Origin of the sequence: Clostridium disporicum, from assembly GCF_001405015.1 — a bacterium.
GTDB classification, from domain to species: domain Bacteria; phylum Bacillota; class Clostridia; order Clostridiales; family Clostridiaceae; genus Clostridium; species Clostridium disporicum_B.
In genome coordinates this window covers 1-57,671 of sequence record NZ_CYZX01000013.1, presented here as the reverse complement: position 1 = coordinate 57,671, position 57,671 = coordinate 1, and the positions used below count along the sequence as shown (strand labels likewise).

49 protein-coding genes, 2 tRNA genes, 2 pseudogenes and 1 other annotated feature (1 of these 54 running past the window's edge) are annotated in these 57,671 nt (G+C 28.9%); of the genes and pseudogenes, 44 read left to right on the top strand and 9 right to left on the bottom strand.

Features of this window, described 5'->3' with window-relative positions:
- The 4 genes from ARA56_RS10015 to ARA56_RS10005 form a co-directional block, all read left to right on the top strand.
- Positions 1-1,297 carry the 3' end of a ligand-binding sensor domain-containing protein gene (locus ARA56_RS10015; RefSeq protein WP_055266289.1) on the top strand. Its footprint begins 1,931 nt before the window's first position, so the window shows 1,297 of its 3,228 coding nt (coding positions 1,932-3,228); its start codon lies beyond the left edge, outside the window; it ends in the stop codon at positions 1,295-1,297.
- A 164-nt stretch (positions 1,298-1,461) separates the two neighbouring features.
- Positions 1,462-2,538, top strand: coding sequence for an HRDC domain-containing protein (locus ARA56_RS10010; protein WP_055266287.1), 1,077 nt, complete (start codon positions 1,462-1,464; stop codon positions 2,536-2,538).
- A gap of 201 nt (positions 2,539-2,739) precedes the next feature.
- Entirely contained in the window at positions 2,740-2,874 is a 135-nt protein-coding gene (locus ARA56_RS17030) for a hypothetical protein (protein ID WP_269144317.1), read from the top strand.
- A gap of 155 nt (positions 2,875-3,029) precedes the next feature.
- On the top strand, positions 3,030-3,440 hold the full coding sequence (locus tag ARA56_RS10005) for a peptide deformylase (protein WP_055266285.1): 411 nt from the start codon (positions 3,030-3,032) through the stop codon (positions 3,438-3,440).
- Between the two features lie 50 nt (positions 3,441-3,490).
- On the opposite strand, the gene ARA56_RS10000 is transcribed toward ARA56_RS10005, so the two are convergent.
- Complete coding sequence (locus tag ARA56_RS10000) at positions 3,491-3,913, bottom strand: cytidine deaminase (RefSeq protein WP_055266283.1); 423 nt, start codon at positions 3,911-3,913, stop codon at positions 3,491-3,493.
- A gap of 48 nt (positions 3,914-3,961) precedes the next feature.
- On the bottom strand, positions 3,962-4,594 hold the full coding sequence (locus ARA56_RS09995) for a Crp/Fnr family transcriptional regulator (protein WP_055266281.1): 633 nt from the start codon (positions 4,592-4,594) through the stop codon (positions 3,962-3,964).
- A gap of 175 nt (positions 4,595-4,769) precedes the next feature.
- Between ARA56_RS09995 and ARA56_RS09990 the strand changes: the two genes are divergently transcribed.
- Positions 4,770-5,537 carry an HD domain-containing protein gene (locus ARA56_RS09990; RefSeq protein WP_055266279.1) on the top strand — a complete coding sequence of 256 codons (768 nt, stop codon included), beginning with the start codon at positions 4,770-4,772 and terminating at the stop codon, positions 5,535-5,537.
- Between the two features lie 167 nt (positions 5,538-5,704).
- Here ARA56_RS09990 and asnB read toward each other — a convergent pair whose 3' ends face one another.
- Complete coding sequence (gene asnB, locus ARA56_RS09985) at positions 5,705-7,294, bottom strand: asparagine synthase B (RefSeq protein ID WP_055266277.1); 1,590 nt, start codon at positions 7,292-7,294, stop codon at positions 5,705-5,707.
- 49 nt (positions 7,295-7,343) lie between these two features.
- Positions 7,344-7,612: a binding site (T-box leader), on the bottom strand.
- Between the two features lie 253 nt (positions 7,613-7,865).
- Here asnB and ARA56_RS09980 point away from each other — a divergent pair.
- The gene (locus tag ARA56_RS09980) at positions 7,866-9,035 is read left to right on the top strand and encodes an FMN-binding protein (protein WP_055266275.1); all 1,170 of its coding nucleotides are present in this window, start codon (positions 7,866-7,868) and stop codon (positions 9,033-9,035) included.
- A 52-nt stretch (positions 9,036-9,087) separates the two neighbouring features.
- Here the strand turns inward: ARA56_RS09980 and ARA56_RS09975 are convergent, their stop codons facing one another.
- Together ARA56_RS09975 and ARA56_RS09970 are read right to left on the bottom strand one after the other, a co-directional pair.
- Positions 9,088-9,282, bottom strand: coding sequence for a hypothetical protein (locus tag ARA56_RS09975; RefSeq protein WP_055266272.1), 195 nt, complete (start codon positions 9,280-9,282; stop codon positions 9,088-9,090).
- A 12-nt stretch (positions 9,283-9,294) separates the two neighbouring features.
- Complete coding sequence (locus tag ARA56_RS09970) at positions 9,295-9,483, bottom strand: hypothetical protein (protein ID WP_055266270.1); 189 nt, start codon at positions 9,481-9,483, stop codon at positions 9,295-9,297.
- A gap of 274 nt (positions 9,484-9,757) precedes the next feature.
- Between ARA56_RS09970 and ARA56_RS09965 the strand changes: the two genes are divergently transcribed.
- From ARA56_RS09965 to ARA56_RS09955, 3 genes are all read left to right on the top strand, one after another.
- Positions 9,758-10,942: a M20 metallopeptidase family protein gene (locus ARA56_RS09965; protein WP_055266268.1), complete on the top strand. Its 1,185-nt coding sequence runs from the start codon at positions 9,758-9,760 to the stop codon at positions 10,940-10,942.
- Positions 10,943-10,977: 35 nt separating this feature from the next.
- On the top strand, positions 10,978-11,628 hold the full coding sequence (locus ARA56_RS09960) for a helix-turn-helix transcriptional regulator (protein WP_055266266.1): 651 nt from the start codon (positions 10,978-10,980) through the stop codon (positions 11,626-11,628).
- 339 nt (positions 11,629-11,967) lie between these two features.
- The gene (locus tag ARA56_RS09955) at positions 11,968-13,353 is read left to right on the top strand and encodes an MATE family efflux transporter (RefSeq protein ID WP_055266264.1); all 1,386 of its coding nucleotides are present in this window, start codon (positions 11,968-11,970) and stop codon (positions 13,351-13,353) included.
- Between the two features lie 143 nt (positions 13,354-13,496).
- Here ARA56_RS09955 and ARA56_RS09950 read toward each other — a convergent pair.
- Together ARA56_RS09950 and ARA56_RS09945 are read right to left on the bottom strand one after the other, a co-directional pair.
- Positions 13,497-13,570 (bottom strand) — tRNA-Gly (locus tag ARA56_RS09950).
- A gap of 6 nt (positions 13,571-13,576) precedes the next feature.
- Positions 13,577-13,652: transfer RNA gene (locus tag ARA56_RS09945), tRNA-Val, on the bottom strand.
- A gap of 166 nt (positions 13,653-13,818) precedes the next feature.
- Between ARA56_RS09945 and ARA56_RS09940 the strand changes: the two genes are divergently transcribed.
- The 10 genes and pseudogenes from ARA56_RS09940 (at position 13,819) to ARA56_RS09900 (ending at position 26,016) form a co-directional block, all read left to right on the top strand.
- Positions 13,819-14,295, top strand: a complete 477-nt coding sequence (locus ARA56_RS09940; protein ID WP_055266262.1) for a YbaK/EbsC family protein — start codon at positions 13,819-13,821, stop codon at positions 14,293-14,295.
- Between the two features lie 207 nt (positions 14,296-14,502).
- Positions 14,503-16,509 carry a sensor histidine kinase gene (locus ARA56_RS09935; RefSeq protein ID WP_055266260.1) on the top strand — a complete coding sequence of 669 codons (2,007 nt, stop codon included), beginning with the start codon at positions 14,503-14,505 and terminating at the stop codon, positions 16,507-16,509.
- A 260-nt stretch (positions 16,510-16,769) separates the two neighbouring features.
- A complete protein-coding gene (locus tag ARA56_RS09930; RefSeq protein WP_084759007.1) occupies positions 16,770-17,060 on the top strand; it encodes a FeoA family protein in 291 nt (96 codons plus the stop codon).
- A 23-nt stretch (positions 17,061-17,083) separates the two neighbouring features.
- On the top strand, positions 17,084-19,099 hold the full coding sequence (feoB, locus tag ARA56_RS09925) for a ferrous iron transport protein B (RefSeq protein ID WP_055266258.1): 2,016 nt from the start codon (positions 17,084-17,086) through the stop codon (positions 19,097-19,099).
- On the top strand, positions 19,087-19,239 hold the full coding sequence (locus ARA56_RS16455) for a FeoB-associated Cys-rich membrane protein (protein ID WP_084759006.1): 153 nt from the start codon (positions 19,087-19,089) through the stop codon (positions 19,237-19,239). Before feoB ends, ARA56_RS16455 begins: the two co-directional genes overlap by 13 nt.
- A gap of 249 nt (positions 19,240-19,488) precedes the next feature.
- A pseudogene (recA, locus tag ARA56_RS09920) lies at positions 19,489-20,573 on the top strand (recombinase RecA).
- Positions 20,574-20,966: 393 nt separating this feature from the next.
- The gene (locus ARA56_RS09915) at positions 20,967-22,820 is read left to right on the top strand and encodes a phytoene desaturase family protein (RefSeq protein WP_055266256.1); all 1,854 of its coding nucleotides are present in this window, start codon (positions 20,967-20,969) and stop codon (positions 22,818-22,820) included.
- 10 nt (positions 22,821-22,830) lie between these two features.
- Positions 22,831-23,760: an ABC transporter ATP-binding protein gene (locus ARA56_RS09910; RefSeq protein ID WP_055266254.1), complete on the top strand. Its 930-nt coding sequence runs from the start codon at positions 22,831-22,833 to the stop codon at positions 23,758-23,760.
- Positions 23,761-23,777: 17 nt separating this feature from the next.
- On the top strand, positions 23,778-24,917 hold the full coding sequence (locus tag ARA56_RS09905) for an ABC transporter permease (protein WP_055266252.1): 1,140 nt from the start codon (positions 23,778-23,780) through the stop codon (positions 24,915-24,917).
- Entirely contained in the window at positions 24,910-26,016 is a 1,107-nt protein-coding gene (locus ARA56_RS09900) for an ABC transporter permease (RefSeq protein ID WP_231074300.1), read from the top strand. Before ARA56_RS09905 ends, ARA56_RS09900 begins: the two co-directional genes overlap by 8 nt.
- Before the next feature lie 180 nt (positions 26,017-26,196).
- Here ARA56_RS09900 and ARA56_RS09895 read toward each other — a convergent pair whose 3' ends face one another.
- Positions 26,197-27,936, bottom strand: coding sequence for an ABC-F family ATP-binding cassette domain-containing protein (locus ARA56_RS09895; RefSeq protein ID WP_055266248.1), 1,740 nt, complete (start codon positions 27,934-27,936; stop codon positions 26,197-26,199).
- A 217-nt stretch (positions 27,937-28,153) separates the two neighbouring features.
- Here ARA56_RS09895 and ARA56_RS09890 point away from each other — a divergent pair, with 217 nt between their 5' ends.
- The gene (locus ARA56_RS09890; RefSeq protein WP_055266246.1) at positions 28,154-28,807 is read left to right on the top strand and encodes an SIMPL domain-containing protein; all 654 of its coding nucleotides are present in this window, start codon (positions 28,154-28,156) and stop codon (positions 28,805-28,807) included.
- A gap of 432 nt (positions 28,808-29,239) precedes the next feature.
- On the opposite strand, the gene ARA56_RS09885 is transcribed toward ARA56_RS09890, so the two are convergent.
- Positions 29,240-29,479 (bottom strand): hypothetical protein, encoded by a 240-nt coding sequence (locus ARA56_RS09885; protein WP_055266244.1) that lies wholly within the window; start codon positions 29,477-29,479, stop codon positions 29,240-29,242.
- 282 nt (positions 29,480-29,761) lie between these two features.
- Here ARA56_RS09885 and ARA56_RS09880 point away from each other — a divergent pair, with 282 nt between their 5' ends.
- From ARA56_RS09880 to ARA56_RS09765, 24 genes and pseudogenes are all read left to right on the top strand, one after another.
- Positions 29,762-30,184 (top strand): HRDC domain-containing protein, encoded by a 423-nt coding sequence (locus tag ARA56_RS09880; protein ID WP_055266242.1) that lies wholly within the window; start codon positions 29,762-29,764, stop codon positions 30,182-30,184.
- Positions 30,185-30,482: 298 nt separating this feature from the next.
- A complete protein-coding gene (locus ARA56_RS09875) occupies positions 30,483-31,268 on the top strand; it encodes an SDR family NAD(P)-dependent oxidoreductase (RefSeq protein ID WP_055266240.1) in 786 nt (261 codons plus the stop codon).
- A 23-nt stretch (positions 31,269-31,291) separates the two neighbouring features.
- Positions 31,292-32,284, top strand: coding sequence for an AraC family transcriptional regulator (locus ARA56_RS09870; protein ID WP_055266238.1), 993 nt, complete (start codon positions 31,292-31,294; stop codon positions 32,282-32,284).
- Positions 32,285-32,313: 29 nt separating this feature from the next.
- A complete protein-coding gene (locus tag ARA56_RS09865) occupies positions 32,314-32,787 on the top strand; it encodes a flavodoxin family protein (protein ID WP_055266236.1) in 474 nt (157 codons plus the stop codon).
- A 309-nt stretch (positions 32,788-33,096) separates the two neighbouring features.
- Complete coding sequence (locus tag ARA56_RS09860) at positions 33,097-36,270, top strand: DEAD/DEAH box helicase (RefSeq protein WP_055266234.1); 3,174 nt, start codon at positions 33,097-33,099, stop codon at positions 36,268-36,270.
- Between the two features lie 301 nt (positions 36,271-36,571).
- A complete protein-coding gene (locus ARA56_RS09855; RefSeq protein WP_055266232.1) occupies positions 36,572-37,225 on the top strand; it encodes a FusB/FusC family EF-G-binding protein in 654 nt (217 codons plus the stop codon).
- An 86-nt stretch (positions 37,226-37,311) separates the two neighbouring features.
- Positions 37,312-37,686, top strand: coding sequence for a (deoxy)nucleoside triphosphate pyrophosphohydrolase (locus ARA56_RS09850; RefSeq protein ID WP_055266230.1), 375 nt, complete (start codon positions 37,312-37,314; stop codon positions 37,684-37,686).
- Between the two features lie 117 nt (positions 37,687-37,803).
- Positions 37,804-38,154: a hypothetical protein gene (locus ARA56_RS09845; RefSeq protein WP_055266228.1), complete on the top strand. Its 351-nt coding sequence runs from the start codon at positions 37,804-37,806 to the stop codon at positions 38,152-38,154.
- A gap of 269 nt (positions 38,155-38,423) precedes the next feature.
- On the top strand, positions 38,424-40,250 hold the full coding sequence (locus ARA56_RS09840; RefSeq protein ID WP_055266226.1) for a beta-glucoside-specific PTS transporter subunit IIABC: 1,827 nt from the start codon (positions 38,424-38,426) through the stop codon (positions 40,248-40,250).
- A gap of 11 nt (positions 40,251-40,261) precedes the next feature.
- Positions 40,262-40,786 (top strand): nitroreductase family protein, encoded by a 525-nt coding sequence (locus ARA56_RS09835; protein ID WP_055266224.1) that lies wholly within the window; start codon positions 40,262-40,264, stop codon positions 40,784-40,786.
- A 116-nt stretch (positions 40,787-40,902) separates the two neighbouring features.
- Complete coding sequence (locus tag ARA56_RS09830) at positions 40,903-41,658, top strand: MurR/RpiR family transcriptional regulator (RefSeq protein WP_055266222.1); 756 nt, start codon at positions 40,903-40,905, stop codon at positions 41,656-41,658.
- A gap of 89 nt (positions 41,659-41,747) precedes the next feature.
- A complete protein-coding gene (locus tag ARA56_RS09825) occupies positions 41,748-42,059 on the top strand; it encodes a TIGR04076 family protein (protein ID WP_055266220.1) in 312 nt (103 codons plus the stop codon).
- 6 nt (positions 42,060-42,065) lie between these two features.
- On the top strand, positions 42,066-42,722 hold the full coding sequence (locus ARA56_RS09820; RefSeq protein ID WP_055266218.1) for an NAD(P)-dependent oxidoreductase: 657 nt from the start codon (positions 42,066-42,068) through the stop codon (positions 42,720-42,722).
- Position 42,723: 1 nt separating this feature from the next.
- Complete coding sequence (locus ARA56_RS09815) at positions 42,724-44,148, top strand: 6-phospho-beta-glucosidase (protein WP_055266216.1); 1,425 nt, start codon at positions 42,724-42,726, stop codon at positions 44,146-44,148.
- 221 nt (positions 44,149-44,369) lie between these two features.
- Positions 44,370-45,170, top strand: coding sequence for a Cof-type HAD-IIB family hydrolase (locus tag ARA56_RS09810; RefSeq protein WP_055266214.1), 801 nt, complete (start codon positions 44,370-44,372; stop codon positions 45,168-45,170).
- Between the two features lie 131 nt (positions 45,171-45,301).
- A complete protein-coding gene (locus ARA56_RS09805) occupies positions 45,302-45,637 on the top strand; it encodes a hypothetical protein (protein ID WP_055266212.1) in 336 nt (111 codons plus the stop codon).
- 217 nt (positions 45,638-45,854) lie between these two features.
- Positions 45,855-47,771, top strand: a complete 1,917-nt coding sequence (locus ARA56_RS09800; protein ID WP_055266210.1) for an OPT family oligopeptide transporter — start codon at positions 45,855-45,857, stop codon at positions 47,769-47,771.
- Positions 47,772-48,218: 447 nt separating this feature from the next.
- Positions 48,219-50,132, top strand: a complete 1,914-nt coding sequence (locus tag ARA56_RS09795) for a BglG family transcription antiterminator (protein ID WP_055266208.1) — start codon at positions 48,219-48,221, stop codon at positions 50,130-50,132.
- A gap of 40 nt (positions 50,133-50,172) precedes the next feature.
- Positions 50,173-50,775 (top strand): hypothetical protein, encoded by a 603-nt coding sequence (locus ARA56_RS09790; RefSeq protein WP_055266205.1) that lies wholly within the window; start codon positions 50,173-50,175, stop codon positions 50,773-50,775.
- A gap of 253 nt (positions 50,776-51,028) precedes the next feature.
- Positions 51,029-52,357: a 6-phospho-alpha-glucosidase gene (locus ARA56_RS09785; RefSeq protein WP_055266203.1), complete on the top strand. Its 1,329-nt coding sequence runs from the start codon at positions 51,029-51,031 to the stop codon at positions 52,355-52,357.
- 328 nt (positions 52,358-52,685) lie between these two features.
- Positions 52,686-53,984, top strand: a complete 1,299-nt coding sequence (locus tag ARA56_RS09780; RefSeq protein ID WP_055266201.1) for a PTS sugar transporter subunit IIC — start codon at positions 52,686-52,688, stop codon at positions 53,982-53,984.
- A gap of 165 nt (positions 53,985-54,149) precedes the next feature.
- Positions 54,150-54,869 (top strand): purine-nucleoside phosphorylase, encoded by a 720-nt coding sequence (deoD, locus tag ARA56_RS09775; RefSeq protein WP_055266199.1) that lies wholly within the window; start codon positions 54,150-54,152, stop codon positions 54,867-54,869.
- A gap of 198 nt (positions 54,870-55,067) precedes the next feature.
- A pseudogene (locus ARA56_RS09770) lies at positions 55,068-56,897 on the top strand (glycoside hydrolase family 2 TIM barrel-domain containing protein); the annotation flags it as partial.
- Positions 56,871-57,584: a DUF4981 domain-containing protein gene (locus ARA56_RS09765; RefSeq protein ID WP_242855922.1), complete on the top strand. Its 714-nt coding sequence runs from the start codon at positions 56,871-56,873 to the stop codon at positions 57,582-57,584. The pseudogene ARA56_RS09770 and the gene ARA56_RS09765, both read left to right, overlap by 27 nt.
- Positions 57,585-57,671: the final 87 nt, after the last annotated feature.

The following is a 57,671-nucleotide window of genomic DNA, read 5'->3' as shown; positions in this document are numbered from 1 at the left end:
AGGAAATGAATTTAATCAGTATGCTTATTTTAAAAGCAATAGTGGAGAAATGTTTTTTGGTGGAATAAACGGACTAACAAGCTTTAGACCAGAACAAATAAATGAAAAAGAATTTATACCAAATGTTCAAATTGAATCATTATCTACTAATTATGGAAAGTTAATTATATCTGATGAAATAAAGTTAGATTATAAAAACAATCAATTAGAGTTTGAATTCTTTTTGCCAGATTATAAAGATAATAGAAAAATAAATTATGCATATAGATTATTTGGACTAGATAAAGAGTGGGTATTTTCAGAGAGTAAAACTAGTATTAATTATACAAATATTAACCCAGGAGAATATGTATTTCAAATAGCAGCTAGGAATTCTAGTGGTAAGTGGAGTGAGCCTACGAGTATTAAGATTAAAATAGATAATCCACCATGGAAAACTCATTTTGCTTATTTTTGTTATGGTACATTAGTAATTATTATAATTTATGTAATATGGAATAGGGTTAAAATATTAGATAGTATGGTAAAACAAAGGACACTAGAATTAAATAATAAGTTAATTGAAAATAATGTTCTATATTCAAAATTATTAAGTCATGAAAAATATAAAAATAATTACTTCATAAATCTATCACATGAATTAAGAACTCCATTAAATATAATATCATCTACTCAAAAGGTTATAGAAAATTTAAATAATCAAGAACAGAAAATTCCTAAGGAAAAAATGGCTTATTATATGAATAGTATAAAGAGAAATTGTACAAGGCTTATGAATCTAATAGATAATATAATATATACGTCTAAGATAGAGTCTGGAACATACAGGTTGAATTTTAAGCAACATGATATAGTATATTTAGTTGAAGAACTAGCATTATCTATGAAGGAATTAATTGAAGAAAATGGTATTGAACTTATTATTGAACCTTTTATAGAAGAAAAGATAATAGAGTGTGATGATATAGAAATTGAAAGAGTTATAATGAATTTAATATCAAATGCTATTAAATTTACAAATAGAGATGGAATAATTCAAGTTTTCATATGGGATTTAGGTGATAGGATAAAAATATCTGTAAAAGATAATGGAATAGGAATAGATCCTAAGTATCATAAGAGTATTTTTGATAGATTTTCACAGACATACTCAGAGAGTACCGAAGAACATGGTGGAAGTGGATTAGGATTAACTTTAAGTAAACAATTAATAGAACTTCATAATGGTATTATTTGGGTAGAAAGTGAATTAGGTAAAGGTAGTGAATTTATTATTATATTACCTGTAAGACAATAGGAATAAATTGTTTGCAAAGCTCACAGGTGAAAGGTCGACTTCGTCGAAGTGAAAAGGCTACTTTTCACCAAAGTGCTTTGCATTTTATTTTTGTTCTTCTTGTGCTAAATATTAACTTATATAGAAAATATGCTATAATATTTACATAAGGAGGACGTATAGAGATGGCAATATTTAAAAATTTATTTGGCATAAGAGAAATAAAAACACCAGTGTTTTATAAAGATTTTAAAGAAGAAAATAAAGAATTAAGTGACTTATTAGAGTTAAAAAATAAGGTTAAGTCTAGTAAGGTTAAATATATAGAAAGAGATATAGAATTTTTAAAAAATGTAATACAAGGTGAAAAGAATGTGTATCTTGAATTAAAGAATTCTTCTATACCGATGATATGTTTACATGATATAAAAATAAAGGATGGAGATTATATAGCACAATTAGACTTTATAGTAATTACAACTAGGTTTGTTATGATATTAGAGACTAAGGGGCTTAATGGAGAGATACATATAAATGAAGCAGGAGACTTTGTTAGATATATAAAAGATAAAAATAATAAGATTATAGATAGCGAGAAAGTTATTAGTCCTATATTACAAAATAATAAAAATGTAAAAGTAGTTAGAGATCTTTTAATAGAAGCTGGAATAATTAAAACATTACCTATTTTTTCGAGCGTTATTGTATCAAATGATAAGAGTATAGTTAATAAGAGTAAAGCACCTAAGAAAGTTAAATATGAGATTTTTACTTATGATGAGTTAACAGAACTTATAAATAGAAAATTAAGTTGCTACAGTAAAGAGAAAAAAATGTTTGAAGATAAGATGAAGAAAATAGCTGAATATTTTATAGCAAATAACATTGATATAAAATATGATTATAATAAAAAATACAATTTAACTGAAATAGATTTTATAGAAGTAAAATTAGAAGAAAAATCTATTATAGAGGATATTGGATATAGCTCTAAAGAAGAAGTTATTGATGAAAATTTAAATAATGAGGTTTTAGATAAAGTAAAGTCTTATGAACAGTTAGTTGATGAGCTTAAGAAATATAGAACTTATAAAGCTAGAGAAGAAAATATTAAGCCGTATTATATATATAATGATGAAATGATAGAGGAAATAATTAAGCTTAATCCAGATAATAAAAAGAAGCTTATTCAAATAATAGGTTTTGGACCTAGTAAGATTGATAAGTATGGTCAGGATATAATAGATATACTTAGAGAATAGAGTATATTTTAAAAATAATTATAAGTTATGCTTTAATAGCACCTACAATTAATTTTGTAGGTGTTTTTATTTTAGGAAAGCTATATTCTCATAAATTAGATAGTAACTTTATGAAAATTTAAATTAATATATAAATATTTAAAGAAATGGATAAGCTAAATTAGAGAATACATTTAATTTATAATTATAGGAGGTATTACTATGAAAAATAAAAAAAATAGTAAGGTCAACACTGATCCATCATCTTCAAATTACGCTCAAGATGTAAGAAATAAAGCTCTTGAAAATACTCCTTTTGGAGAAGATGAACCATCTACCAAGACAGATTATAAATAATATGTGTTATTAATTAAGAGACTGTAGAGGTGAAGAATTAACTTTAATCTACAGTCTCTTTTGATTTAAGAAATAAATAATGTGTATAATTAAATATGTTTAAAATAAATTTTGATATATAATGAGAGATAGAAATTAGAAAGGTTGGAGTTAATATGATAAGACCAATTATGAAGGATGTATTATTTTTATCGCAAAAGTCAGAACCTGCAACTAAAAATGATATTGCAGTTGTTGATGATTTAATAGATACATTAAGAGTAAATTTAGAATATTGTGTAGGTATGGCAGCTAATATGATAGGAGTTAAAAAGCGTATATTAGTGTTTAGTATAGGTAATATTATAGTTCCTATGATAAATCCAGTTATATTAAAAAAGGAAAAAGCTTATGAAACAGAAGAAAGCTGTTTATCTTTAACTGGCTTTAGAAAAACAAAGAGATATGAAACAATAGAGGTAGAATATTTCGATAGAGATTTTAAAAAGCATAAACAAATTTTTAATGGATTTACAGCACAGATTATACAACATGAAATTGATCATTTTGAAGGTATAATAATATAAATTAGAAAAAGACTGAAGTATTAAATCATTAGTACTTCAGTCTTTTAAATTTATTCTAAGTTTTTTCCTGTAAAAGCTAAAGGAAGAAGTTCACCAAGGGTATACTCTAAGTATTCTTCTGTACTTTTAGCAATAATTACTTTAAATGTATCTAAATCGCAAAATTCTGCCATAACTTGCCTGCATACAGCACAAGGAGCGCAGAAGTCACCTTCACCAGCTTTAATACCGTGTTTATTACCAACAATAGCTATAGCAGTAAATTTCTTTTCTCCTTCAGAGATTGCTTTGAAAAAAGCAGTTCTTTCAGCACAGTTTGTTGGTGTATATGCAGCATTTTCTATATTACAACCTGTATAAATATTACCGTTATCACATAGTAAAGCTGCGCCTACATCAAAGTTTGAGTATGGAGTGTAGCAAAATTCTTGAGCTGCAAAAGCCTTTTCTATTAATTGTTTTTTATCTATCATAGTATCCCTCCTAATGAGTATTAAAAGATTATATTATTTTAATCATAATTAGCAGAAAAAAATTATATCAAGTAGTTTATTAATATCTTTTACTTTAATGTGCCCTTTATTATAATCAATTATATTATCATTACTTAATTCTTTAATAATTCTGTTAACACTTCTAATGTTTGACCCAACACCTTCTACTAATAAATCTTTATGTATAGTGTCTAAATCATGTTCTTCTAGGAAACGCCATAAAAAGAACGCTAATCTATATTTCAAAGGATAAACTATATTTGCCTTACTATTGATTGAGGTAGTATATAGCTTATGGGACAATTGTATATGTATATATAAAGAAAAATCAGAATCATATCTAATCCAGTCTAAAAAAGACTTTTTAGGTATTTTTATTACTTCACAAGGTTCTAATGCTTCTACATAATTTAATATAGGCTTATCAATAAATATTTCTAACTCACCAAATATTTCATATTCGCAATAGATTCTTTCTAAGTATTTAACTCCAGTAGGAGTTAAAGAATAAACTTTAACTTTACCTTTTTTTATTATATAGACAGAATTAGCAGCTTCATTTTGAAATAAAATCTTATCAAAACTATTAAAAGTTATATTTAAAAAATCTTGCTTTATATGACTAGGACAAGTTTCTAAAAGATAAGATAAACTATTCATTTTAATTCTCTCCTTATTAATAAAGTAAATAGATTATATCATATAAATTATGATAAATAAGATATATAAAATAATTTAAGGACAAATGTCCAAAATATAAATATTATAATTATGAAAATTGATATAATATAATAAAGTTTTAATTTATTTTATTATTAGGGGTAAGGGGAGTAATATGTTAGTAGATAGAGAAAAAGCTCTAAGAGCATTTAATGATTATGTAGAAAAATATGATATAAATAATGAGAAAATAAGACTTAAAACAGAACATACTTATCGTGTATGTGAGCTGTGTGAAAAGATAGCATTAAGTTTAAAGTTAAGTGATGAAGAAGTTAATATAGCATGGCTAACAGGTCTTCTTCATGATGTAGGTAGATTTGAACAAGTAAAGAGATATGGAACATTTAATGATCCTAAGTCTGTTAATCATGCTAAATTAGGTAGTGAAATTCTATTTAATGATGGAATAATAAGAAATTTTATAGAAGATATGTCTGAAGATAATCTAATAAAATGTGTTATTGATAATCATAACGCATACAGAATAGAAGAAGGTATTTCTGAAAGATATAAGACATTTTGCAATATACTAAGAGATGCAGATAAGATTGATATATTTAAAGTAAATGCTATAATTCCAGCAGAGGAAATTTATAATGTGACAAATGAAGAGTTGTGTTCTTCAGAAGTTACAAAAGAAGTTTTAGATAATTTTAAGAGAAGAGATACAATCTTAAGAACATTGAAAAAGACTGCTGTTGATAATGTTGTTGGACATATTTCTCTTATATTTGGGCTTGTATACGATGAAAGTATAAGAACGGTTGAAAGGCAAGGATATTTAAAGGAGCTTATTGAATTTAAATCGGAGAATGAGTCAACTAATAAACAATTTGATGAGATTAGAAAAATTGTAAGAGAGTATATTGAAGAAGTTTAGAAAAATGGCAAGTTACAAGTGATAAGTTAAGGGTGAAATAGATAGCAGTTTATTTAAATTATATTTATTTGCTAACTTATCACTTGTTGCTATTAAGTAAATACATTAAGTCTTTGAAGTATTGAAATACTAAAAATTACATTATATTTATAAAGCAGTATATAAAGTTATTTACCACTATCACCGTAATTTGATAGCACTCTTGCGCTAGGGTCGCTTACGTCACAGCCTTCCCAGGATTTATTTGGCATCCAAAAGTCGTGAATCATTTCGGCTTGATTTGGATAGTGTTTTTCAAAAATCTCTCTATATAATAAAGATTCCTTTGTAAATGGCTTAGCATGATAATTGTACTTTTTAGAAAGATATTCAAATTCATCATCAGAATATTTTAATTCTGCATATTCTTTTAAATAATCTACCATAGAATGACCTACAGCATCACTGAAAGCAGCTTTTTCACGATATAATATACTAAATGGTAGATATTCATCTTCAAAAGCATGTCTTAATAAATATTTTCCCATGTTATATTTATTTAATTTCTTTTCTGGATTAATTGACATAACATATTTTACAAAATCTAAATCACCAAATGGAACTCTTGCTTCTAAGGAATTGGAGCTTATACATCTATCAGCTCGAAGTACATCGTACATATAAAGTTCTTTTACTCTTTTTACTGATTCTTTTTGAAACTCTTCTGCATTTGGAGCAAAATCTGTATACTTATATCCAAATAATTCATCAGATATTTCACCCGTTAGTAGAACTTTTACATTAGAAGTTTTATGAATTTGCTTACATAACAAGTACATACCTATACTTGCTCTAATAGTAGTAATATCAAAAGTACCAAGGATTTTAATAACTTCATCAAGAGATTCAAGAACATCTTCTTTTGTCATATAAAAAGCTGTATGGTCACTATTGATATAATCAGCAACTTCTCTAGCATATTTTAAATCTATTGCATCTTCACTCATTCCTATACAGAATGTCTTTATTTGTATATTAGGATGTAATTTTTGAGCGATTGAACAAACTAATGAACTGTCTAATCCACCACTTAATAAAAAGCCAACAGGAGCATCTGCATCCATACGCTTCTTAATAGCAGTAACTAATTTATCATGAATATTACTGCAAATTGTATCTAAGTCATCATCACAATAATCATGGTCTAAAGCTGTAATGTCGCAATAGCAAGTGAATTTACCATCTGCATAATAATGACCAGGTGGAAATGGTATGATTTTATGAGTTAAACCAACTAAGTTTTTTGCTTCACTAGCAAAGAGTATTTTCCCAGAGTCAGAATAGCCATAAAATAAAGGTCTGATTCCTATAGGATCTCTAGCAGCAATATAAGAATCTTTTTTACCATCATAAATAACAGTTGCAAACTCAGCATCTAATTTAGAAAACATCTCTACTCCGTACTCATAATACATTGGAAGTAGAATTTCACAATCACTATTAGAAATAAATTTGTACCCTTTAGAAATTAAATTATCTTTAATAGCTCGAAAACCATATATTTCCCCATTACATATGGCTGCATCAGTATTATTAGTGAATGGTTGCATTCCACTAGGGCTTAAATCCATAATGGAAAGCCTTTGAAATCCCATGATACCAGATTTAAGATGTAGAAATCTTGTCATATCTGGGCCTCTAGTTTCTGTTCTTTGTAATGCTTCTTCAAATTTTTCAAATTTAATGTCTGTGCCAGTATAACACATAATTGTACACATAGTACAAGCCCCCTTTTTAAATATAAAAATAGCCTCAATTCATCTTAATATATAGGACGAATTGAGGCTTATCCGCGGTACCACCTAATTTACCATAAAGGTCTCTCTTTCCAGCAAGTACTGGTATCTATGTAACGTATAGAATACGGCGTACCTACTATTTCTCATCAAAAACAAACATAATGCTTGTATTTTAAAAAGAAATTTCAGATTGCAGCTACGGAGTGTTATTCAAAAAAACTCTGCCACTGGGTTTACACTGTCTCCAGCTCACTGTAGGTGAATATTTTTTTTACTTGTCTCCATCATTGCCTTTCAAACAATTTTCATAAATATAAAGTTTGCTAAAGTAAGAGTAAAGACTTTTTTAAAATCAAATAGTTAAAAAAACTGTAATAATATCACTAGTTTTTAAGATATATTATGCAAGTTTTAAAGATGTGTGAACAAGAAAAAGAGATATATAGCAATATATACAATGTTTCGAACAATATTTACCTATTAATCGTAGAGAAAGCAATATATAATGAGAATGAAAATGTTAACAATTAAACAATTAGGGGGAAGAAAAATGAAGAAAAGATTAATAGCTGCTTTAGCTATACTTACACTTGCTTTCGGATTAACTTCATGTACAACAGAAACAAAAGATAAAGGAATTGAAACAACACAACCAGTAGTAGAAACATTTGCTGCTGAGTATGAAATGAAAGGTACTACATCAGCTGGAAAGCCTAAAAATGATACGTTTATCTTTGAAGGAACTACTGAGGATGGAATTATTACAGAATTAAATTTCGATATTATCCGTAATAAAGGTACAGAAGGAGAATATTCTAAAAAAGATATAATGGGATATCAAATGAATGTTTCTGATGTACAAATTGAAAAAGTTGGAGAAGATTTTAAATTAACAAAGTTAAGCGCTGCTGGTTATGATCCTGCTTTTGAAGGTGGACAATATATGATAACAGCATCAGCAGATATTATTAACGATACAACTAAATTTAAAGATTTAACTTTTATAAATCTAGCTACACAAGGTGAATTAGAATTTGATAAAGCCATTGCTGGTTACAAATATGTAGCTGTAGAAGCTGGAATTGAAGATTTAAATGAAGATACTTTAGTTAAAGACATAATAGCTAAATATGATTTACATAAGGATGGTTCTTTTGTAGAAGGAACTAATAGAATTTCTTTTGCAGGGTTTAATGGTGGAAGAAGCTATGGAGAACAAATCGATGCTATAGCTATTCATATATTAGATAGTAAAATGACATTAGAAGATGTTTACGAAATGTTCAAAACAATTAACCAAATAGACCAACCAATTGAAGAAAGAGATGCAGTATCAGGAGCTACTATTTCATTTGTTGGAGATTTCCAAAGAATGGTTTATGTTGCTATGAATGGAGAACTTTTTGAAGGTGTTGTAACACATACAATAACAGATGGAAATACAAAGGTAGAAGTAGTTACTCAAGGATACGGTGGAGAAATAGAAACTCACGTAACATTTGATAGTACTGGTAAAATTATAGAAATAAAAGTTAGGGATGCTAATGAGACAGATGGTATAGGTGCTGTATTAACTACTGAAAATTCTGAGTTTATAAATGCTTTAGTAGCAGGACAAGATAACTTAGAAGGTGTTGAAGTAGTATCAGGAGCTACAAAAACTTCTGAAGCTTTAGTTAAAGCTGCTAACTTTGCAGTAGAATATTACAAAGGTTTATAATATGAAAATAAAAAACTCCTTGATATGAATCAGGGAGTTTTTTATATAAATACTAATCTTTAAATCCATAAGCAGATGTTTTTGTAGCTGATAAAGCTTCATTGACATTTGATAAAGTATTTTGTAAAAGTTGCTTGTTATCATTATCTTCAACAGTGTTAATAGCTTCAAGAAGCAGTGATTGAGCATAAAGAACATCATTAAGGGCAGCTTTTAGTTCTTCTTTTGCATTAGGTTTATGTCCCATAAGAAATCCTCCTTAATCTTTAAAATGAAGAAGTGTATATTGAGCTGAATCTAATGCACTTCCAACAGCCTTTAAGGCTGCATGTATTTCGGTTCTATTATGAGTACCTTCAGAATGAAGATAAGCAGAGTTTAAATGATTTTCACAACAACATAATTCATCAATAACTTCTCTTAGATTATCTTTAGCATTATAAGGCATAGTTCACACCACCTTTAAAAAAGATTATGAATATATTTTGTGTAGAAATATGAAAAAAGATTATAGTAAAAAGTATTAAATAAAGGTAGTGTAAGGGAATTGTTTTTGTTGAATATAAACAATTTAGTTTAATAGCGCCTTTTATATAAAAATTAAGGAATAATTAAATTAAAATTAACAGAAAATATGACTATATATGTCCTGTTTAAGGTTTAATATATGAAATTGAAAAGAGGATATATTTATAGAAAATTATTTAAATACGAGGTGTAATATGAACGATTTTATAAGACAAGCACAAGAGATAAAAAATGATTTAATAACATATAGAAGAACTATGCATAATAACCCGGAGGTTGGAGCTGAATTACCACAAACAAAAGCTTATGTTATGAATAAGTTAAGAGAGTTTGGATATGAGCCAAAAGAGATTTGCGAAAGTGGGATAGTAGCTACAATAGAAGGGAATAAGCCAGGAAAAACATTTTTATTAAGAGCAGATATGGATGCACTACCAATGGTTGAAGCAACTGAGTGCGATTTTAAATCAACAAATGGATGTATGCATTCTTGCGGTCATGATATGCATACTGCAATGCTTTTAGGGGCAGCTAGATTACTTAAGCAAAATCAAGATAAAATTGAAGGTACTGTTAAACTAGCATTCCAACCAGACGAAGAAGGTTTTACTGGGGCTAAAAAGATGATAAAAGCAGGTGTACTTGAAAATCCTAAAGTAGATGCAGCTATGGCTATGCATGTTCACTCTGGCACACCTTCAAATGTAGTATTATATGGTTTAGGTACTAGCATTGCTGGATGTAATAGATTCAGAATAGTTGTAAATGGTAGAGGATGTCATGGAGCAATGCCAGAAACAGGAGTAGACCCTATTAATATAGCAGCTCATATATATATATCTTTACAAGAAATAATAAGTAGAGAAATATCTGCAACTAAACCTGCTGTAGTAACAATAGGTAAATTTGCTGGTGGAGATGCTCCAAACATAATCCCAGGAGAAGTTATTATGGAAGGTACAATAAGAAGTTTAGATAAAGAAGTTGGTGAATTTATCTTTAATAGAATTAATGAAATAGTAACATCAACAGCAAAAATGTTTAGAGGCGAAGCAGAACTAATAGAGTTATCTTCAGTTCCACCTTTAACTAATGATACAGATTTAGCTAATGAACTTGGAAGATATGTAAAAGAATTAATTGGAGAACAAGCTGTTGTTTCATTCCAAGGTGGAGGTATGGGATCAGAAGATTTTGCATCTTATTCATATGAAGTACCAAGCACTTACTTTATGTTAGGAGCAGGTATAAAGCAAGAAAATCCACTATATGGAGAACCAATGCATAATGAGAAGGTTGTATTTAATGAAGATATATTAACTACAGGGGCAGCAATGCATGCTTATTGTGCAATTAAGTGGTTACAAAATAATAAGTAATTGATAATAATTTTATAAATTATAAGGAGCTAGATATGAGATTATTAGAAATACTATTTTATTTATTAAAATGTAACTCTAAAACTACAATTAAAGAATTAGCTAATAGATTTAACGTATCACAAAAAACTATACAAAGAGACTTAGATAAACTATCTGTTTTAGGTATTCCTATAATCTCATATAGAGGAGTTAATGGTGGAATTGAATTAGACAAAAACTATATAATAGCTAAATATGTATTAACAGAAAATGATTATAGAGACTTAATATTATCATTATATATTTCTGAACAAGTAATAGACGATTTAAAAAAATCAGATCTTATTGATAAATTTAAACTTATTAATTATGATAAATGCACAGAGATACTAGATAAATTAGAGGATAGATTTATAGTAGACCTAGATGATAGAAATAGAGTTATTAATAATGAAGTTTGTAAGATTATAGATAAAGCTTTAGATAAAAAAACATATGTGAAATTAGAGATTAAAGAAAAAAATATAGAAGTGTTTCCGATTTCGTATGTATTAAAAAAAGAAGGTTTATATTTATATTGTTATGATGACAAGTATAAATTGATATTAATAGATAATATATGTAATGCAACAGATTGCGAGAGAGTTTTTAATGGAGAAATAGTTAAATATAAGGATAATAAAGATGAGATTATAATTACATAATAGATATTTGCTTATTACTATATTTGAGAATATTCAAAGATTCTCAGGTAGTCAATTTGATTCTGTAATTGTAAAAGTATTTATGGAAGTAGTGTAGAAGGAACATTTTAAATATAAAAGTTAATAAATTATAAGTAACAAAATAAAGTTTAAGGACACAATTTTACTGATTGTGTCCTTAACTTTTAGCTAAATAGTTAATAAATGTTAATTTGATGATTAAATGGTATAATGATAGATGATAAGTAGGCGTAAAAGCATTTATCGAGAAAATGAGGGTCATTAAAAATATATTTTTAGAAAGAATATATAATAAAGACAAAAGAAGAGGAGAGAGAGATGGGAAATAAAAAAAGAAATAATTTAGGAACGGAATCTATAAGTAGATTATTAAGAGCTTTTGCAGTTCCAAGTATAATAGCTATGCTAGTAAGTGCATTATACAATATTGTTGACCAGTTTTTTATTGGAAGAAGTGTCGGTGAACTTGGTAATGCAGCTACTAATATAACATTTCCACTTACTACGTCATGCATAGCAATTGCATTACTATTAGGTATAGGTGCTGCATCAGCTTTTAATCTTACATTAGGAGAAGGAAATAAGGATAAGGCACTTTATTTTGTTGGAAATTCTGCACTATTACTTTTTACTTCAGGAGTAGTTTTGTGTATTATAATTCAAATATTTTTAGAGCCAATGCTCGTGTTTTTTGGATCACCTGAAAATGTATTAGGTTATGCTAAGAGTTATACAAGAATAACTGCAATAGGATTTCCATTTTTAATATTTGCTACAGGTGGAGGACATTTAATAAGGGCAGATGGTAGTCCTAAATACAGTATGCTATGCAATTTATCAGGAGCCATAATAAATGTAATTTTAGACCCTATATTTATTTTTGGATTAAATATGGGGATGGCAGGAGCAGGATTAGCTACTATAATTGGTCAGATTTTTGGAGCAGGGCTAGCTTTAAGATATATGTTTAATTATAAAACAGGAAGATTATATAAGAAACATTTAATACCTAGATGGAAGTTTGTAAAAAGAATAATTTCCTTAGGAGCTGCACCTTGCTTTAACCAGCTTGCTATGATGATAGTACAGATAGTAATGAATAAATCATTAACATATTATGGTGCTTTATCTGTATACGGTGAATCAATACCACTAGCATGTGCAGGTATAATTACAAAGGTAAATCAAATATATATGTCAATAGTAATAGGACTTTCACAAGGATTACAACCTATAGTAAGCTTTAACTATGGAGCAAGAAAATTTGATAGAGTAAAGAAGGCGTATTTAACAGCTATAAGTTATGGCGTTATAGTCTCAATAATAGCATTTTTAGTATTTCAGTTTCTACCAAGACAGATTGTTTCTATATTTGGTTCAGGATCAGAAGCTTACTATACCTTTGCGGTAAAATATTTTAGGATATTTTTATTATTTACCTTTTTAAATTGTTTCCAACCTATATCATCTAATTTTTTTACAGCTATAGGTAAGCCAAAGAAAGGTATATTTCTTTCACTAACAAGACAAATATTATTTTTGTTGCCATTAATAGTGATTTTGCCTTTATTTATAGGAATTGATGGAATAATGTATTCAGGACCTATTGCTGATTTAATAGCAGGTGTAGTATCTATTATTATGATATATGTTGAGTTTAGAGCAATTGGTAGCAATAAACTTTCAAAAGCTGAGGGTTTATAAATTGAAAATTAATATAAAGTTAGTTCTACTTTAAAGATAGAATGGTTTTTATAAAATGAATATATTGCTTAGGATATAGGAGATTGATGCTAAATAAAATTTTATATAAAATAAAAAGCAACTGATTAACAGTTGCTTTTTTATGGAGCGGGTAGTGGGAATCGAACCCACCTTTCCAGCTTGGAAGGCTGGAGTATTACCGATATACGATACCCGCATATTATGGTGGAAACAACAGGGATCGAACCTGTGACCCTCTGCTTGTAAGGCAGATGCTCTCCCAGCTGAGCTATGCTTCCAAGTTGTTTTATAGTTGTCTCGTTGACAATAAATATAATAAATTATTTTTTAAAAAAGGTCAACACTTTTTATTAAAAAAATATCATTTATAGTTAAGGGTTAATAGTGGGGTAATTTGGATAATATAGTTACTATGTAGAATTTAGAAAAAGAGAGGTAGTAATTATGGCAATAGAAAAGGTAAGAGAATATTTTAAAAAATACGGAATAGAAGATAAAATTCAAGAATTTGATGTATCAAGTGCAACAGTAGAACTAGCAGCAAAGGCTCTTCATTGTGAGCCTAAAAGGATAGCTAAGACACTTTCATTTATAGTAAATGATTCTGTAATTTTAATAGTGGTAGCAGGTGATGCTAAGATAGATAATAAAAAATATAAGCAGAAATTCTCAACAAAGGCGAAGATGATTCCAGTAGAGGAAGTGGTTGAATTAGTAGGACATGGAGTTGGAGGGGTATGCCCATTTGCTATAAATGAAGGAATTAATGTATATTTAGATGAATCATTAAAGAGGTTCAATACAGTGTTTCCTGCTTGTGGAAGTAGTAATAGTGCAATTGAACTTACTATTCCTGAAATTGAGAAATATTCAAATTATGATTCATGGGTTGATGTCTGCAAAGAATGGAATGAGATTTAAGCTCATTCTTTTTTTGTAAAATAATTTAGTAGTAAATTCATTTGATTCAAATTAATTAAATTAAAGCATATTTTCTTTTAATAAAAGCAAAATAATGGGAAAAAAAGTGGTTGAATTTTGGTGAAAAATGGATTAGAATTGTTGTGTGAAAAATGGGTTATATTGTAATAATTTTGTATTTTAAATACTAAGAGGGAGTTAGACTTTATGAAAAAGGGTAAGAAAATTTTAGAAGTACTACTGATTATTTTTGTTGTTTTTATGTGTAGTTCAAGTATAACTTTGGCAGAAACAGAAAAATGTGCATCAGCATTTAACGTTCTAATTATTAATTCTTATCATATAGGACATCATTGGGAATCTTATGTAATTGAAGGCTTTAGAGAGGCTGCTGAAGCTTATAATCAAAATGAAATTAATATAAAAGTGGAATATTTTGATTTTAGAAGTAGAAATGATGAAAAGTATATTGCAAGTTTTCTAGAATTTATTGAAATGAAATATCCTAAAGGAAGTATTGATGCAATATATACTATCGATGATGAAGCCTTTTCTGTAATATCACCACAGATAACAAATGAATATAGTGAACTATATCACGTTCCTTTAGTATTTAGTGGTGTTGACTCAAATATTTCATTTACAGAGGAACAAAAGAAGTACATAACAGGTATTTATCAAAGAGATGTTACCCTAGAGGGCTTTAATTTAATATTACAAATGGATGATACTATTGATTGTATTAATATTATAACTGAGAGCTCAGGTTTTGGAAATAATCTTATTGGAAAGTCTACTAATATAGTTACTGAGCATTTAGGAAATGAGATAGAGCTTAATATTATCCAAAGTGATTACATAGAAGATATTGAAATAAAATTAAAAGAATATCAGTCTACTAAGGACAATGATGATAAGAAAGAAGTTATTCTTTTAGGAGGAGAATTTCAATATAAAGATACTGGGGCATTCCTAGACCCTAAGAGATCTGTTGAGATTATAAAAGAATATTTACCTTGGCCAATTTATACAAATGATCCTACTTATATTTATGCTGATATTTTAGGTGGTTGTATGGATATTGGGCAATTACAGGGTAAGGAAATTTTTGATAGAGTTAAGCGAATGGTTGAAGGTGAGGATGTATCGGATATAGAAAGCACTTTTGCACCAGATCCAAAATGGATTTTAAAATATGATGAAATATATAAGTATAATATAAATATAAGGAATATACCTAGAAAATGTATAATAATAGATAAAGCATTTTACCAATTACTTCTACCAAGTTGTATAAAAAAAGTTATTTGTGTTGTATTAATTTGCATATTTATTTTAATAGTATTTTTAGTACATAAAATAATAAGTATGATAAAAAGAATTAAGAAGAAAGAACGAGAAAGAGAAATAGAGATTGCACGAGAAAAGATGCAAACAGATTTTATTGTTAATATTAGTCATGAATTAAGAACTCCTATTAATATTATTCTATCAGGTATAAGTCTGGTTAAGATGCAGTTAAATAAAGGCTATAATGAATTGGATAATAAGTATCTAGAAGAGAAGCTTAATATTATTAATCAAAATGCTTATAGATTATTAAAACTAGCTAATAATATTATAGATGTTAAAGAAATAGAATCTGGGGTTATTAAATTAAATAAGAAAAATGTAAATATTGTTGAAATAGTAGAAGCTATATTTACTGAAACTATTGACTATGCTAGTAAGAAAAATATTAACATGATTTTTGATACTTATGAAGAAGAGATAGTTGTATCAGTAGATATAGAAATAATTCAAAGAATTGTATTAAATATATTATCTAATGCTATAAAATTCACACCTGATGGAGGGACAATCTATACGAATGTAAAAAATGATAATAACTACATCATTATAGAGATAATAGATACAGGTATTGGCATTCCAAAAGAAAAGTTAGAAACTATTTTTTATAGATTTTATCAAGTAGATAATTCATTATCACGTGTTAATGAAGGTAGTGGAATAGGGCTTAGTATAGCAAAAGAATTAGTAGAATTGCATGATGGAAAAATAGAAGTAGAAAGCCAATTAGAAAAAAGTACTACTGTTAGAGTATTTTTACCTGCAATATACGATGATAAAGCTAATAACATAATTTTTAATGAAAATATAAATAAAGCGATAAGTACAGCAATTAGTACAGAGATGGCAGATGTATTAAAATAATTAGTAAAAAGATGCACTTACGATTTATATTGTAAGTGTATTTTTATATAGTATAAAAATACGTAATACAAATATAAACGCATTGATTTTTTATTTTTTAAAATTGATGTGTTTTTTTATTTCATAAAAATTTAAGAGTAAGATATTTTATATTTATTGAAAAAGATTATCATTTGTATTGACAAATAAATAACTAATTAGTATAATAATAGAAAATGATATTTATTATCAATTAAGTAAAAATTTTGGAGGATATAACCATGGAGGGATTACTAAGTAGAATGTTTTTTTCAAAATCAAAAGGAAAAGACAAAGCTATTTCAACAATAGAAAATCTAAGCCAAGGGAAAGTTAATAGGGAGTATGTAATTACAAATATAAAAAGTAATGATGAAGAAATGGAAAAATTTCTATTTTCACTTGGGTGTTATGAAGGTGAAATAGTTACTTTAGTCTCTATTTTAGGGGATACTTATGTAATCAAGATAAAAGATGGAAGATACAGCATAGACAAGCAATTAGCGACAGCTATAAGTGTAAAAAATATATAAAATAATATATCTGGGGGTAAATGATGAAAATAGCATTAGCAGGAAATCCTAATAGTGGTAAGACTACTTTATTTAATCTTATTACTGGGAAAAGTGAAAAAGTTGGTAACTGGGCAGGAGTTACCGTAGATAAAAAAGAAGGTAGTATAAGAAAATCACTAATGAAAGATGGGGATTCGATAAAAATAATAGATCTTCCAGGGGCATACTCTATGTCGCCATTTACAAGTGAAGAAAATGTAACTAGGGACTTTATAAAAAATGAAAATCCAAATGTTATTATAAATATAGTTGATGGAACAAACTTAAGTAGAAGTTTATTCTTTACAACCCAGTTATTAGAGTTAGATATACCAGTCGTAATTGCATTAAATAAAACTGATTTAAATAAAAAGCAAGGAACTAAAATTGATATCAAAGCTTTAGAAAAGCTTTTAGGATGCTCAATTGTTGAGACTGTTTCAATAGCAACTAATAATAATGGAATAGAATCTCTTATAAAGAAAGCTATAGAAGTTAAAGGAAATAGTCAAAAAGCACCTTTTGATGGACAAGGTATTGATTTATCAAATAAAAAAGAAGTAGAAGAAAATGATAAGAAGAGATACGATTTTGTTAAAGGAATTGTAGCTAAAGTTGAGAAAAGAAATAACACTGAGGATAAGATAAGACTTCAGGACAAGGCAGATAGAATATTAGCTCATAAATGGCTTGGACTTCCTATATTTGCAGCAGTTATGTGGGCGGTGTTCTCAATATCGCAAACATATTTAGGACCATTATTTGCTGACATTCTTGTTGCAGGGGTTGATAAGGTTTATGCATTTGTAGAAGGTTTACTTGGAGCAAATGTATCACCATTATTAAGCTCAATACTATTAGATGGTATTATAGGTGGAGTAGGAGCAGTTATTGGATTTTTACCATTAATTATGATTTTATTCTTCTTAATAGCATTATTAGAAGACAGTGGATATATGGCTAGAATAGCTGTAATCATGGATAGATTCTTTAAGAAAATAGGATTAAGCGGGAAGAGTATTATTCCAATGATTATTGGTACAGGTTGTGCTATACCAGGAATAATGGCAACAAGAACTATAAAAGATGAGAGACAAAGAAGAACAACAGCAATGTTAACTCCATTTATGCCATGTGGAGCAAAACTTCCTGTAATTGCTTTATTTGCTGGAGTATTCTTCAACGATGCTGCATGGGTTGGAACATTAATGTACTTCTTAGGAATATTCTTAATAATTATAGGTGCATTAATAGTTGTTAGAATTACAGGAGAAAAGAATTCAAGTTCATACTTCATTATGGAGCTACCTCAATATAAAGTTCCAAGTATAAAAAGAGCTACAGTTTCAATGTTTGAAAGAGGAAAAGCTTTCATAGTTAAAGCAGGAACAATTATATTACTTTGTAATACAGTTATACAAATAATGCAAAGTTTCAATTGGCAATTCCAATTAGTTGCAGAAGGTGCAGAGAATACTAGTATATTAGCTACAATAGCTTCACCATTTGCATTTATATTAATTCCATTAGGTTTTGGAGCATGGCAATTAGCAGCAGCTGCAATTACTGGATTTATAGCTAAGGAAAATGTTGTAGGAACTTTAGCAGTTGTATATTCAATAACTAACTTTATAGATGTTGAAGAATTAGCTTTAGTATCAGGAGTTTCAGAAGTATCTCAAATTATGGGACTTACTTCAGTAGCAGCACTTTCATACTTAATGTTTAATTTATTTACTCCACCTTGTTTCGCAGCTATTGGTGCAATGAACTCAGAAATGGAAGATAAAAAGTGGTTATGGGGAGGAATTGGATTCCAATTTGCTACTGGATATACTGTTTCATTCTTAGTTTATCAAATAGGAACATTAGTAACTACAGGTTCATTTGGAACTGCATTTGTTCCAGGACTTATAGCAGTAGCAGTTATAGCAGCTATAATTATATTCCTTATGAAAAAAGGCAGTGAAAAAGCTGCTAGCAATGGTAAAAATAAAGGTGCAGCATGGGAAATGTAATTGTATTATTAATAATTATACTTATTTTAGCATTATCGATTACTAAGGTAGTTAAAGAAAAGAAAAAAGGTGTAAAATGCATAGGCTGTCCACATAGTAAAGGATGTTCTAGCAATTGCAACATTACTATAAAAAAATAGATTAAAACTAAAGATTTATAATAAAAAAATAAAAAAATTCTAAAGCTGACAATGAAGCTTTATATAATCAGAATAGTTAATTAAATAATACAAGATTTATATAATAAAATTAACTAGAAAAAAATTATGTATTACATCAGAATGAAAAAATGTGATATACTTTTTATAAGTCAATGCGTTGTACCTACGGTCATACCACTTGCCGTAACGTACAGCGCATTTTTATTTTAACAAATGGAGATGGTATGAATGAATATTGATGATAATAAGTTGAAGGTGTTAGAAAATGTAATGAGTCAGATAGAAAAGCAATTTGGAAAAGGAGCTATTGTTAAGCTTGGAGGACAATCCTCAATGGATGTTGAATCTATATCTACAGGTTCATTAGCTTTAGATATTGCTTTAGGAGTAGGGGAGTACCAAAAGGAAGAATAATAGAAATTTATGGACCAGAATCATCAGGTAAAACCACTATTGCATTAAGTATAGCAGCAGAAGCACAAAAAAATGGAGGGGCAGCAGCGTTTGTAGATGCAGAACACGCTTTAGATCCTATATATGCGAAGAAGTTAGGTGTTGATACCGATGAGCTAATAGTGAGCCAGCCAGATACAGGTGAAGAGGCATTGGAGATAGCTGAAGCATTAGTAAGAACTAATGCCATAGATGTGATAATAATTGACTCTATAGCTGCACTTGTACCTAGAGCAGAAATTGAAGGTGAAATGGGAGCTTCTCATATAGGGTTACAGGCAAGGCTAATGTCACAGGCTTTAAGAAAGCTTACTGGAGCTATTAGCAAATCAAAATGCACAGTAATTTTCATAAACCAGTTAAGAGAAAAAATAGGTATTATGTTTGGAAATCCTGAAACAACAGCGGGAGGAAGAGCTCTTAAATTCTTTGCATCTGTACGATTAGATATTAGAAGGATTGACACTATAAAAAATGGTGAACAATTCCTAGGAAATAGGGTCAAGGTAAAGGTAATTAAAAATAAAGTTTCAGCACCATTTAAGATAGCTGAATTTGATATAATGTTTAATGAAGGTATTTCAAAAGAAGGAAATTTGGTAGATATTGCTGTTAATGATGGAATTATTCAGAAGAGTGGTGCATGGTTCTCTTATAATTAAATAAGGATAGGACAAGGAAGGGAAAATGCAAAGCTGTATTTAAAAGAAAATCATAATATAGCACTTGAAATAGAAAACTTAATAAGAAATAAAAATAATATACCAGTATTAACTATGAATCCTTTAGTAAATGAAAAAGAAGAAAGTTTAAGAGATTCTTTTGAAGATAAATTAGAAAGTTATGAGAGTAATGCATAAATCAGAAACAAGTGAAATAGTTGCATAGAATTATATAGTTTAGGGTATTTATATAGGAACAATTATGAAGTCATATATATAAGGCTAGTAGAAGTTACTAAGTAACAGCTACTAGCTTTATATATAATGAACAATAGTAAGAACATAAGGACAGACTATGAGTTACTGCTTTAAGACACCGCGTTCTTTTAAGTCAGATAATAGTTTACTGTACATTTCTTTATCAATTTTGTATTTGTAGAGATGAACAGTGAAAAAGATAGTATATATGCTTCTGTAAGTAGTAATAATTCAGTATTTTTAAGATGTTTTATGGCAAGGTTAATATTTTTTCTATTACAAGAATAAAGTTAATAAGAGAAGAGTGTTTTTATGAACAATTAAGGAGGGTATATGAATTATGACGTTATTGTGATAGGGGCAGGACTATCAGGTCTTACTGCTGCTTCATTGCTGGCAAAACGGAAGCTGAATGTATGCGTTGTAGAGGCTCAGAATAAACCAGGAGGGGCATGCGGGATATTTAAAAGAAAAGACGTAGTGTTTGAACAGGGAGTTGGGATGATATACGGATTTAATGACAAGGGGTTTAGTCCACATAGGTTTGTATTTAATGCATTAGAAGAGCCAATAGATATAATAAAGCATAATGAACTTTATGCTGTAAACTATGGTGAGCATAGAATAGTTTTTTATGAAGACCTTGATAGGTTTATAGAAGAATTAGCAAAGGTATTTCCAAAGGAAAAAGATAATTTTAAAAGGTTCTATAGAGACTTAAGCAGACAGTATATGAAAATAATAGCAGAGAAGCCTAACTTTATATCACCGGATGCAATAAAGAAAGAACAGGGGCTTCAGGGGTTTTTAAGACATCCTGTGGAGTATATTAGATTTTTAGGATATATGAATAAAAATACAACGAGTATTTTAAAAAAGTATTTCAAAGATGAAAAGGTATTTAATCTATTTGATAAGCTTACATCTACATACTGTTATACAAATGTTGAAGAAACTCCGGCTATATTATCTTCAGTGATGTTTGTTGATAATCATTTCGGTGGAAGTTATTATCCTGCAGGATCAACACTTAATTTAGTTGGAAAGCTAGAGAAGGTAATCGAAGAAAATAATGGGAAGATGATTTATAACAGAGAAGCGGAAAAGATAATAGTAGAAAATAATACTGCGGTTAAGGTAAGGCTGGATGATGGAAGCGTTATAAACGCTAAGTACATTATTAATTCAGGAACAGTATGGAATTTATATAATAAGCTACTAAAGGATAATGCGAGTGAAGAAATAAGAAAATGGACAGAATCTTTAGAACCTTCATATCCATCAGTAGTTCTATATGCACTTGTAAAAGAAAAATCAATACCAGAAGGGACACTTCCTATTGAAATGCTCATTGGTGATAAAACTAAATTAGATGAATCAGAAATTACTGCATACATTTTAAGCATAGATGATAAGACACTCTGCCCGGCAGGATATCATACTATAGCTGCAATAGGCCCAAGCTTTAAGAAATGGCCTAAGGGATATAAAAATGACTATAATACACAGGAATATAAGGATATGAAGGAGGCTGAAAAGAACAGGATTTTAGATGTCCTTGAAAAGAGGTTTCCTGGCTTTAAGGAAAATATATGCCATGTAGAGGTCAGCACTCCGACTACATTGAACAGGTATGTATTAAAGGAAGGCGGAAGTGTTGCAGGACCAAAGCAGAAGCTTGGCCAGCATATGATGAAAAGGCTGAAAACTAAAAGCGAAATAAAGAATCTCTTCAACTGCGGAGAATCCACTGTTATGGGAACAGGGACACCGGCGGTCACAATCTCAGGGATAAGCGCAGCAAATCTTATCTTAAGAGAACTTGGGATGAAAGAATTTGAATATGATGAAAATATGAAAAATTATGTGAATATAGTTAAAAAGCCTTTTGAAAGAATGCAGATAAGAATTGGAAAAAATCCTAAGGAGGAAAAGATAGCAAAGCTAGCTTTAGAGTGCCAGTTTTGTAATAAGCCATTATGTGAAAAAGCATGCAGATATAATGTTCCTATAAGGGATATTAATAGAAGGGCTGCTGTAGGGAATTTTGTTGGAGCTATGAACTTATTAAAGCGTTATGATAGCAATCCATGTATAAAGTGTGACAGTAAGGATTGTGAAAGTCACTGCATAAGAAGAGGTTTTGCAGAGGAAGTAAGTATAAAAGAAATAAATAGTTGTCTTTAGGAGTTATATTATGTATATACTTCAAATTGAAAATCTTCATAAAAAGTATAATAATTTTGAAGCGGTAAAGGGTATAGATTTAAATATAAAAAAAGGGGATATATATGGACTGCTTGGGCCTAATGGTGCAGGAAAGAGTACTCTGATTAAAATTATATCCGGGCTTGAAAAGATGACTTCTGGAAAAGTGATATTTGAAGAAAGAGAAACAAATATAAATAAATATAAAAAAAACATTGGATTGCTGCCGCAGGATATTGCTATTTATCATGACCTGACTGCAAGGGAGAATGTATCATTTTTCTGTTCATTATATGGATATAGAGGCAGGGAGCTTAAAAGAAGGGTTAATAAGGCTCTGGATTTTACAGGGCTTTTAAATGTTGAAAATAAAAAATCTAAAGAATTTTCAGGTGGAATGAAAAGAAGGCTAAATATGGCCTGTGCAATTGCCCATAGTCCCAGGCTGATAATAATGGATGAGCCAACGGTAGGCATAGATCCTCAGTCAAGAAATCATATTTTAGAATCAGTCAGGAGGCTAAATGAAGAAGGAGCTACTATAATTTATACCTCCCACTATATGGAGGAGATAGATGAACTGTGTGATAACATTTCCATTATTGATAACGGAAGGATAATAGTAGAAGGAACTAAAGAGTATCTAAAGTCAACTGTGGTTGATGAAGACATATGTACAATAAAGCTTAAAAAGGAAATTTATAATATAAAAAAACATCTAAGCAGAATAGCTGGGATACAGAAAGTAGAGGTTACTGAAAATGAAATAAAATGCTACTATTCTAAGGGGATGAATATTATTCCATATATTATATATACCATTACTAATAATAGCGGTGTTATAGAAAATATAAAAAATGAAATTCCTACATTAGAAGGTGTATTTTTAAAATTAACAGGAAAACAATTAAGAGATTGATATAACAGGGGCAAAAAATGATATTGATTAGTTTAGTAATAAAGGAACTTTTATATTTCTTTAGGAGTAAATCTAATGTAGCAACAATGTTTATATTTCCAGCTGCTCTTATAATTATAATGGGTTTTTCATTAAACGGACTTATGAATGTGGACTTTAATATATTTGAAAACAAAAAAGTTTATTATAAAGTTAATAACTTAAGCAGCGGAAATGAATATTTACAAGTATTTAAAAGCTTTAAGGATACCTGTGAAGAAAGCATGAAAATAGAATTTGAAGAGGTATCAGACGACATATATGGAAAAAATCGCGTAAACAGCTATGAAGGATTAGCTCTTATATATATAAATGAAGATAAATATGATTTTTATAGAAATGAAAAAAAAGAAAGCAGGGCTCAGAAAATATTCAGGAGCGTTTTTGACCAGTATTTAGAAAGATATTCAGTAATTAATACAGTAGTAAGCGAAAATCCCAGGGTATTAAATGATATGAGTGAGGAAAAGAATATAGTAGTTGAAGAGGGGATATCTGCTTCAGGTATAAATTCATTTACTTATTATACTTTTGCAGAGCTTGTATTAATAATACTTTATATATCACAGATAACCAGCGTATCAGTCTATAATGAAGGCTTTGAAAATACATTTTTAAGATTAAAAGTATCTAAAGCTGGTGATTTCAGCATTATTTTATCAAAGATTATATTAGGAGTTATTGTTGGCATCCTTCAAGTTATTATAGTTTATTTTATCAGTACAGTTTTTTTAAAGATTGATTGGGGTATAAATCTTATGGCAACCATGGCAGTATTAACAGCTTTGATAGTTTTCAGCTCTATTTTAGGAATAACTGTAGGCTGTGTATTTAAGGATGCTAAGATAGCAGCCAGTGTCCTTAACACCTTATTAATAGTCTTTGGTTTTTTAGGAGGAGCTTATTTACCCATATCATTAATAAAGTCTAATGAAATAGCTAGTATGCTGTGCAAGATAGCGCCGTCATACTGGGCAAACATAGCGCTGTTAAGCTTAAGCTCAGGGATTCCTTCTAATTACCAGACTATATCGGTATTATTATCATTACAGCTGTCAGCAGTGTTATTAATAATATGCATTATCTGTAGTCTGAGGGCAGGTGAGAATAATGTTTAGAGTGATGTTAAATACATTTAAGCTACTACTAAAGAAGAAGAGCTTTATTGTTATGGGGGTAGTTGCACCTGCTGTTATTATAGTGTTCTTCAGCTTTGCTTTTGGGCAGGAAATGGATTATAAAGTAGGAATTATAGATAATGATAATAAGTATATTTCAAGGGAGCTAATAAAATCTATAAATGAAATAGAAGATATAGATGCAGTAGGAATAAGTAATGATAGTTATGAGTTGATGCTTGTTTCACACCAGATACAGATGGTAGTTATTATTGATGATGGCTTTTCTGATGATATATTAAATTTTAAGGCTGGGAAAGTTGTAATCAAGTCAATATCCAATAGTGATATTAAAGAAACACTGTTATCAATAATAAAAGCTAAAGTAAATAACCTGACTTTAATAGCAAAAGTAAGTGATGGCAGTATAGATAAGTTTATAGAAAATAATAAGGCATATACAAAGCACATGCTTAATTATGATTTAAATGAAGTTAATGAAAGCAGACCTTCAGTAAAAAATTCTATAGGAATAGTTATTATGATGATATTAATAAGCGGAGCTTCTATAGCAAATTTTTTAATTGAAGATGAGGAGCAGGATACAAAAAACAGGGTATTAGCAAGTGGTATAAGACCGTACAAATATTATATTGCACTGCTTGTAGTATTTTACCTTATGTCGTCTATGAGTAGTATTATATATTACGTATCCTGCAGGATATTAAACTTAGATTTTGGTATGGAAAATACGTATAATTTTTTAGTGGTTATGCTGCTGCTTAACTTAATAGCTATATCCTTAAATTTATTTATAGTAAGCTTTACAAGGAACAGGTATATTGCAGCTACTATCAATATTTTAGTAGTAATACCGACTTGCATGATATCAGGAGTATTCTGGGACTTTGATATTATGCCGGAGTACCTAAAAAAAATAGGAAGTTTTATGCCGCAGAGGTTAGTATATGAGGGGATAGAAAAATTACAGGTTTATGAAAGTATAAGTTATATATATGATTATATTTTTTATATGATAGTTATCTCGCTTATTTTATTTTCATTAAGTTTATTTATGTTCAGAATAAAAAGAGATTAATATAATACGGTTAATAATATTTATTACAGGTTAAGGGGCGGATAAATATAAAAGTTATGACTACGAAAAAAACGTATTATTAATAAATATGAAGTAAAAAATAAATTAAAGCTAAAGGCTATGGCAAGAGTTAATTAATGCCATAGCCTTCAGCTTATAATATTTAATTATTGGCCATTTTTATAGTAGTTTAACAATAGCTTCTAATTCTTCAGATAAATCTTTTGCAAGAATAAAATTATTATCTCTTAAAGCTAATTCTATTTTTGTTTCAAGCAATTTTTTCTTTTCTTCATTTTTTAAGTAGTGCTTATCAAAATGATTAACATAAATAATATCTTTAAACTGTTGTATGCTTATTTTTTTGATTTTTTTATTTTGAATAAGTAATACATAATCCATACAGTTAGTTATAGTATAGTAATCATGAGAAACCATTAAAATAGCACCTTTATATCTTTTTATAGCCTTTTCTAAAGCTAGTTGTGAATATGTATCTAAATGACTTGTAGGTTCATCAAGAAGCAATAAATCAGCTCCGACTTCAGAGATTTTAGCTAGCTGAAGTAGATTCTTTTCTCCACCAGATAAAGTTCCTATCTTTTGATTTAATACTTCTTCATCAAAATTATAACCCTCTAAATATTCTTTAATATCAGCACGAGTTTTAAAACCAATATCAAAGAACTCATCATATATAGTATTAGAATAATTTAGTGTTTGACCTTGAAGTTGAGATAAATAACCTACTTTAATATCTTTATCTATTTCTATAGAATCATCATCGTTTTTAAATATTTTTTGGAAAAGCGTAGTTTTACCTGTACCATTTGAACCAACGATAGCTACTTTATCAGTAGATTTAATTTCAAAGTTAACATTTTCTAAAAGGACTTCATCAAAAGCAAGATTAAAATCATTAACTTTTAAAACAGTTTTTTCTTCTATTTCATTAGCTGTAACAAAAATTATATTAGGTTCTTTAATCTCTACAAATGGAGCTTTAATTCTACGTTCTTCTAGTCTTTCTTTAATTTTAATTCTAGCTCTTAAGGTTTTACCTCTAAACTGTTCAGCATTCTCAGTTGCTAACTCTCTTAATCTATCTATTAAAACTTCATTTCTTTCAATTTCTTCAGTATCAGCAGCAGCTAATTCTTGTAGTTCAATTTTGGTTTGAAGTAATGAGAAGTTATACTCGATATAGCCACCATCAAACTCTTGTAGTTCCATATTTTCAAGGTGAATAATTTTATTAAAACAATGATTTAATAGATATCTATTATGTGTGATAACTAATGTTGTTCCTTTGTGAGAATTAATTAGATTTTTAAGAGCATTTAAATTTTTAAAATCTAAAAATACATCAGGTTCATCCATAATAAGCAAGTCAGGACTATTAAGCATTGCCTTAATTACTTGAATAAGCTTAAACTCACCACCACTAAGTTCAGATATCATTAAATCTTTGTATTTAATTAATTCAATAAGATTTAGCTTTTTATCAATAATGTTTTCAAAATCATCACCATTAATTGCTTCAAATGCATCTAGAGCTTGTTGATATTTTTCAAGTAAAGTATCAATATCAGATGATGTTTCCATTTCAGTACAGATAGATGTTATTTCATTTTGTAATTTAAGAAAATCTTCTGCTAGATATTCAAAAACTGTGATTTCTTTTGTTTTATCTAATTCTTGGAATTGTCGTACATACCCAATTCTACAATTTGGTTCAATTTCTAATGAACCATCAAATAGATATTTTTCAGGGTCCATAATTATATCTATAAGAGTACTTTTTCCACTACCATTTGTACCTATAAAGGCACAATGTTGGCCATCTTCTAATGTAAATGAAATATTGTTATATAGATTTTTTTGTGGAAATGAGTAGGACAAATTATTAACTTTTATCATAGTAGTACCTCTTTTCATTAGTAAAAAAGAGCCTATAAAAATAAGCTCTTTAATATATTCTTTTATCAATTAAAATTTACATTTGATAAATATATTTTACTAAGTTTAATATTGATAGCTTAACATTTTTTTCGACTAAGTTCAATGATTTAGTATTAACTGAAAAAACTGTTATAATAAAATTAATAAATTTATTTTAATTAAGGGGATAGGAATTATGGAGAGGTTAATTACAGTTAAGGGTATTGGTAATATAAGTGTTACACCAGATTTGATAATTATTACTATGAATTTAGTATCACATAAATACAATTATGATGAAACTATGAAGCTTGCTACAGAGTCAGTAAATGAATTAGAAAAGGCCATAGAAGAAGTTGGTTTTAATAAAAAAGATTTAAAAACAACAAATTTTAATATCACAACAAGCTATAAGAGCTATTATGATGAAAATAATAATTATAAAAGTAAGTTTGATGGCTATAAGTGTGAGCAAGATTTAAAGCTGGAGTTTGATTTAGATATGGAAATTTTATCTAAGGTGATTACAGCAATAACAAAGTCAAAGGTAGATCCTAGATTTAATATAAGATTCTCAGTAAAAGATAAAGATGAAATAAATAAAGAACTTCTTATTAAAGCAACTGAAAATGCAAGAAGTAAGGCTGAGGTTTTAACTAAAGCAGCTAGAGTCACACTTGGAAGACTAGTAAGCATAGATTATAATTGGAGTGAAATAAATATTTACTCTAACACAACATACGAAATAGAAAACAAAAGTTATGCTATTGCAGAAACATATGCACCAAGCATTGAGCCAGAGGATATAAAAATTAGCGATACAGTAGCTTTTGTTTGGGAGATAAAGTAGTAGAAGTAATATATTTATTACTATATAGGGTAATACTATTTTAGTAGTATCCTAATTGTATTACCTTAAAGGTACTAACAAAAAGGTAGTGCCTTTTTGTCATTACTTTTTGTCACTACCTTACATTTTGTTACTACCTTTTTGTCACTACCAATACTATTATTTTTGAATTTAAGAGTGATAAGAGGCTAAAAGAATGGTTAAATTGAAGTAAAATGGCTAATTTTAATAAAAAAATATATATTTTTTTAAAAGTCAAAGGAATTAATGATAATAATGTCGAATTATACTAAAGATTAAATTAAAAGGATATATATATATATATATAGTATTTAATAATTAAAAAAATTAGAAAGAATTTTAAAGTAATATAACAAAATGCACTTACGGCGGTTTAAGCTATAGGTGCATTTTTATATTGTTATATAGAATTTAATAGTTTATTCCAGCAGGCTTAATATTTTCTTTATCATTTTGAGAACATGGAGTAACTCCATATGTCATTTTACAATTTGGACATACATCTACAAATGTGCTCATTGTAAAATCTTCACCACATGAGCATGTAATTATATGTGGAGTATTTAATTTCATATCTGCCTTACCTTTTTCTCTAACTCTATCTACAATAGCCTTTCCATCTTTACTATGTGTACCGCATCCACAAGCCATAATAATATCCTCCTTAAACTTAAAATATAATATTCATTTTATATTAATTTACATATAAAAGTCTGTAACGATTGTTACAATACTCCAATAAAAAATTTAATAAACTTATGACTTTATTAAGATAGGGGTAAGTTAGTAGGAGTTACAGGAGAAATAAAAGTTAGATTTAAAATTAAGTACGCTTTAGGATTAGGCTGTAAGTGTAAAAAATAAAAAAACGTATGCTAAAAAGCACGCTTATTGTACAATTTTATTTACGATAATAATATTTTTGAAGATAAAATGAAGGATATTGGAGAGTTTTTCATAATAAACAATAAATCTATTAGCTATGACTATAATAAAAAGTATTCTTTAACTGAAGAAGATTTCATGGAACAAAATATTGAAAAAGAAATAGAAGAAAAAATTCTAGAAGAAATTTATGGTGAAAAAGGTATCGATGAAGTAGAAACGCCTGTATTAGAGGAAGTAAAAGAAAAAGTTAAGTCATATGAAGAAGTGTTTAATGCATTAAAAGAATATAGATTAAATAAATCTAGGGAAGAAAAGGTTAAGCCATACTTTATATATAATAATGAGATGGTGGAAGAAATAATAAAACTAAAACCGGAAGCTAAAGAAGATCTTATTTCAATTAAAGGATTTGGACCAGTAAAGATAGAAAAGTACGGACAGGATATAGTTGATATAATTAGAGGATAATAAATTAGTATGGAGATATAAGATGATTTGCCTCCACCATAGAACCCACTAAAATCAATATAGGTTTTAGTAGGTTATTTTAATGCAATAAATTCTTATTGATAATTATTTTTTTATTTAACAAAGTGAATTTAAGATTAATTAAACGTATAGAAGGTATTGAAGTTATTTAAAATAATAATGATTATTTTTTATGTGGCACAGATTGAATAATTATTGGCGCAAAATGATGTTAAAAAATATTTTGTAGTTTGTATAATTAAGTCATCAATTGAAACTTAAATTTAGGGAGGAAATTATGATGAAAAATAAAATTGCACTTATTACAGGAGCATCAAGTGGGATTGGAAAAGAATTTGCAAAGTTACACGCAGCTAGGGGAGGAGACTTAGTAATTGTTGCAAGAAGTAAGGATAAGCTAAATGAATTAAAAAAAGATCTTGAGAATAAATACAATATAAAGGTAATGGTTATTGTAAAAGATTTATCATTAAGTAATGCAGCTCAGGAGATTTATGATGAAGTGAAAGCTGCTAATATAACAATAGATTACTTAATTAATAATGCTGGATTTGGTGGTAGAGGTGAGTTCCATGTACGTTCTATGGAGCAAGATATTCAAATGATTCAAGTAAATGTTATTACTCTTACAAGATTAACTAAATTGTTTTTACCTGATTTTGTTAAGCGTGGGGATGGTAGAATATTAAATGTTTCTTCTACGGCTGCAATTATGCCAGGTCCATTACAAGCGGTTTATTATGCTACAAAGGCATATGTAACTTCATTTAGTAATGCTGTATGGCAAGAAATTAAAGGTACTGGTGTAACTATTACTACATTAATGCCAGGTGCGATGGATACAGGTTTTGCTAAAGCATCAGATATGAGTAATACTCCCTTATTTTCAAAGACTGTTAGTCCAGTTGATGTTGCAAAAGATGGCTATGAAGGTATGTTAAAAGGAAAATTAAATGTAATTTCAGGAGTGTCGCTACTTCAAAGAATGTTTTTAGCATTGACTCCATTTACACCTAAAAAAATAATGATGAAACAAATTTATGAAATGCAGAAGGAAAAATAATAAAATAGAATGGAGTATCTTTTATGAATCATTTTATTATTGATGGTAGGTATGGTTCACTTATTTCATCAGTAGGGTTGCCTTTACGTGAAATATTAATAAAATCAGGGTTGCCAGAGGATTTATTTAGTAGAAAGAATATAAGATTAACACAAGATGAATACTTTCGTTTTATGGAAAGCATTGGTGAAGTAATGCCTGATGAAAGTAAACTAATAAAAATTGCAACTGCAGAAGGTATTGAAACTTTTTCTCCACCTATTTTTGCAGCTTTTTGTAGCAAAAATGCTCAGACTTGCATAGAGCGTTTAGCACAGTATAAGAAGCTTATTGGGCCTATGATTTTTATTATAAGAAAAGAAGAAAAGAGCTTTACAGTAGAATTATCAACAGAAGAAAAGTATCATAAAATACCTTTATTTTTGGAAGTTTCAGAGTTTGTTTTTTTGATTAATTTAATTAGGATAGCAACTAAAGAGAATATAATTCCATTGAAAATAACATTGCAGAATTCAATTAATAATAAGGTGTTAGAAAAATATTTTGGGTGTAAGATTAATAAAGGGAATAAAAGTACTTTGACTTTATCATTTAATGATTCTCTTAAACCATTTGTTAGTGAGAATGAAGTAATGTGGGATTATTTTGAGCCGGAGCTTAAGCGAAGATTGTCTGAGTTAGAAGTAGAAGATTCGTTTGGAGCAAGAGTAAGGAGTTCACTAATAGAGTTATTGCCTATAGGTTGTAGTAATATTGAAGATGTAGCATTAAAACTTGGAATGAGTAAAAGAACTCTTCAACGGAAATTGACAGAAGAAAAAACAACATTTCAAAAGCAATTAAATCATACACGTGAATTATTAGCTAAGAACTATATAAAAAATACTGACATGATAAGTGATGATATTGCCTTTTTATTAGGATACCAAGATTTGAATTCATTCTTAAGGGCATTTCAAACTTGGACAGGTATGACTATTACTGAATATAAAAAATCTTTGCAGAAAAAAATTTAATGTGTATTTTAAGAAAGTAGGATGAAGATATGAAAAAGCTTGTAGTATATTATTCACATGATGGAAGTACAAAGTTTGTTGCAGAAACAATATCAAAAATAATAGAAGCAGATATTATGGAACTCATACCGGAAGAAAATATAAATATAACTGGGATAATGAAAATCTCCTGGGGGATACGTCAACTTTTTATACATCCGAAACCTAAATTGTTAAGGAATAATATAAATCCGTCTGATTATGATTTGATTGTAATAGGTACTCCAGTTTGGTCTTATACATTTTCGCCACCTATAAGAACTTTTTTTAATGAATATAAATTATCAGGAAAAAAAGTTGCTATCTTTTGTTGCCATGGAGGACAGAAAGGAAAAACAATAGAGAAAATGAAAGAATCTTTAAATGGGAATGTAATTATTGGAGAAAATGATTTTTTAGAACCATTAAAATATAGAAGAGAAGAAAACTTGAAAAAAATTATAGGCTGGGCTAATAATATATAAAAGTAACAGGGCAATAATAACTTTTATTATGTTGTTATTTATAGCAATAGTTTAATAAATTCAATTCTTGGAGCTAAAATGTTATATTTTTTACAACTAAAGAATTGAACTCAATATAGAATGCAAAAAAGTTTATGAATAGATAATTGGTGGATTTTAAGAGGCATTATTTACCTCCACCAGACACATGTAAATAAAAGGTCATAGTATAATCTATGACCTTTTATTTACATATCAAATTAGACTATACGCTACATTCCTGATAAAATTTAATTAACTAATTATTTTAAGAAGAAAGAGGTGAAGTTATTGAAGCAAGGCTTATATGAACAAGTCATAAATCAAGAAATATTAGAACAATTAAATTCTTTAGATCAAGATAAATTTATTATAAATAGATCAGGTCTAGATAAAGAAGAAGCTAAGGCTATTCTTTCTCAATACATAGCTCAAGTTATAAGAAAATCTCTTAATTATATTAGAGATAAGGAAAAAGAGGATGGAGATAAGCTTTTAAAGCAGATAGAAGCTTGTAATGAGATAATTGACATATTAAGTAAGGTGTCAAATGAAGAAGATATTAAGAAATATAACATAGATGAAAATGGGGAGATGCTAACAGCTCTTTATTCTAGAGTTAATAATAAAAAAGCATTATCTGAGAAGAGTGTTGTTAGGCCTATAACTCCTTTATCTCAAAGTTCTCTTTTTACAGGAGCATCTTTAGAGCCTAATATGTTGAGTGAGTTAAATAAAGAGATAGTGTCTTGTGATTCTATAGATCTTTTAGTTTCTTTTGTTAAGTGGAGTGGCATAAGGTGTATTATTGAAAGTCTTAGGGAGGCAACGGACAATGGTAAGAAGCTTAGGATAATAACTACATCTTATATGGGAGCTACTGATTTAAAGGCCATTCAGGAGTTAAGTGAATTACAAAATACAGAGATTAAAATATCTTATGACACAGATAGGACAAGACTTCATGCTAAGGCATATATGTTTAAAAGAGATACTGGTTTTACTACTGCTTATATAGGTTCTTCTAACCTTTCTAATGCTGCATTAACTTCAGGATTAGAATGGAATATTAAGATTACTGAGCAAGATTCCTTTGATATTATAAAGAAGTTTGAAGCTACCTTTGAAAGCTATTGGAATGATGCAGAGTTTGTATCTTATAGAGGAACAGATGATGATATAAGAAGACTTAAGATATCCTTAAAAAATGAGAGAATTGATGAAAGACAAAATGAAGAGTTTAAATTTTCTTTTGATATAAGACCATATTCTTACCAAAAGGAAATATTAGAAAAACTTCAAGTTGAAAGAAAAATACATAATAAGTATAGAAACTTAGTTATTGCAGCAACTGGTGTTGGAAAAACTGTAATTTCAGCTTTTGATTATAAGAATTTCCGTAAAGAAAATAGAGGAAAGTCTAATAAGTTATTGTTTGTTGCTCATCGTGAAGAAATATTAAAGCAAAGTATGGATACCTTTAGATGGATATTAAAAGATAATAACTTTGGTGAGCTGATGGTAGGTGGAAGAGCACCAGAAAGTTTGGAGCATTTATTCGTATCTATTCAAAGTTTAAATAGTAGAAATTTATGTGAAGTAACATCTAAAGATTACTACGATTTTATTATTGTAGATGAATTCCATCATGCTGCTGCACCATCTTATCAAAGGCTATTGAGTTATTATGAACCAAAAGTTTTATTAGGCTTAACTGCTACTCCAGAAAGAGGAGATAGTAAAGATGTATTTAATTATTTTGAAGATAGGATTTCTGCTGAGATAAGATTGCCAGAAGCGATAGATAGAAAGCTTTTAAGTCCATTCCAATATTTTTGTGTTACAGATACAGTTGACTTAAGTAAGCTTAAATGGAGTAGAAAAGGTTATGAGATAAGAGAACTAGATAATCTTTATACTAATAACGATATTAGATCAAATATGATTATAACAAGTATAAATAAATATGTTACAGATATGAATTCTGTTATTGGATTAGGTTTCTGTGCTGGGGTTGAACATGCTATTTACATGGCTAATTATTTTAATAATAATGGTATTCCATCAATTGCTCTTCATGGTAAAAGTTCTGATGAAGAAAGAAATGATGCTAAGAGAAAGCTTGTAAATGGAGAAATAAAGTTCATATTTGTTGTGGATCTTTATAATGAAGGTGTAGATATTCCAGAAGTTAATACAATTCTTTTCTTAAGACCTACAGAAAGCTTAACTGTATTCTTACAGCAGTTAGGAAGGGGGCTTAGATTAAGTGAAAATAAAGAATGCCTAACAGTTTTAGACTTCGTAGGTCAAGCTCATAAAAATTATAACTTTGAAGAAAAGTTTAGGGCTCTTGTAGGAAGAACAAGTCATTCAATTAAGAATTATATAGAAAATGGATTTTTAACATTACCTAAAGGATGCTATGTTCAATTAGAAAAACAAGCTAAAGAATATATTTTAAGAAATATTAAATCAGCATCTAATACTAAGAATAATTTAATTAGTAAGTTAAAAACATTCCAAGGAGATACTGGCCTAGAATTAACGTTAGAAAATTTCTTAACATATAATCATCTATCTTTAATAGATTTCTATGGAAAATCAGGAGATAGAAGTTTTGCAAGATTATCTGTACTAGCTGGGGTAAGAGAAGAGTTTAATGATGTAGATGAAAATGAAATAACTAAAAAGCTAAAAAATATATTCTTTATTAACTCAAGAAGATTTATTGAATTTATTAGAAGAGTCATAAAAGAATATAATAATATTTCAGATGTAGACTTTAATGAGAAAGAGAGATTAATGCTAAATATGATGTATTATACTTTCTATAATAATGCTCCTGATAAAGAAGGATTGTTATCATTAAGAGAGGGGATTAATAAACTTCTTAATAATAAAGTTATGATGAATGAAGTATTTGAAATACTAACTTACAATTACAATCATATTGATTTTGTGGATAAAGAAGTAGATTTAGGGTTTACTTGTCCTTTAGATTTACATTGCGATTATTCAAGAGATACGATTATGGCTGCTCTTGGATACTTTAATGAAGATAAAAAGCCTGCTTTTAGAGAAGGTGTTAAGTATTTTGAAGATAAGAAATTAGATATATTTTTCATTACTTTAAATAAATCAGATAAAGACTTTTCTCCATCAACATTATATGAAGACTATGCTATCAATGAAAAGTTATTCCATTGGCAAAGTCAAAGTACTACATCAGTAGAAAGCATAACAGGACAAAGATATATAAAACATTTATCTAGAGGAAATAAGGTTGCTTTATTTGTAAGAGAGCATAAAAATAAAGATGGTATAACATCTCCGTATACTTATCTTGGAACTTGTGAGTATAGGAGCCATCAAGGAAGTAAACCAATAAGCTTTGTCTGGGAGCTTCATGAAGAAATTCCACCATCAATGATAAATAAGGCAAATAAAACGATAATAATATAATAGTATTAAAGATGAATATAAGTACTAGTATAAGAGAGCAAGTATTTACAAATAAGAAATAGGTGATATAATTATTTTATATATAGGAGGTGGTTAGCATGAAAGGATATAAGACTTTCAGATTTAAATCAGTTTGCTCCTTGCAAGGACTACAACAAAGTCAGCTATACTTTGTCTGGAGCTTAAATAACTAATTAATTAGCTGAAAATTTAAATTAAGATTTTGGAAAAAATATAAATGATTTTTTGTATTCTTTGCTTTGATTTTTTTAGTATTTTAAAGTTAAGGAGTAATAAAAGAATGAATGAGTTTATAAAGAAACAAGAATATAATTATATAAAAAGATGTATGGGTGATTTAAATAGCGGACTTAGAAATTGTGTGGATAAAAATGTTGTTGATGCTATAAGGATATGTTGTCAGGATAAGATTTTATCTCATTTTAATGATTTATCAGATGAGCAAAAGAAGGTTCTTGATATTAGCAATATTACTGATCCATTACTTATTGAGCCTTATTTAAAAGAGCTTAATCAGTATGTATATGGTATGCCAAAGCTATCATCAGCAGAGGTTATTAAAGTTTTTAAGAAAGAAAAGAAGCTAAAATTACCTAATTTAAATATAGAAGAATCTAAGCTTGTATACTTAGGCTGGATTGATGAATCAACTAGAAAGCTACTAATTACTTATAAGTTAGATGGGAAGCTATTTGGGATGGCTTGTAGACTTCCTAAAACAAGTAATAAGGGAACTAATATATGTGCTTTATGTAATCACATCGGTTCAGAAAGTGAAGTTGCATTTGTATCTCCAATATGTAAACAGACTAGTGAAGATGATTATAAATCACTTGGATTTTATGTATGCTTAGATAGCAATGAATGTAATGAAAGAATAGAGTCAGTAGAAAAACTTGAAGAACTTATAAAGACTGTAAATAGAATTAAATAATTTGAGAGAAAGCATATCAGAAAATTTAGGCTGATATGCTTTTATTAGAGTAAGTATAAAAAATACAAAAGTAAGGTGGTAATAAGATGATTAAGGTAGTAGCAGCAATACTTCAAAATGATGATAAAATACTTATAGCAAAGAAGAAGGAAGGTAAACCACTTGCTGGCTTTTATGAATTTCCAGGTGGAAAGGTTGAAGAGGGGGAAAATCCTGAGGATAGCCTTGTTCGTGAACTTATGGAAGAGATGAGTATAAAAGTTACTGTTAAAGATTATGTTGGTAAGAGTATATATGATTATGGTAATGGTAAAGTTATTGAATTATTAGGTTATACTGCAGAAATAATTGAAGGCGACATTGTTCTTACTGACCATGATGAATATAGATGGGTAACTTTAGAAGAAGTATGTAATTATAATATTGCACCTGCAGATATACCGTTAATAAGTAAGATATAAATTTTTATAAAATATAATGATAGATAAGTTAGAGGAATTTGTTCAGATTTAGCATCATTAGCTGATAGTAAAGTAGATGAGTATAAGGCACCAGAAAATGAGCAAACTGTACAAATTATGTCAGTTAATCCTGATGGAACACCAGGCATGACTACTATACATGCATGGAAGTATGAAATAAATGAAAATGGTAATGATACGGTTACAATTGAATTAACAGATGGGCAAAATGCTCAAAATTTAATTAAGGATGGAGCTAGAGGGTCAATTTTAGTTGATAATAATGGATTCCAATTAATACATCTTAAAACTATTAACGTAGAAACTCTTGAATATACTGACGAAAATTATGAAAATGGATTATTTAACTCAGCGTATACAGGTGCAGATAATAAATTATCTGAATATAACATTACTTTAGAAGTAATGGTAATTGAAAAAGCACCAACAATAATGTTTACACACTAATAATTATAAAAATTTAAGCAGAATTAATGTAAGCTATAAATTATTTGTAAAGTTGTATCTAAATTTACTTAGATACAACTTTTTTGATTAATTATATAAGACTTCATGTAAGTAATAAAAAGATATTAGAAAGAAATAGAGTTAAAATCACTAAGTTTCTAAAAAGGAAACTTTTATAAAAACGTATTCATAGCGTGATATATTTTAAGCATGGAAAATAGTTAAAGGTACTTAACACAAAAATATATCGTTAAAATTAGGAGGAAATTATGGGGAAATATGAAGGTTTAGTTAAAGACATAATTAAAAATGTCGGTGGAAAAGGAAATATAAATAGCTTATCACATTGCGTAACAAGATTAAGATTTGTATTAAATGATGAGTCAAAAGCAAATGATGATGTACTTAAAAATATGGATGGAGTTGTTACAGTAATAAAATCAGCTGGACAATATCAAGTAGTTATAGGTAACCATGTACCAGATGTTTATAAAGAGGTATGTGCTCAAGCAGGAATATCAGGAGGAGCACCATCACAAGATGGACCGAAGATTTCATTTAAAGATAAAATTTTTGATACAATAACAGGAATATTTATGCCATCAATAGCAGTAATGACTGCAGTAGGTATGCTTAAGGGATTCTTAGCTTTAGCAGTATTCTTAGGTTGGATGAGTGATACAACAGGCATTTATACATTAATATATAATATTTCGGATGCACTATTCTTATTTATGCCAGTAGTAATCGGATATACGTCAGCTAATAAATTTGGAATGGACCCTATGGTTGGTTTAGCAATTGGAGCAGCATTAATGTATCCAGGTTTACAAAATGTAGATTTAGATATTTTTGGACGTATTATTAATGTAAGTTATACGGGAACAGTATTACCAATTATCGTAACTAATATTGTTGCAGCGTTCTTATATAAAAAGTTAAACAAAGTAATACCAGATGTAGTAAAGACTTTCTTTACACCATTAATTGTTATTGTTATATGTGCACCATTAGGATTTTTAGCTATAGGACCAGCAGCTAACGCTATTGCAGACTGGCTATTAAACGTAATTATGAGTATTTATTCATTTAGTCCAATTGTTGCTGGTTTAGTACTAGGTGGATTATGGCAAGTAATGATAATGTTTGGCGTTCATACAATTTTCGCTATTACAGCAATTATTACATTAATGTCAGGTAACCCAACACCAATTTTTGCATTAATTTTTACAGTTTCATTTGCTCAAACAGCAACAGTATTTGCAATTTGGCTAAAGACAAAGAATAAAAAGTTAAAATCAATTGCATTACCAGCATGGATTTCAGGCATATTTGGTGTTACAGAACCAGCTATATACGGTGTAACATTACCAAGGGTTAAGCAATTCGTTATTTCTTGTATAGGTGGTGCTTTAGGGGGAGCTTATATAGGAGCAGTTGGAATATTACATTGGCAAATGGCTGGAATGGGGATATTCGCTATTCCAGGATTCATTCAAGTAGGTGGAGACACAGGAAGAATTTTAGTTCATGTAGGAATTTCTTTAGCAATATCTATGGGATTCTCATTTGTTGCTACAATGCTTACATTTAAAGATGAAAAAGTAAAAGAAGAAGTTATAGGAAAGAAAGAATTAAACGGTGAAGAAAATATTTCAGCACCAATTCAAGGAAAAGTTATTGCTTTAAGCAAGGTTGAAGATGAAGCATTTGCAGGTGGACTTTTAGGTAGTGGGGTAGCTATTATTCCAACAGTTGGTGAATTAAAGGCGCCTTTTGATGGAGAAATAACAACATTATTCCCAACATTACATGCTATTGGAATAACAGGTGATAATGGAATAGAAATGTTAATTCACATAGGATTTGATACAGTTAAGTTAAATGGAAAGCCATTTACTGCAAAAGTTAAACAAGGCGATCATGTTAAAAAAGGTGATTTATTAGTAACATTTGATATAGAAGAGATTAAAGCAGCAGGTTGTGGAATTACAACACCAATTATTATAACTAACACAGCAAATTATTTAGATGTAGTACCAAAGGATATTGAAGAAGCTAAGTTTGGTGACAATATCATTACAGTATTAAATTAAGTGGAGGACATATGGAATTAATAGATATTATGTCTAAGAGATATTCTTGTCGTTCATTTAGTGATAAAAAAATATCTAGAGAAGATTTAGAGCTAATTTTAAAAAGTGGATATTTAGCACCTGTAGGTAAAGGGCAGTATGACCAACTTTTGATTACAGTTATTGAAAATAAAGATTTACTAAATGAATTTGATAAGGTAGGTTCTACTTTCTTTGGTGGAGAAATTAAACATCCAACATATTCTGCTAATACAATTTTATTAGTAAGTGCAAAGAAATGTGAAAATGAATTAGTTCATTACTGTAATGCCAGCTGTATTATAGAAAATATGATTTTAATGGCTACGAATCTAAGAATTCAAAGTGTATATCTTTTAGGAGCTATCGAAGCAGTAAAAAATGATCTGGAATTTTGTAAAAAGCTTGGGTTAGAAGATGAATATTTTCCAGTTGCAGCTATGGCATTAGGTTATGATTCTTCAGGGATAAAGGATATAGCAAAAAGTAATAAAATAAAAACAAGCTACCACTTATAAACTTTAAATAAAATATCTATAAGAATAAAGTGTCAATCGTCAGTAAGATTGGCACTTTGTTTTTATAAGTAAACTTTTGATGCATTATGATATAATCATTAATGAGGTGGGGAATTATGTTAATGAATAAAATTAATAATATATTAAATACAACTTATACTAATGACACTTATCATTCTATATGTAAATATATAAAAGATAATATTTTAGAAATTCAGAATATGTCTATAGATGAAATAGCTGAAGGGTGCTTTGTTTCTAAATCAATGATTAGTAAGTTTACAAAAAAGTTAGGATATGAAACCTTTAAGGATTTTAAATATGATTGTGAAATTCATTGTGATTTAATAAAATATATGCCAACTACAGAGTATAAATCAAACAATTTAAGAGAAAATGTAATTGAAACCATGGATTTAATTACAAATGCTTTTAGAAATGCAGCTAATAAAATAGATTATGTAGCATTAGATAGTTTAATTGAAGATATAGATAAATGTTCTTGTGTTGTAGCAGTAGGGCATGGTGCTTCGAAGAATGTATGTGAAAGTCTTCAGTTTTATTTGGATTATATGAATAAACCTGTAATGATTGCTGATACTGATTTTACTCGTGATGTATTAGTTGAAGAAAATTCTATAATATTACTAATAAGTGCTAATGGGAATATATTGAAACATGATAGAAGATTGATTAATAAAATAAATAGTTTAAAGCAGAAGAAATGGCTTCTTACTTGTAATAGTAATATAGATACAAATACAATAGATAATATTGTTGTAATACCATCAAAGGATAAAGCTATAAATGATATGTTGACTATGTTTATGGTAAAAGTTATTGCAAATAGATTAAAGCATATAAAGAAGTAAAGTTCACGATTTGTGAACTTTACTTCTTTTATTGTATTTCTAGGGTATAGTTTAATTAAGAAATAACATTAAAAGTTTTGGGAGGTATTATGAGAAAAGTAAAAATAAAAGTATTAAAAGCTACATGTAATAAAGAATTAGCAAAACAATATGGACATGATGATAACTATACTTCTTGCCCAGTATTAAAAGAGGGACAAGAATTTTATACAACAGGTATATTTGGTAATGATATTCCAGCAGGCTTTTGTCATATGGCTTGGCAAGCACTAGTAATGCCAGTAAATGTATTAATTGGTGGTGGAAAGGTTTTAGGATTTGATGATGTACATATAGCTTGTTGTACAGATGGATTAAGACCAGTTATTTTTGAATTAAGTGTTGTTGAGGAAGAGAGGTAGAAAAATATGAAGTTAGTAGTTATAGGTGCAAATGGAAACTTAGGAAGCAGAGTAGTAAAGCAGGCTTTAAATAGAGGGCATGAAGTAAAGTCAATTGCATATATGAGCAATGGAAACTGTGAAGGAACTGAAGTTATAGATAAGAATTTATTTGAAATGACTCAAGAGGATTTAGGCGAAGCGGAGATTATTATAAGTGCTTTTGGTGGTGGATTTAAGGCAGATCCAGTAATAAATAAGGAAGCTTATGAAAAATACATTGAATTATTAGATGGAACTAATAAAAAGATAATTGCAATTGCAGGTGCAGGAAGTCTTTATACTGATTCAACTCACAGTATGAGAGAATATGAAGTCCCAGGATATTCAGAAACCTTAGCTGGTATATCAAGAAATATTAAATTAGGTGTAGATAAGATAAAGGAAAGAGCAGACTTAAACTGGACAGCAGTTTGTCCTTCAAGAAAGTTTGATTTAGAGGGACCACATACTAATAACTACATTGTAGGAACTGATGAAGAAATTATCTACAACGAAGATGGAAATAGTTATGTAACTTATGAAGATTTAGCAACAGCTATGTTAGATATAGCAGAAAAAGATTTATATAATAGACAAGTTGTAACTATTGCTACAGTTACAGTGAAAGAGGAGGAAGCTTAAGATGGGATTTCCAAGTGATTTTTTATGGGGTGGAGCTACTGCAGCTAACCAATGTGAAGGAGCATATGATGTAGATGGAAGAGGTTTAGCAAATGTTGATGTACAGCCTCATGGAAGAGAACGTTTCTTAGTATCAAAAGGTGATAGACATATGTTAGAACTTGAAGAAGGATATTACTATCCAGCTTTAGAAGCTATCGATTTTTATCATAATTATAAGGAAGATATAAAACTATTTGCTGAAATGGGATTTAAAGTTTTTAGAATGTCCATTGGATGGTCAAGAATTTTTCCGAATGGTGATGAAACTAAACCTAATGAATTAGGGTTACAATTTTATGAAAATGTATTTAAAGAATGTAAGAAATATAATATAGAGCCATTAGTTACAATTACGCATTTTGATTGTCCTATCCATTTAACAAAAGTTTATGGGGGATGGAGAAGTAGGGATATGGTTACTTTCTATGAAAGATTAGTAACTGTATTATTTAATCGTTATAACGGATTAGTAAAATATTGGCTTACATTTAATGAAATAAATATGTTATTACATTTACCTTTCACAGGAGCAGGTATTTTATTAGAGGAAGGTGAAAATAAGGACCAATTACTATTTACAGCAGCTCATCATCAGTTAATTGCAAGTGCTTTAGCAACTAAGATAGCTCATGAAGTTGATCCAGAGATGAAAATAGGTTGTATGTTAGCAGCTGGTAATACTTATCCTAATACACCAAATCCAAATGATATATGGAAATCTATGAATAAGGATAGAGAAAACTATTTCTTTATAGATGTTCAAGCAAGAGGAGCTTATCCAAGATATGCATTAAAGGAAATGGAAAGAAAAGGTGTAGTTCTACCACTTGAAGAGGGTGATTTACAACTTCTTAAAGAAAATACAGTAGATTTTGTATCATTTAGTTATTATTCTTCAAGACTTACTAGTGCTGATCCTGAAGTTAATAAATATACAGAAGGAAATGTATTCCCAACATTAAGAAATCCTTATTTAAAAGCAAGTGAATGGGGATGGCAAATTGACCCACTAGGATTAAGAATAACTTTAAATAGTATTTATGACCGTTATCAAAAGCCAATGTTCATTGTAGAGAATGGCTTAGGTGCTAAAGATGAATTGATAGATGGAACTGTTAATGATGATTATAGGATTGAATATTTAAGAGAGTACATTAAGGCTATGAAGGATGCCATTGATATAGATGGTGTTGAGTTAATGGGATACACAGCTTGGGGATGTATAGATTTAATTAGTGCATCAACTGGTGAGATGTCAAAGCGTTATGGATTTATTTATGTTGATAGAGATGATTTAGGAAATGGAACATTAAAGCGTTATAAAAAGAAAAGTTTTAATTGGTACAAAAAAGTTATAGAAAGTAATGGAGAAGATTTAACATAGTTTACTTAATAAGCCCAAGTGTTAGTATAGCTAATACTTGGGCTTAATCTATTTTAGTAATAGATTATGGATTTATTATTATCATAGGTTTAAAGGGCTTTATAGATGAATTTAAAGGGATTACATGAAGATTTTCAAATTAAGAAATAATATGTAAATTTTGTGTGCTATATTATAAATAAGTATAATATGAAAAAAATTATAGGTGGGGATGAAAATAAATGAGTAAGAAAATAGCCTTTTTTGATATTGATGGAACTATGGTTAATGTACCAAATGGATTACTACATCCAACAAAAGAAACAATACGTGTGTTAAATGAATTTAAAAAACAAGGAAACTATATTGTAGTTGCAACTGCAAGAGGAGCAGCTCCAGAGAGTATAAAAGATATTGATTTTAATGGATACATCTGTAATGATGGACATTATATTGTTTTTAATAATGAAATTTTAGTTGATGATATTTTTACTTGTGATGAGATACAAAGGCAAATTGATACATATTTAAAGTTTGATGGACGTTTCATGTTTGGTGGACATGTTGATACTTGGAATAGTTTTTTAGATGATTCTCTTGTTATTGAGCATCGTCAAATGTTTTCAGGAACAAGTGAAAGACCAATAGGAATTATAGAAGAATTTAAAGCAAGTGATGTTGAAGCGGTATCTTGCTGTGTATTATTTGATAGCATTGAAAAACTTGAAGCTTGTTATGATGAGTTAAAGGATAGTTTTACAATAGTACCTTATCGTACTGGATTGATTAGAATGGATGTGTATCGTGAAGGGTTTACTAAAGGGACTGCTTGCGAGTATTTATATAAAAAATTAGAGATTGAAAAAGAAAACAGTTATGCCTTTGGTGATGGCATTAACGATAAAGAAATGTTAGAGCTTGTAGGTCATGGTATAGCTATGGGAAATGGTTTAGAAGAAATTAAGAAAATTGCACATGATGTAACAGATACTGTAGATAATGATGGGATTGCCAAGGCGTTTAAAAGATATTTTAATATTTAGTTAGTTCTTTATAGTATTAGATTTACTTATATTTTTGGATATGGATTAAGTTATTAGAGTGTGAATAATACAATTCAATATTTCATATCGATGTTATATAGAGTTAAGTTCTATATAGTATGGAGGTAAATATGGGGTTATTAAATTTAGGATTGATTTTAGGTAGTGGTATAGCAGTTATAGGTGGAGTAGATTATTTAAAAAGGAAATTGCTAATAGTATTTAGAAGATGGGACAAACTAGGATTAGATAAATATAGAATAAAGCGTTACTATAAAGATGGTAATGCAATAGTTATACTTGTAGAAGTGGCTATTGGGGGAAGTGTTAGTGATTTAAAAAACTATACTGGAAAAATAGAAAAGGCCTATGGATGCAAGTGTGAAATTCAGGATATAGAATATAGTAAATACATTACAGTAATATTAAACTATGAAGAATCATTAGAAAGTATAAAAATGTATTAAGGGCGATTATATAATCGCCCTTTTAATATTTTTGATATAAAAAATATTAAGTTTAATGAGATGTTTTTTGAATTCATAATTAGTTTAACTACCTTTCAAAAATAAATTCATTATAAAATAAATTTTTTTACAAATACTAAATAATGTGTAGAAAAATGTAGCATTATATCTAAAAACTATTTTAGTGAATTTAAGACAGTAAAGGAAAGGGGTTATTATGAAAAACAAGTTACCTAAAGAGGCTTACGGTGGAGTACATGGAAAAGATTATGTTCCATTTGTAACTGATAAGTCTAAAAAAGGAGTAAACGTGGCAGTAATGATAATTGGAGTTGTCTTAGCTGCCGTATTTGCAGCATCTACAGCTTATTCTGGTATGAAATCAGGATTAACAGTTGCTGCAGGAATTCCAGGAGCTATAATTGGTTCAATGCTTGTAGGAGTCTTTGCTAAAAAGAAAGGAATCCTTGGAAAAAATATTATTCAAGGTATGTCTAGTGGTGGAGAATCTATAGCAAGTGGGATGATTTATGTATTACCAGCAGTTATATTAATAGGAAGTAATGTTAGCTTCTTAGAAGGAGTAAGTGTAAGCGTTGCAGGAGCTTTATTTGGAATAGGAGCTACTTCATTAGTTTATAATTACTTAATTGTAGAAGAACATGGTCAGCTTATGTACCCTGAATCTTTAGCTATTTCAGAGACACTTGTTGCTTCAGAAACAGGTGGAGATGCAATAAAGTTTATGGGAATAGGTTTTGGAATAAGCGGAATTATAAATGTTTTAACTAGTTCTTTCTTAAATGTAGTTAATAATACAATGACTTTCTTAGGAAGTAAATTTTATAAATGGAAGTTCTCAACAGAAGTAAATCCTCTTTTATTAGGAATTGGATTTATAGTTGGCTTAGAAGTATCTTTAACTATGTTTGCAGGATCAATACTAGCCAACTTTGGTGTTGCTCCTTTAATTGGATACTTTAGTGATATGGCATCAGAAGGAATGACTTCATGGAATGATACAACTGTTGCTATTAATCAGATGGATGTTAATGCAATTTCAGGAGGATATGTTAAATACATTGGTGCAGGTATGATGCTTTGTGGTGGAATTATCGGAGCAATTAAACTTATACCAACTATAGTTGTATCATTAAAAGAAACTTTAAAAGCTAAATCTAATTCTGGTGGAGAAAAAAACTCTGGTGAGATGATAATACTTTTAGTAGGAATTGCTCTAGCTTTTGTAGCAGGTTTCTTTATTTCTGGAAGTATTACTATGGCTATAGTAGCTGCTCTCGTATCTCTTATATTAGCTTTGCTATTTGTAATAGTTTCTGGAAGATTGGCTGGAACTATAGGTACATCTAATCTTCCTGTATCAGGTATGACAATAGCAGCTTTAGTTATATTAACTTTAGTTTTTGTAATAATGGGTTGGAAAGGTCAATCTGATAATAAGTCACTACTTTTATTTGCAGAGTTTATGGTAGTTGCTATATCAGTAGCAGGTGGATATAGCCAATCACAAAAAGTAAGTTACATAATAGGTGGAAGCAGAAAAGAAATGAGAAATTACTTTGCATTAGCTAGTATAGTAGGAGTAGTTGTAGTTACAGGAACAATTTTAGTTCTTGCTGATCAATTAAGAATTACAGGGGCTGATGCACCTTTTGCACTTCCTCAAGCTAACTTAATGTCTACTTTAACTTCAGGTATTATGTCAGGAAATTTACCTTGGCCAATGATTTTAGTAGGAATAGTAATAGCTTTATTCTTATTTATGTTAAATCTTCCTATAATGACTATAGCAATAGGTTTCTATTTACCTATATCAACAACATCAATAATTTTAGTAGGAGCTTTAATACGTTTATTTATAGAAAAAATGAGTAAGAGTGAAAAAGAGAAAGAAGTTAAGGTTTCTAACGGTATTAGCCTTTCATCAGGACTTGTTGCCGGTGGATCTATAATAGGATTATTAGGAATAATATTACAAGTAACAGGAATTGTTAAACCAAGAGTTCCAAGTGGATTTTTAGGTGGAAATATGATGGCTATAATACTGTTAATCATATTAGTTATAGCAACTATAATACCGATTATGACATCGAAAGTTAAAAATAACGAATAATAGAAAGAAAGTGCGAAGCACTTTAGTGAAAAGTTTCACTGCGTCAAAAGGGAAAAAGTCACTGACATGACAGTGAAAATATTGCTTATAGCAATAGTGAAAAGTGTCCATATTAATACTTTTCACTTTAACTTTAGTTAAATTTTCATCGTTACGATAGTAGCATTTTCACCTCGATGTAGTCGACTTTTCACTGTGAAGCTTGCTTCGCACTTTATTTTTTTTGTCGAAAATTGAAAAGATATGTGCTTTTTTATATACTATAATTAATGTAATATAAGAATTTTTAAAGTGCGCTTGCCCAATTTCCTAACCAATAGGAAAAAGAATATTTGAATCGTTACCAAAGCTTTATTAAAATTTAGTTAAAGTGATTAGAAATGATTTAATCATTAAAGTGAGTTTAGCGCATATTTGCATACGATAAAAAGTGTTAAGAGGTGCGCTATGTTTACTAAAAGGCAAACTAATATATTAGAGATAATTCTAAAGAATACATCAGGAATTACTGGTTCTAATATTGGAGAAAAACTTTCGGTTTCATCAAGAACTATCAGAAATGATATCTCACAGATAAATTCACTTTTAAGTAATGATAATATAACTATTTCATCATCTCATAAAAGTGGATATTTTCTAAAAAATGAGTATATAGAAAAGTTAAAGGAAATATTGAATAACGAAAAAGGATTAAATTCAGCCTATCATTTAGATGATCATAGAGATTTTGTTGTATTAGGTAAAATTCTTTTTGAAGGAAAACAAAGTATATATGATTTAAGTGAAATATTGTTTGTTTCTACAAGAACGGTATATAAAGTTATTAAGAGTCTACAGGAAAGTATGGCAACCCAATATTTCTTTAATGGAATAAAATACGAAAAAGAGTATGTTTTTGTTGAGGCATCTGAAGAAGAGATTAGAAAGTTACTTTTTAAAATAGTTGGTGTCAGTGTTTTTGAAAAGACAATATCATTAAAAGAAGTGCAGATTATATTTGATGATAACTTTAGCTTAGAAGAGTTACATTACATTTGCGATAAAGTAAAAAAGTGCTTTATAGATAAAAAGAACTTTGTTGATGAAGAATATATAGTTATACTAAGTTGGCTTTTATATATTGCTCAAATAAGAAGCAACAATGGTTTTTGTAATCAGAAAAGTAAAAATAAATTAACAGATAAGAAAGCATTAAAAACAATAGAGGATTTAATAGAAGCTGGAGTTAAGTTAAATAAAAATGATATAGAGTCTATTTATAATTTTTTATGGACTAAAAAATTAACCTCTGAAAATGAGATAAGTGAAATTACTAATATTGTTTTAAGTGATTTTATTCGTGCAATTAAAGAAAGATATGATGTTGATTTAAATGATAGTGATGAACTTTTAGGAAATTTATTAGAGTATATGGAATATATGTTACGACGTATACAAAGTGACTATCAATTTGTAAATTCTATAAAGAGTGACATTAAAAATAGATATCCGTTTGCTTATGAAATTTCAATGCTAATAGTTGAGATAATATATAAGTATTTTAATAAGTACACAAAAGATGATGAAGTAGCTAATATAGCAATTTATCTAGAACCACTTTTAAATAGTTTTAGTTATAAAACTAAGATTCTTATGATAACAGATTCGAGAGTGGGGATTAATAGTTTAATTCAGCGTTGGATTAATGATAATTTTTACAATAAGGTAGAAATTGTAGGGAAAATATCTTTAAATCAATTAAATAACTATAGATATGTAGAAGATGCAGATATTATTATATCGCCTATTAATATAGAAAAAGAAGTCAAAGTACCTACCTGCGTAATTGAAAGTATACCAGATAGTAATGATATAAAAAGATTAAAGCAAATGATGCATAAAGTTAATATAGGAAATAAATTTGAAGATATTATTAAGAAGTACTTTGATAAAGACTTAATAGATATATATGATGAAGAATATAACTTTGATCAAATAATAATGAGACAAGCTAAAAAGCTTAAAAAAGCAGGTTATATTTTTAATGAAAAAGAATTCGTAGATGATGTATTGTCTAGAGAAAGAGAATATCCTACGGTTATTGGAGAGTTTGTTATGATACCACGGCCAAGGAATATTTTCTCAGAGAAGCTTTTAGTAAGTGTAGCTATTTTAAAGAAACCTATTTCATATAAAGGAAAAAATATAAGAATTATATTTTTATCAACACAATCATATAAAGCAAATTATGATTTAAGTCTTTTATATGAATTATTTAAAAGAGTAGCTTTAAATAAATGTATATTAAGATCATTGATTGACTTAGAAGAGAAAAGTGAATTTTTACAATGGTTCATTGATTTATCTAAGAATATCAAATAACTTTAAATATAAATAAGTGTAAAAACAAGGAGAAATTATTATGAGTTATAGTATGTGGGCAGAAATAAAAACAAGAAATGGTTTTGCAGCAGATGAAATTATTTCATGTTATCAAAAAGCAGTAAGAAGATCAATGGTAGAAGAGGCATGTGAATATGCATATGAATTATATATAACTTCACCACAATTATTAGATAAATTATGGAGAAGAATATTAACTATATCTGTTGAAGATATTGGATTTGGTAATCTAGATGCAGCAGTTCAAGTTAATGCATTAAATGAAATGAGAAAGAACTATCCATATGATGATGGAGATCAACCAATGTACTTCATCCATGCAACAAGAATTTTAGCAGAAAGCACTAAAGACCGTTCAAGTGATTACTTAAAGAACATAGTAATTAAGAGCTTTGCAATGGGTAAAAAAGTTGAAGTTATGGATGTTGCTTTAGATAAGCACACTAAGAGAGGTCAAGAGATGGGAAGAGGTTCAAAGCACTTCTTTGAAGAAGGAACTAAAGTAATACCTCAACTTAAGATTGACAATGATTATAGAGAAAGATATGGAAAAATCTTAGAAGTATACAAGCCAGAAGAAGCAGTAGAAAACGCATTTGTTTACGGAAAAGATCAATTTTAGTTAAAAAGAGCAGGGAGAATAACTCTCTGCTCTTTTAATCTTTCCTAAGCGTTAGGAAATTTATGGGTTGAGATGTAAAGCTTTAATAAATATAATTGACTTGAAAAGAAAATTTCTTATGGTACTTAAAGTTTTAGACAATAGTCTACTTAATTTAGTAGATGAACTTATTTAACTTATCAAGTACAGAGTAAAGAAGAAAATAAAAATATTCTTAAAATTGTAGAGTAAAAGTTAAAAGGAGGAATTTACTATGAGAAAATTTTCAGTTGTTATAGCAGGGGGAGGAAGTACTTATACACCAGAAATTATTTTAATGTTATTAGATAATTTAGATAGACTTCCATTAAGAAAAATTAAGCTATACGATAATGATGAAGAAAGACAAAATAAGGTTGCAAAGGCTTGTGAAATATTAATTAAGGAAAAAGATCCTTCAATTGAATATGTAGCAACAACAAATCCAGAAGAGGCTTATACAGATGTAGATTTCTGTCTTGCTCATATAAGAGTTGGTAAGCTTGAAATGAGAGAAATGGATGAAAAGATTTCATTAAGACATGGAGTTGTTGGACAAGAAACTTGTGGACCAGGTGGAATTGCTTATGGAATGAGATCTATAGGTGGTGTGCTTGAAAATATTGATTATATGGAAAAGTATTCACCAGATTGTTGGATGCTAAATTACTCAAATCCAGCATCAATAGTTGCAGAGGCAGTTAGAAGATTACGTCCTGATTCTCGTGTTATAAATATTTGTGATATGCCAATAGGTATGGAGCATAATATAGCTAAAATTGCTGGCTTAGAATCTAGAAAACATATGGATATAAGATATTACGGCTTAAATCACTTTGGGTGGTATACATCTATTAAAGATAAAGAAGGAAATGAATTACTACCAAAGCTTGTTGAACATATAAAAGAGTATGGATTTATTAATGGTGAAGAGGGAATGAGCACTGCTAAGAAAGACAGTTGGTTTGAAACTAATCTTTTCACTAAAGAAATAGTTAAAACTGATTTAACTACAATACCAAGTAGTTATTTAAAATATTATTTATTCCCAGACTATGTTGTAAACCACTCTAACCCAGAATATACTCGTGCAAATGAAGTTATTGATGGAAGAGAAAAGGAAGTCTTTGGAGCTTGTGCTTTAATTGAAAAACAAGGTCATTCAGAAGGTTCAGGTTTACAAATAGGTATTCATGCAGAGTTTATAGTAGATTTAGCAACAGCTTTAGCTTACAATACTCAAGAAAGAATGTTGTTAATAGTTGAAAATAATGGAGCTATTTCTAATATTCAAGATGATGCTATGGTTGAAATACCATGTATTGTTGGAAAGAATGGGTACGAACCATTGTCTGTAGGAAATATTCCAACATTCCAAAAAGGATTAATAGAACAACAATTAGCTGTAGAGAAGTTAGTGGTTGATGCATGGATTGAAAAGTCATATCATAAATTATGGCAAGCTTTAATGTTATCTAAAACAGTGCCAAGTGCAACAGTTGCAAAAGAACTTTTAGATGATTTTATAGTAGTAAATAAAGAGTATTGGCCAGAACTTAGCTAATTTTTATAGAGTAATATAAATTAATATTTATTAATAGATTTAAATTTTGTAGTATAGAGCTATATCATCAGTTAATTATCTGAGGGTATAGCTTTTATTTTTGTTTAAAATTTGAAAGATTTTATAGTTTTAATAAAAGATAATTAGTGATAAAAAAATGTACAAAGAGAATGTGACGAAAATTATATAAGAAAAAAGAAGAAATATTCGACTGAAAAGGATTTAAATAATAGTTTTTCCTAACTAGAGAGGAAAATGTTTGTTTGAATACGTGTTGTAGGGTAAGTATAATAAAATTAAATTTAACGGAAACTCAGGGGGTAATAGAATGAAACAAGGTGCTTTTTCTAAATTTATGGAAAAGTTTTTAATGCCAATCGCTCAGAAGATTGAAGGACAAAAGCATTTACAAGCTATTAAAGATGGTATCATAGCTGTAATTCCAATAATCATAATTGGGTCTTTTAGCTTAATTCCGATTGGGGTTGCAAACTTATTTCCAAACAGTGCTTTTTATAATTTCGTAAATACATATATTAATTATTTTAATTTAGCAGGATTTTTTACAACTAATCTTATGTCTTTATATGCTGCATTTTTCATTGCAGATAGTTTACAAAAGAAATATAATTTGAATTCAAGTTTAATAGGAATAACATCAGTTGTATGTCACTTAGTATTATCTGTATCAATTGAAGATTTTGCGAATTCAACAATTTGGAATGTATCATCTTTAGGTGCTGAAGGTTTATTTGTAAGTATGATAGTTTCAATTGTAGTTGTTGAAATAAGTAGATTATGTAAAGAAAAGAAGTTAGTAATTAAAATGCCAGATAGCGTACCACCAATGGTTGCTGAATCATTTACAATATTAATTCCATTAGTAATTAACTTTGCTTTAGCAGTTGCAGGATCAATAATCTGTATGAATGTAGCAGGGGTAACATTCCCACAACTAATAATGAAGTTACTTGCTCCAGCAATTACTTCAATGGACTCATTACCAGCAGTTATGTTAGTTATATTCTTAACTCAATTATTATGGTTCTTTGGATTACATGGAGCTTCAATAACATCAAGTGTATGGGCAGCATTCGCAATTAGCTATGGTGCAGCAAATGCAGCAGCTGTAGCAGCAGGACAAGCTCCTCAACACGTATTTACTTTTGGATTTTACTATGGATTCTTACAAGTTACAGGGTCAGGAATCACTTTAGGACTTGTTTTCTTAATGATGAGAAGTAAAGCTAAATCACTTAAAGCTATAGGTAAATTAGGTATTATACCAAGTTTCTTTGGAATTAATGAGCCAGTAATATTTGGTGCACCATTAATAATGAATCCATTTATGTTTATACCATTCGTATTTGGACCAGTAATAGTTGCAGGATTAAATTACTTAGCTATGTCAACAGGATTAGTTGGGCTTCCATTATATGAAGCACCAGGATTCTTACCACCAGGATTCCAAGCATTCTTATTAACATTAGATTGGAAAGCATTTGCTTTAGCAATATTTAATGTAATATTTATGACAGCAGTATACTATCCATTCTTTAAGGCTATGGAAAAAGATGAATTAAGAAAAGAAGCTATTGCAGAAGGAAATGTCAACGTAATAGCATAATAGAAATATTAAGAGCGAAGCTCTGTTATTAATGATAAATGACAAAGAGAGAATGGCAAATTAATGATGAAGCTGATTAAATAAGCTTTTATCAATTTGCCATTTTTCATTTTAAACGTCCCATTAATAAAGCGCTTTGCATTTTATTTTTGGAGGAGAGAAATAATGGGAACTATACATATAGAAGCTAATAGAGAAGATATTGCAAAAATTGTACTTATGCCAGGGGACCCTTTAAGAGCACAATTTATTGCAGAAAATTATTTAGAAGATGCGGTACAAATAAATAAAGTTAGAAATATGTTTGGATTTACAGGATATTATAAAGGTGTAAGAGTAACTATAATGGCATCAGGTATGGGAGGCCCATCAATGGGAATATACTCTCATGAGCTTTTTAATAAATATGATGTGGAAGCTATTATAAGAATAGGTTCTACTGGAGCTTATAGTGAAAAGTTAAATATGCATGATGTAATGCTAGTTGAAAGTAGTTGGAGTCAATCCACCTATGCAAAAACTTATAGTGGATATGAAGAAGATGTTGTTTATCCAAATAATGAACTAAATACTCTTATTAAGGAAGTTTCCAATAAATTAAATATTAATATAAAGACAGGAAGAATACATTCAACTGATGCGTTCTATACAAAGGATAAAAGTGTATTACACCATATAAGAGACACATACGGATGCCTTGGAGTAGAGATGGAATCTTTCGCTCTATTACATAATGCAAATGTTGCAGGAAAGAAAGCAGCATGTTTATTAACTGTAGCAGATCATGCTTTAACTAATGAGAAAGCAACTGTAGAAGAAAGACAACATGCCTTTGAAAATATGATAAATCTAGCTTTAGGCACTGTTGTAGAGTACTCTAAATAGTTATTAAATATATTAAGATAGAAGCAAGAATAAAGTGCGAGTTAAAATAAAGTAGCTCGCACTTTATTTTATAATATTTTAATGTTGATATATTGTTACAAAATATAAAAATATTGAGTATAAATTTTAGGTGATTTAAATAAACTTAAACATTCAGTATACTTTTTTTGAAAGCTAGTTTTATGAGAGGTGACTAATATGAAAGATATAATATCTATATTGAATGATCCAAAGGTATTTGAAATTAATAGATGCAAGGCACATTCAGACCATTATTTTGAAGGATATAATACATTTAAGTATTCTTTAAATGGTAATTGGAAATTTAGCTATAGTGATAATTTAGACAATGTAGAAAAGAATTTTTATAAAGAAGACTTTAACGTTGATGAATGGGCTGAGATAAAAGTACCAGGACATATTCAAATGCAAGGATATGACAGACCACAGTATGTAAACACAATATATCCTTGGGATGGATGTGAAAATGTTCCTGAAGGACAAGCTCCAAAAGATTTTAATCCAGTAGGAAGCTATGTTAAATTTTTAGAACTAACAGAGGATGATTTAAAAGATAACAATAAGATATACTTATCATTCCAAGGCGTAGAAAGTTCATTTGCTTTATATATAAATGGAAAATTTATAGGGTATAGTGAAGATACATTTACACCTTCAGAGTTTGAGATAAGTGAAGTTTTGAAAGTAGGATTAAATAAAATTGCTGTTCAAGTATACAAGTGGTGCTCAGGTAGTTGGCTTGAGGATCAAGATTTTTGGAGATTTTCAGGGATATTTAGGGATGTATTTGTATATAGTGTTCCTAAAGTTCATGTATACGATTTAAAGGTTGTTGCAGAGGTCGATGATAAATATAAAAATGGAATACTGAAATCTAATTTAATACTTAATGGTAATGGAGAAGCTATAGTTCAATATGAGTTATTAGATAAAGATGATGAAGTTATTATAAGTGGAGAAAAAGATAATATATCAATTAAGAATGAGATAACTATAGATTTAGAAATAAAAGTAGATAATCCTAATTTATGGAGTGCAGAAGCACCATTCTTATATACTCTAAAAATATTATTAATTGCAGATGGTGAAGTAATTGAAACAGTAATGCAAAAAGTAGGCTTTAGAAGATTTGAACTAAAGAATGGAATAATGCAGTTAAATGGTGAGAGAATTGTATTTAATGGAGTGAACCGTCATGAATTTAATTGTAATAGTGGTAGAGTAGTTTCTGAAGAGGATATGATTTGGGATTTAAAAACTATGAAGCAAAATAACATAAATGCCGTTAGAACCTCCCATTATCCTAATAATACAAGATTTTATGAATTATGTGATGAGTATGGGTTATATGTTATTGATGAAGTAAATCTTGAGTCACATGGTACTTGGGGCTTATGTACTGGTCCAAGAAAATACAATGATAAGAATATACTTCCAAATGATAAAGAAGAGTGGGTGCCTTTATTATTAGATAGAGCTAACTCTATGTATGAGCGAGATAAAAATCATCCGTCTATATTGATTTGGTCTTGTGGAAATGAGTCTTATGGTGGAGAAGATATTTATAAGATGAGCAAATTTTTACAAGGTAAAGATAATACTAGACTTGTACATTATGAAGGTGTATTCCAAGATAGAAGATAAAATGATACATCACAAATTGAAAGTCAAATGTATACAAAGGTACACAATATAAAAGAATTTTTAAAGGAAAATAGAGATAAGCCAATGATATGTTGTGAATATGCACATGCCATGGGAAATTCTTTAGGTGCTTTATATAAATATACAGATTTAACGGAAGAGGATCCTTTATATCAAGGTGGATTTATATGGGATTTTATAGATCAAGCTATAGTAAAGGAAAATAGTAATGGTAAAAAGTTCTTAGCTTATGGAGGTGATTTTGAAGATAGACCAACAGATTATAATTTCTGTGGAAATGGGTTAGTATTTGCTAACAGAGAAGTTACTCCTAAGATGGCAGAGGTTAAATATTGTTATCAAAATATAAAAATAATAATATTAGAAGATAAGATTAATATAAAAAACAAAAACTTATTTACTAATCTGAATGAATATGAATGTTTCTTTATTTTAACTAGAGATGGGGTAGAAATAGATAGAAAGACTACCATTATAGATTTAGCTCCAATGAGCGAGAAGAGTATTGAGATACCATTTGTAAGAGAGAATAATATTGGAGAATATATTTTAACAGTTTCTTTCTGTTTAAGTAAAGATGAAATATGGGCAGAACAAGGCTACGAAATTGCTTTTGAGCAAAAAGTACTTTATGTAGTAAAAAAAGATAAAAAAGAATATAAAGGAAATCTTTCTATTGTAGATGGAGATATTCACGTAGGGGTACATGGAGAAAACTTTAGAGTATTATTCTCAAGAGTTAAAGGTGGATTAGTTTCTTATGTATATGATGGTAAGGAATATATTTTAGAAAGACCTAAGCTAAACTTTTGGAGAGCTCCTGTAGATAACGATATAGCAAATGGAATGACATTTAATAATAGTATTTGGAAGATTGCTAGTCTTTATGGAAAAGCTACTATGAAATCTTTTAAAGAATTAGAAGAAGGTATAGAAGTGTGGTATACACATACGCTACCTATGTTAGATATGGTCTTATGTCAATATTTTGGACACAAAAAGTCAAACTTTTTTATGCTGCACTTCTAGCTAATAATTCACATTGATCTGGAGTCATGTAATTAATAGAAGAGTGTAGCCTTTTTCTGTTATACCAACCTTCAATATATTTAAAAA

Bases quoted from the DNA above. Each gene is read 5' to 3' on its own strand.
- ARA56_RS10010 (WP_055266287.1), top strand. From the start codon at position 1,462: ATGGCAATATTTAAAAATTTATTTGGCATAAGAGAAATAAAAACACCA.
- ARA56_RS17030 (WP_269144317.1), top strand. From the start codon at position 2,740: ATGAAAAATAAAAAAAATAGTAAGGTCAACACTGATCCATCATCTTCA.
- ARA56_RS10005 (WP_055266285.1), top strand. From the start codon at position 3,030: ATGATAAGACCAATTATGAAGGATGTATTATTTTTATCGCAAAAGTCA.
- ARA56_RS10000 (WP_055266283.1), bottom strand. From the start codon at position 3,913: ATGATAGATAAAAAACAATTAATAGAAAAGGCTTTTGCAGCTCAAGAA.
- ARA56_RS09995 (WP_055266281.1), bottom strand. From the start codon at position 4,594: ATGAATAGTTTATCTTATCTTTTAGAAACTTGTCCTAGTCATATAAAG.
- ARA56_RS09990 (WP_055266279.1), top strand. From the start codon at position 4,770: ATGTTAGTAGATAGAGAAAAAGCTCTAAGAGCATTTAATGATTATGTA.
- asnB (WP_055266277.1), bottom strand. From the start codon at position 7,294: ATGTGTACAATTATGTGTTATACTGGCACAGACATTAAATTTGAAAAA.
- ARA56_RS09980 (WP_055266275.1), top strand. From the start codon at position 7,866: ATGAAGAAAAGATTAATAGCTGCTTTAGCTATACTTACACTTGCTTTC.
- ARA56_RS09975 (WP_055266272.1), bottom strand. From the start codon at position 9,282: ATGGGACATAAACCTAATGCAAAAGAAGAACTAAAAGCTGCCCTTAAT.
- ARA56_RS09970 (WP_055266270.1), bottom strand. From the start codon at position 9,483: ATGCCTTATAATGCTAAAGATAATCTAAGAGAAGTTATTGATGAATTA.
- ARA56_RS09965 (WP_055266268.1), top strand. From the start codon at position 9,758: ATGAACGATTTTATAAGACAAGCACAAGAGATAAAAAATGATTTAATA.
- ARA56_RS09960 (WP_055266266.1), top strand. From the start codon at position 10,978: ATGAGATTATTAGAAATACTATTTTATTTATTAAAATGTAACTCTAAA.
- ARA56_RS09955 (WP_055266264.1), top strand. From the start codon at position 11,968: ATGGGAAATAAAAAAAGAAATAATTTAGGAACGGAATCTATAAGTAGA.
- ARA56_RS09940 (WP_055266262.1), top strand. From the start codon at position 13,819: ATGGCAATAGAAAAGGTAAGAGAATATTTTAAAAAATACGGAATAGAA.
- ARA56_RS09935 (WP_055266260.1), top strand. From the start codon at position 14,503: ATGAAAAAGGGTAAGAAAATTTTAGAAGTACTACTGATTATTTTTGTT.
- ARA56_RS09930 (WP_084759007.1), top strand. From the start codon at position 16,770: ATGGAGGGATTACTAAGTAGAATGTTTTTTTCAAAATCAAAAGGAAAA.
- feoB (WP_055266258.1), top strand. From the start codon at position 17,084: ATGAAAATAGCATTAGCAGGAAATCCTAATAGTGGTAAGACTACTTTA.
- ARA56_RS16455 (WP_084759006.1), top strand. From the start codon at position 19,087: ATGGGAAATGTAATTGTATTATTAATAATTATACTTATTTTAGCATTA.
- ARA56_RS09915 (WP_055266256.1), top strand. From the start codon at position 20,967: ATGAATTATGACGTTATTGTGATAGGGGCAGGACTATCAGGTCTTACT.
- ARA56_RS09910 (WP_055266254.1), top strand. From the start codon at position 22,831: ATGTATATACTTCAAATTGAAAATCTTCATAAAAAGTATAATAATTTT.
- ARA56_RS09905 (WP_055266252.1), top strand. From the start codon at position 23,778: ATGATATTGATTAGTTTAGTAATAAAGGAACTTTTATATTTCTTTAGG.
- ARA56_RS09900 (WP_231074300.1), top strand. From the start codon at position 24,910: ATGTTTAGAGTGATGTTAAATACATTTAAGCTACTACTAAAGAAGAAG.
- ARA56_RS09895 (WP_055266248.1), bottom strand. From the start codon at position 27,936: ATGATAAAAGTTAATAATTTGTCCTACTCATTTCCACAAAAAAATCTA.
- ARA56_RS09890 (WP_055266246.1), top strand. From the start codon at position 28,154: ATGGAGAGGTTAATTACAGTTAAGGGTATTGGTAATATAAGTGTTACA.
- ARA56_RS09885 (WP_055266244.1), bottom strand. From the start codon at position 29,479: ATGGCTTGTGGATGCGGTACACATAGTAAAGATGGAAAGGCTATTGTA.
- ARA56_RS09880 (WP_055266242.1), top strand. From the start codon at position 29,762: ATGAAGGATATTGGAGAGTTTTTCATAATAAACAATAAATCTATTAGC.
- ARA56_RS09875 (WP_055266240.1), top strand. From the start codon at position 30,483: ATGATGAAAAATAAAATTGCACTTATTACAGGAGCATCAAGTGGGATT.
- ARA56_RS09870 (WP_055266238.1), top strand. From the start codon at position 31,292: ATGAATCATTTTATTATTGATGGTAGGTATGGTTCACTTATTTCATCA.
- ARA56_RS09865 (WP_055266236.1), top strand. From the start codon at position 32,314: ATGAAAAAGCTTGTAGTATATTATTCACATGATGGAAGTACAAAGTTT.
- ARA56_RS09855 (WP_055266232.1), top strand. From the start codon at position 36,572: ATGAATGAGTTTATAAAGAAACAAGAATATAATTATATAAAAAGATGT.
- ARA56_RS09850 (WP_055266230.1), top strand. From the start codon at position 37,312: ATGATTAAGGTAGTAGCAGCAATACTTCAAAATGATGATAAAATACTT.
- ARA56_RS09845 (WP_055266228.1), top strand. From the start codon at position 37,804: ATGTCAGTTAATCCTGATGGAACACCAGGCATGACTACTATACATGCA.
- ARA56_RS09840 (WP_055266226.1), top strand. From the start codon at position 38,424: ATGGGGAAATATGAAGGTTTAGTTAAAGACATAATTAAAAATGTCGGT.
- ARA56_RS09835 (WP_055266224.1), top strand. From the start codon at position 40,262: ATGGAATTAATAGATATTATGTCTAAGAGATATTCTTGTCGTTCATTT.
- ARA56_RS09830 (WP_055266222.1), top strand. From the start codon at position 40,903: ATGTTAATGAATAAAATTAATAATATATTAAATACAACTTATACTAAT.
- ARA56_RS09825 (WP_055266220.1), top strand. From the start codon at position 41,748: ATGAGAAAAGTAAAAATAAAAGTATTAAAAGCTACATGTAATAAAGAA.
- ARA56_RS09820 (WP_055266218.1), top strand. From the start codon at position 42,066: ATGAAGTTAGTAGTTATAGGTGCAAATGGAAACTTAGGAAGCAGAGTA.
- ARA56_RS09815 (WP_055266216.1), top strand. From the start codon at position 42,724: ATGGGATTTCCAAGTGATTTTTTATGGGGTGGAGCTACTGCAGCTAAC.
- ARA56_RS09810 (WP_055266214.1), top strand. From the start codon at position 44,370: ATGAGTAAGAAAATAGCCTTTTTTGATATTGATGGAACTATGGTTAAT.
- ARA56_RS09805 (WP_055266212.1), top strand. From the start codon at position 45,302: ATGGGGTTATTAAATTTAGGATTGATTTTAGGTAGTGGTATAGCAGTT.
- ARA56_RS09800 (WP_055266210.1), top strand. From the start codon at position 45,855: ATGAAAAACAAGTTACCTAAAGAGGCTTACGGTGGAGTACATGGAAAA.
- ARA56_RS09795 (WP_055266208.1), top strand. From the start codon at position 48,219: ATGTTTACTAAAAGGCAAACTAATATATTAGAGATAATTCTAAAGAAT.
- ARA56_RS09790 (WP_055266205.1), top strand. From the start codon at position 50,173: ATGAGTTATAGTATGTGGGCAGAAATAAAAACAAGAAATGGTTTTGCA.
- ARA56_RS09785 (WP_055266203.1), top strand. From the start codon at position 51,029: ATGAGAAAATTTTCAGTTGTTATAGCAGGGGGAGGAAGTACTTATACA.
- ARA56_RS09780 (WP_055266201.1), top strand. From the start codon at position 52,686: ATGAAACAAGGTGCTTTTTCTAAATTTATGGAAAAGTTTTTAATGCCA.
- deoD (WP_055266199.1), top strand. From the start codon at position 54,150: ATGGGAACTATACATATAGAAGCTAATAGAGAAGATATTGCAAAAATT.
- ARA56_RS09765 (WP_242855922.1), top strand. From the start codon at position 56,871: ATGGCAGAGGTTAAATATTGTTATCAAAATATAAAAATAATAATATTA.